The sequence below is a fragment of the Xylanibacter muris genome (assembly GCF_013166605.1).
Taxonomy (GTDB): domain Bacteria; phylum Bacteroidota; class Bacteroidia; order Bacteroidales; family Bacteroidaceae; genus Prevotella; species Prevotella muris.
The window spans coordinates 57672-115342 of the sequence record NZ_JABKKF010000006.1 but is presented as its reverse complement, the minus strand read 5'-3'; the positions used below and the strand labels follow the sequence as shown (position 1 = coordinate 115342).

The 57671-nt window shown below is 46.7% G+C and carries 56 protein-coding genes and 3 pseudogenes (2 of these 59 cut by a window edge); 31 read left to right on the top strand and 28 right to left on the bottom strand.

Annotated elements, in window-relative coordinates:
- The 3 genes in view from HPS56_RS07970 to HPS56_RS07960 are tightly spaced (at most 19 nt apart) and all read left to right on the top strand, a layout consistent with a single transcriptional unit that may run on beyond the window.
- Nucleotides 1–623: the 3' portion of an ATP-binding protein gene (locus HPS56_RS07970; RefSeq protein ID WP_057098491.1), read on the top strand. It extends 508 nt beyond the left edge of the window; only the last 623 of its 1131 coding nucleotides appear in the window; its start codon lies beyond the left edge, outside the window; its stop codon occupies nucleotides 621–623.
- A gap of 19 nt (nucleotides 624–642) precedes the next feature.
- Entirely contained in the window at nucleotides 643–2424 is a 1782-nt protein-coding gene (locus tag HPS56_RS07965; RefSeq protein ID WP_172275625.1) for an ATP-dependent nuclease, read from the top strand.
- 4 nt (nucleotides 2425–2428) lie between these two features.
- A complete protein-coding gene (locus tag HPS56_RS07960) occupies nucleotides 2429–4210 on the top strand; it encodes a UvrD-helicase domain-containing protein (RefSeq protein WP_172275624.1) in 1782 nt (593 codons plus the stop codon).
- A gap of 136 nt (nucleotides 4211–4346) precedes the next feature.
- Here HPS56_RS07960 and HPS56_RS07955 read toward each other — a convergent pair.
- The 5 genes and pseudogenes from HPS56_RS07955 to mobA all read right to left on the bottom strand — a co-directional run.
- Nucleotides 4347–5201: pseudogene (locus tag HPS56_RS07955) on the bottom strand (TraM recognition domain-containing protein); the annotation flags it as partial.
- Nucleotides 5202–5311: 110 nt separating this feature from the next.
- Nucleotides 5312–7129 (bottom strand): reverse transcriptase/maturase family protein, encoded by a 1818-nt coding sequence (locus HPS56_RS07950; RefSeq protein WP_172275623.1) that lies wholly within the window; start codon nucleotides 7127–7129, stop codon nucleotides 5312–5314.
- Nucleotides 7130–7684: 555 nt separating this feature from the next.
- Nucleotides 7685–8839: pseudogene (locus tag HPS56_RS07945) on the bottom strand (YWFCY domain-containing protein); the annotation flags it as partial.
- A gap of 32 nt (nucleotides 8840–8871) precedes the next feature.
- Entirely contained in the window at nucleotides 8872–10122 is a 1251-nt protein-coding gene (gene mobB / locus HPS56_RS07940) for a conjugal transfer protein MobB (RefSeq protein WP_172275622.1), read from the bottom strand.
- Complete coding sequence (gene mobA / locus HPS56_RS07935) at nucleotides 10101–10526, bottom strand: conjugal transfer protein MobA (RefSeq protein WP_005944180.1); 426 nt, start codon at nucleotides 10524–10526, stop codon at nucleotides 10101–10103. The genes mobB and mobA overlap by 22 nt, the downstream gene beginning before the upstream one ends.
- 682 nt (nucleotides 10527–11208) lie before the next feature.
- Here mobA and HPS56_RS07930 point away from each other — a divergent pair.
- The 20 genes from HPS56_RS07930 to cap12 all read left to right on the top strand — a co-directional run bounded on the left by HPS56_RS07930 (nucleotide 11209) and on the right by cap12 (nucleotide 27080).
- Nucleotides 11209–11964, top strand: a complete 756-nt coding sequence (locus tag HPS56_RS07930; protein WP_172275621.1) for a ParA family protein — start codon at nucleotides 11209–11211, stop codon at nucleotides 11962–11964.
- Between the two features lie 5 nt (nucleotides 11965–11969).
- On the top strand, nucleotides 11970–12419 hold the full coding sequence (locus tag HPS56_RS07925; protein ID WP_172275620.1) for a DUF3408 domain-containing protein: 450 nt from the start codon (nucleotides 11970–11972) through the stop codon (nucleotides 12417–12419).
- A 26-nt stretch (nucleotides 12420–12445) separates the two neighbouring features.
- Complete coding sequence (locus tag HPS56_RS07920; RefSeq protein ID WP_172275619.1) at nucleotides 12446–12808, top strand: DUF3408 domain-containing protein; 363 nt, start codon at nucleotides 12446–12448, stop codon at nucleotides 12806–12808.
- Nucleotides 12805–13545, top strand: coding sequence for a conjugal transfer protein TraD (locus tag HPS56_RS07915; RefSeq protein WP_172275618.1), 741 nt, complete (start codon nucleotides 12805–12807; stop codon nucleotides 13543–13545). Before HPS56_RS07920 ends, HPS56_RS07915 begins: the two co-directional genes overlap by 4 nt.
- A gap of 199 nt (nucleotides 13546–13744) precedes the next feature.
- Nucleotides 13745–14056 carry a DUF4134 domain-containing protein gene (locus tag HPS56_RS07910; RefSeq protein WP_009016663.1) on the top strand — a complete coding sequence of 104 codons (312 nt, stop codon included), beginning with the start codon at nucleotides 13745–13747 and terminating at the stop codon, nucleotides 14054–14056.
- 10 nt (nucleotides 14057–14066) lie between these two features.
- Nucleotides 14067–14399 carry a DUF4133 domain-containing protein gene (locus tag HPS56_RS07905; protein ID WP_005944155.1) on the top strand — a complete coding sequence of 111 codons (333 nt, stop codon included), beginning with the start codon at nucleotides 14067–14069 and terminating at the stop codon, nucleotides 14397–14399.
- On the top strand, nucleotides 14396–16900 hold the full coding sequence (locus HPS56_RS07900; RefSeq protein ID WP_172275617.1) for a TraG family conjugative transposon ATPase: 2505 nt from the start codon (nucleotides 14396–14398) through the stop codon (nucleotides 16898–16900). Before HPS56_RS07905 ends, HPS56_RS07900 begins: the two co-directional genes overlap by 4 nt.
- Before the next feature lie 49 nt (nucleotides 16901–16949).
- Complete coding sequence (locus tag HPS56_RS07895) at nucleotides 16950–17330, top strand: DUF3876 domain-containing protein (RefSeq protein WP_005850486.1); 381 nt, start codon at nucleotides 16950–16952, stop codon at nucleotides 17328–17330.
- 23 nt (nucleotides 17331–17353) lie between these two features.
- Nucleotides 17354–17983, top strand: coding sequence for a DUF4141 domain-containing protein (locus HPS56_RS07890; RefSeq protein ID WP_172275616.1), 630 nt, complete (start codon nucleotides 17354–17356; stop codon nucleotides 17981–17983).
- 3 nt (nucleotides 17984–17986) lie between these two features.
- On the top strand, nucleotides 17987–18991 hold the full coding sequence (gene traJ, locus HPS56_RS07885; protein WP_172275615.1) for a conjugative transposon protein TraJ: 1005 nt from the start codon (nucleotides 17987–17989) through the stop codon (nucleotides 18989–18991).
- A gap of 205 nt (nucleotides 18992–19196) precedes the next feature.
- The gene (gene traK, locus HPS56_RS07880; RefSeq protein ID WP_004308925.1) at nucleotides 19197–19820 is read left to right on the top strand and encodes a conjugative transposon protein TraK; all 624 of its coding nucleotides are present in this window, start codon (nucleotides 19197–19199) and stop codon (nucleotides 19818–19820) included.
- Between the two features lie 5 nt (nucleotides 19821–19825).
- Nucleotides 19826–20134, top strand: a complete 309-nt coding sequence (locus HPS56_RS07875; protein WP_172275614.1) for a TraL conjugative transposon family protein — start codon at nucleotides 19826–19828, stop codon at nucleotides 20132–20134.
- Nucleotides 20115–21470, top strand: a complete 1356-nt coding sequence (gene traM / locus HPS56_RS07870; RefSeq protein WP_172275613.1) for a conjugative transposon protein TraM — start codon at nucleotides 20115–20117, stop codon at nucleotides 21468–21470. The genes HPS56_RS07875 and traM overlap by 20 nt, the downstream gene beginning before the upstream one ends.
- 55 nt (nucleotides 21471–21525) lie before the next feature.
- Entirely contained in the window at nucleotides 21526–22512 is a 987-nt protein-coding gene (gene traN, locus HPS56_RS07865) for a conjugative transposon protein TraN (protein WP_172275612.1), read from the top strand.
- A gap of 2 nt (nucleotides 22513–22514) precedes the next feature.
- Nucleotides 22515–23090: a conjugal transfer protein TraO gene (locus tag HPS56_RS07860; protein ID WP_172275611.1), complete on the top strand. Its 576-nt coding sequence runs from the start codon at nucleotides 22515–22517 to the stop codon at nucleotides 23088–23090.
- 8 nt (nucleotides 23091–23098) lie between these two features.
- Complete coding sequence (locus tag HPS56_RS07855; protein ID WP_172275610.1) at nucleotides 23099–23977, top strand: DUF8464 domain-containing protein; 879 nt, start codon at nucleotides 23099–23101, stop codon at nucleotides 23975–23977.
- An 18-nt stretch (nucleotides 23978–23995) separates the two neighbouring features.
- The gene (locus HPS56_RS07850; protein WP_172275609.1) at nucleotides 23996–24499 is read left to right on the top strand and encodes a DUF3872 domain-containing protein; all 504 of its coding nucleotides are present in this window, start codon (nucleotides 23996–23998) and stop codon (nucleotides 24497–24499) included.
- A complete protein-coding gene (locus tag HPS56_RS07845; protein ID WP_172275608.1) occupies nucleotides 24496–25023 on the top strand; it encodes a glycoside hydrolase family protein in 528 nt (175 codons plus the stop codon). Before HPS56_RS07850 ends, HPS56_RS07845 begins: the two co-directional genes overlap by 4 nt.
- Nucleotides 25024–25107: 84 nt before the next feature.
- Nucleotides 25108–26145: a nucleotidyltransferase-like protein gene (locus HPS56_RS07840; protein WP_172178756.1), complete on the top strand. Its 1038-nt coding sequence runs from the start codon at nucleotides 25108–25110 to the stop codon at nucleotides 26143–26145.
- Entirely contained in the window at nucleotides 26142–27080 is a 939-nt protein-coding gene (gene cap12 / locus HPS56_RS07835; RefSeq protein ID WP_172178754.1) for a CBASS system CD-NTase-associated NAD(+) hydrolase Cap12, read from the top strand. Before HPS56_RS07840 ends, cap12 begins: the two co-directional genes overlap by 4 nt.
- A gap of 44 nt (nucleotides 27081–27124) precedes the next feature.
- Here the strand turns inward: cap12 and HPS56_RS07830 are convergent.
- The 10 genes and pseudogenes from HPS56_RS07830 to HPS56_RS07785 form a co-directional block, all read right to left on the bottom strand.
- Nucleotides 27125–27347 (bottom strand): annotated as a pseudogene (locus HPS56_RS07830) (DUF7688 family protein).
- A gap of 117 nt (nucleotides 27348–27464) precedes the next feature.
- Nucleotides 27465–27773, bottom strand: coding sequence for a hypothetical protein (locus HPS56_RS07825; RefSeq protein WP_172178752.1), 309 nt, complete (start codon nucleotides 27771–27773; stop codon nucleotides 27465–27467).
- 53 nt (nucleotides 27774–27826) lie between these two features.
- Entirely contained in the window at nucleotides 27827–28075 is a 249-nt protein-coding gene (locus tag HPS56_RS07820; RefSeq protein ID WP_216655777.1) for a DUF6956 domain-containing protein, read from the bottom strand.
- On the bottom strand, nucleotides 28072–28302 hold the full coding sequence (locus HPS56_RS07815) for a DUF3873 domain-containing protein (protein ID WP_172275606.1): 231 nt from the start codon (nucleotides 28300–28302) through the stop codon (nucleotides 28072–28074). Before HPS56_RS07815 ends, HPS56_RS07820 begins: the two co-directional genes overlap by 4 nt.
- Nucleotides 28303–28320: 18 nt before the next feature.
- Nucleotides 28321–28578, bottom strand: coding sequence for a DUF8466 domain-containing protein (locus HPS56_RS07810; protein WP_120139207.1), 258 nt, complete (start codon nucleotides 28576–28578; stop codon nucleotides 28321–28323).
- Nucleotides 28579–28602: 24 nt separating this feature from the next.
- The gene (locus HPS56_RS07805) at nucleotides 28603–29886 is read right to left on the bottom strand and encodes a PcfJ domain-containing protein (RefSeq protein ID WP_172275605.1); all 1284 of its coding nucleotides are present in this window, start codon (nucleotides 29884–29886) and stop codon (nucleotides 28603–28605) included.
- On the bottom strand, nucleotides 29883–30311 hold the full coding sequence (locus HPS56_RS07800; RefSeq protein WP_172275604.1) for a PcfK-like family protein: 429 nt from the start codon (nucleotides 30309–30311) through the stop codon (nucleotides 29883–29885). Before HPS56_RS07800 ends, HPS56_RS07805 begins: the two co-directional genes overlap by 4 nt.
- A gap of 5 nt (nucleotides 30312–30316) precedes the next feature.
- Nucleotides 30317–30574, bottom strand: a complete 258-nt coding sequence (locus HPS56_RS07795; RefSeq protein ID WP_005867701.1) for a DUF6926 domain-containing protein — start codon at nucleotides 30572–30574, stop codon at nucleotides 30317–30319.
- An 11-nt stretch (nucleotides 30575–30585) separates the two neighbouring features.
- A complete protein-coding gene (locus tag HPS56_RS07790) occupies nucleotides 30586–30801 on the bottom strand; it encodes a hypothetical protein (RefSeq protein ID WP_172275603.1) in 216 nt (71 codons plus the stop codon).
- A 7-nt stretch (nucleotides 30802–30808) separates the two neighbouring features.
- On the bottom strand, nucleotides 30809–31144 hold the full coding sequence (locus HPS56_RS07785; RefSeq protein ID WP_172275602.1) for a molybdenum ABC transporter ATP-binding protein: 336 nt from the start codon (nucleotides 31142–31144) through the stop codon (nucleotides 30809–30811).
- Between the two features lie 1257 nt (nucleotides 31145–32401).
- On the opposite strand from HPS56_RS07785, the gene HPS56_RS07780 reads away from it, so the two are divergent.
- Nucleotides 32402–33616 carry an anaerobic sulfatase-maturation protein gene (locus HPS56_RS07780; protein ID WP_172275601.1) on the top strand — a complete coding sequence of 405 codons (1215 nt, stop codon included), beginning with the start codon at nucleotides 32402–32404 and terminating at the stop codon, nucleotides 33614–33616.
- Nucleotides 33617–34009: 393 nt separating this feature from the next.
- Here HPS56_RS07780 and thrC read toward each other — a convergent pair whose 3' ends face one another.
- From thrC to HPS56_RS07755, 5 genes are all read right to left on the bottom strand, one after another.
- Nucleotides 34010–35311, bottom strand: a complete 1302-nt coding sequence (gene thrC, locus HPS56_RS07775) for a threonine synthase (RefSeq protein ID WP_172275600.1) — start codon at nucleotides 35309–35311, stop codon at nucleotides 34010–34012.
- A 6-nt stretch (nucleotides 35312–35317) separates the two neighbouring features.
- Nucleotides 35318–36592 carry a cofactor-independent phosphoglycerate mutase gene (locus HPS56_RS07770; protein ID WP_172275599.1) on the bottom strand — a complete coding sequence of 425 codons (1275 nt, stop codon included), beginning with the start codon at nucleotides 36590–36592 and terminating at the stop codon, nucleotides 35318–35320.
- A gap of 8 nt (nucleotides 36593–36600) precedes the next feature.
- Entirely contained in the window at nucleotides 36601–39027 is a 2427-nt protein-coding gene (thrA, locus tag HPS56_RS07765; RefSeq protein WP_172275598.1) for a bifunctional aspartate kinase/homoserine dehydrogenase I, read from the bottom strand.
- A gap of 361 nt (nucleotides 39028–39388) precedes the next feature.
- Entirely contained in the window at nucleotides 39389–40858 is a 1470-nt protein-coding gene (locus tag HPS56_RS07760; RefSeq protein WP_216655776.1) for a DUF4270 domain-containing protein, read from the bottom strand.
- Between the two features lie 18 nt (nucleotides 40859–40876).
- Nucleotides 40877–41683 (bottom strand): glycogen/starch synthase, encoded by an 807-nt coding sequence (locus tag HPS56_RS07755; protein WP_172275597.1) that lies wholly within the window; start codon nucleotides 41681–41683, stop codon nucleotides 40877–40879.
- Between the two features lie 184 nt (nucleotides 41684–41867).
- Here HPS56_RS07755 and panC point away from each other — a divergent pair, with 184 nt between their 5' ends.
- Nucleotides 41868–42728 carry a pantoate--beta-alanine ligase gene (panC, locus tag HPS56_RS07750; RefSeq protein WP_172275596.1) on the top strand — a complete coding sequence of 287 codons (861 nt, stop codon included), beginning with the start codon at nucleotides 41868–41870 and terminating at the stop codon, nucleotides 42726–42728.
- On the top strand, nucleotides 42722–43063 hold the full coding sequence (gene panD / locus HPS56_RS07745; RefSeq protein ID WP_172275595.1) for an aspartate 1-decarboxylase: 342 nt from the start codon (nucleotides 42722–42724) through the stop codon (nucleotides 43061–43063). The genes panC and panD overlap by 7 nt, the downstream gene beginning before the upstream one ends.
- Before the next feature lie 224 nt (nucleotides 43064–43287).
- Here panD and HPS56_RS07740 read toward each other — a convergent pair whose 3' ends face one another.
- The 5 genes from HPS56_RS07740 to HPS56_RS07720 form a co-directional block, all read right to left on the bottom strand.
- Nucleotides 43288–43716 carry an acetyl-CoA carboxylase biotin carboxyl carrier protein gene (locus HPS56_RS07740; protein ID WP_172275594.1) on the bottom strand — a complete coding sequence of 143 codons (429 nt, stop codon included), beginning with the start codon at nucleotides 43714–43716 and terminating at the stop codon, nucleotides 43288–43290.
- A gap of 5 nt (nucleotides 43717–43721) precedes the next feature.
- Nucleotides 43722–43889 (bottom strand): hypothetical protein, encoded by a 168-nt coding sequence (locus tag HPS56_RS07735; protein WP_172275593.1) that lies wholly within the window; start codon nucleotides 43887–43889, stop codon nucleotides 43722–43724.
- Between the two features lie 36 nt (nucleotides 43890–43925).
- A complete protein-coding gene (locus tag HPS56_RS07730; protein WP_172275592.1) occupies nucleotides 43926–45491 on the bottom strand; it encodes an acyl-CoA carboxylase subunit beta in 1566 nt (521 codons plus the stop codon).
- 69 nt (nucleotides 45492–45560) lie between these two features.
- A complete protein-coding gene (gene mce, locus HPS56_RS07725) occupies nucleotides 45561–45965 on the bottom strand; it encodes a methylmalonyl-CoA epimerase (protein ID WP_172275591.1) in 405 nt (134 codons plus the stop codon).
- 91 nt (nucleotides 45966–46056) lie between these two features.
- Nucleotides 46057–48450 (bottom strand): TonB-dependent receptor, encoded by a 2394-nt coding sequence (locus HPS56_RS07720; protein WP_172275590.1) that lies wholly within the window; start codon nucleotides 48448–48450, stop codon nucleotides 46057–46059.
- 184 nt (nucleotides 48451–48634) lie between these two features.
- Here HPS56_RS07720 and rpsA point away from each other — a divergent pair, with 184 nt between their 5' ends.
- Together rpsA and HPS56_RS07710 are read left to right on the top strand one after the other, a co-directional pair.
- Nucleotides 48635–50410, top strand: a complete 1776-nt coding sequence (gene rpsA, locus HPS56_RS07715; RefSeq protein WP_172275589.1) for a 30S ribosomal protein S1 — start codon at nucleotides 48635–48637, stop codon at nucleotides 50408–50410.
- A 112-nt stretch (nucleotides 50411–50522) separates the two neighbouring features.
- Nucleotides 50523–51152: a YiiX/YebB-like N1pC/P60 family cysteine hydrolase gene (locus HPS56_RS07710; protein ID WP_172275588.1), complete on the top strand. Its 630-nt coding sequence runs from the start codon at nucleotides 50523–50525 to the stop codon at nucleotides 51150–51152.
- Nucleotides 51153–51627: 475 nt separating this feature from the next.
- Here HPS56_RS07710 and HPS56_RS07705 read toward each other — a convergent pair whose 3' ends face one another.
- From HPS56_RS07705 to HPS56_RS07695, 3 genes are read right to left on the bottom strand one after another with little or no spacing between them, the layout of a single operon-like run.
- On the bottom strand, nucleotides 51628–52152 hold the full coding sequence (locus tag HPS56_RS07705) for an IbrB-like domain-containing protein (RefSeq protein WP_172275587.1): 525 nt from the start codon (nucleotides 52150–52152) through the stop codon (nucleotides 51628–51630).
- Nucleotides 52139–53437: a DUF3440 domain-containing protein gene (locus tag HPS56_RS07700; RefSeq protein WP_172275586.1), complete on the bottom strand. Its 1299-nt coding sequence runs from the start codon at nucleotides 53435–53437 to the stop codon at nucleotides 52139–52141. The genes HPS56_RS07705 and HPS56_RS07700 overlap by 14 nt, the downstream gene beginning before the upstream one ends.
- Nucleotides 53437–53841 (bottom strand): hypothetical protein, encoded by a 405-nt coding sequence (locus HPS56_RS07695; protein WP_172275585.1) that lies wholly within the window; start codon nucleotides 53839–53841, stop codon nucleotides 53437–53439. Before HPS56_RS07695 ends, HPS56_RS07700 begins: the two co-directional genes overlap by 1 nt.
- A gap of 733 nt (nucleotides 53842–54574) precedes the next feature.
- Between HPS56_RS07695 and HPS56_RS07690 the strand changes: the two genes are divergently transcribed.
- The 3 genes from HPS56_RS07690 to HPS56_RS07680 all read left to right on the top strand — a co-directional run.
- Entirely contained in the window at nucleotides 54575–55045 is a 471-nt protein-coding gene (locus HPS56_RS07690) for a hypothetical protein (RefSeq protein ID WP_172275584.1), read from the top strand.
- Complete coding sequence (locus HPS56_RS07685) at nucleotides 55042–56364, top strand: SH3 domain-containing protein (protein WP_172275583.1); 1323 nt, start codon at nucleotides 55042–55044, stop codon at nucleotides 56362–56364. Before HPS56_RS07690 ends, HPS56_RS07685 begins: the two co-directional genes overlap by 4 nt.
- 470 nt (nucleotides 56365–56834) lie before the next feature.
- Nucleotides 56835–57671: the 5' portion of an ATP-binding protein gene (locus HPS56_RS07680; protein ID WP_172275582.1), read on the top strand. Its footprint extends 588 nt past the window's final position; 837 of the gene's 1425 nt are visible here — the first part of the coding sequence; the start codon lies at nucleotides 56835–56837; the stop codon falls past the right edge of the window.

Below are 57671 nucleotides of genomic sequence, written 5' to 3'. Positions count from 1 at the left end.
AAAACTATGAACGTAAAACAGACTATCTACGCGATATTGTAGGAGCATACCTGCTTAAAGATATTTTAGCAATTGACGGCTTAAAAAATTCGAGTAAGATGCGCGATCTGCTTCGATTGATAGCTTTTCAGTTGGGCAGTGAAGTTTCTTACGATGAGTTAGGTAAACAGCTCAGCATGAGCAAAACAACAGTTGAAAAATATCTTGACCTCTTGGAGAAAGTATTCGTTATATATCGTCTTGGGGCTTACTCGCGCAATCTTCGCAAGGAGGTGACGAAAGCTGGGAAGTGGTATTTCTATGATAATGGCATTCGAAATGCTATTATAGGTGCTTTTTCACCATTGGCTATTCGGCAGGATGTTGGTGCATTGTGGGAGAACTATATCATCGGAGAGCGTCGTAAGGCGAATTTCAACGAAGGGCTGCATAAGGAGTTCTATTTTTGGCGTACTTACGATAAGCAAGAGATTGATCTTATCGAAGAGAATCCTAATAATCTGACCGCATTGGAATTTAAATGGGGGAACAAGATGCCTACTGTTCCAAAAGTATTTCAAGAAGCATATCCGCACGCAGAGTTTCATGTGGTGAACAGGGAAAATTATTTAGAATTTGTGTAATGTAAAAATTTATAAGAGTATGTATTTAAGCCGGTTGCATATTAGTAAGTTTAGAGTATTCGATGATATCACCTTGTATTTCAAGAATGGTATAAATATACTGATTGGAGAAAACAATTCGGGAAAAACCGCAATTATAGATGCCTTACGTATATGTCTCGGATGCGGTAAACCGGATAACTTTATTTATGTGCAAGACGGAGATTTACATGTTAATCCGGAAAATCCTTCAGAAATCAACACAGTCATACAATTTGACTTGATATTTGAATTTGGAGAGGCGTCGATTGAAAGGGAATGTTTCTATGATTTCATATCACAAGATAAAGACAACCCTGACAAGCAAACGATACAATTGCATTTGAAATTTATCCAAGAAAATAATGGGAAGAAAAAATATTTCAAACGAATAATATGGGGTGGAGATAATGAAGGACAGCAAGTACCTTACGAATCTTTGCAAGAAATCTTTTATACCTATTTAAGTCCACTAAGAGATGCCGTAAGTTGTCTGCGACCTTATTCATATGACAATAAAACATCGCAGTTATTCAACCAACTTACGAAATATAACAAAGGTCACGAAAGCATACCCCTGAATGAAGAAAAGAAAAAATCACTTGCAAAAAATCTATACCAAATCTTCGAGGATGATGCTTATGATTGGAAACATATTCTAACTACGGGAAAGAGCAAAGTTAATGAGCATCTTGAAGGTACAGGAATAACTCTAAAACATCCTGATATAGAAATGCGCTATGTAGGTCGAGAGTTCTCGGATGTTGTACGTGGTATCGAATTAAAATGTCCAATTTATAAAACAGTCGAAACCGGACAAGAACAGAAATACTTTACTCTATCTCAAAATGGGTTAGGTGAAAACAATCTTATTTTCACATCCGTTGTCTTAGGAGATCTTATCAACAGATGCGAAGACCATGCTTTGGAGATCTACAACGCTTTACTTGTGGAAGAACCCGAAGCGCACTTGCATCCACAGTATCAGAACACTTTCTTCGAGTATCTAAATGAATTACAAAGCAAAGGTCTTCAAGTATTTGTAACATCGCACTCACCGACAATTACGGCTAAATCGGATGTCAATAATATTTCCATTTTGCAACGTAAACAAAGTATTATACAGTCATTTTCATTTGATGAATTATCGGAAGATGATTATCCGAAAGAAAGTAAACGGCATTTACGAAAATTTTTGGACACGACAAAAGCCCAATTGTTTTTTGCTAATGGTGTATTGTTAGTGGAAGGTGTTGCAGAAGCGATTATTATACCGATTCTCTCAAAGAAATTCTTGACTAAAAAAATCGACTTGTGTAAAAGTGGAATCGAATTAGTTAATATTGGAGGTGTCGCATTCAATCATTTTGGGTTACTATTCAATAATGATGACGAGAGAAAGCGACTTCTGTCGAGATGTGCGATTATTACTGATTGTGATCCCAAAGAGGATAAGGATATATCTGACAGGGCGCAAAATGCAAAGGATTTAGAGAAACATAACCTGAAAGTATGTTTAGCTTCACACACTCTTGAATATGATTTGTTTGAACAATCTGAGAGAAACAAGACTATAATGCGAGATGTATATCGAAAAATGCACGCTCAAACAGATGATTTAAGAGGTGATTTTAATGCCTCTACTTTAATGAAAAAACTCAAATCCAATAAAGATAAAGCGGAATTTGCATTACAACTCTGTGATAGATTAGAAACTGAAGTAGCGTTCGACGTACCTGATTATATAAAGGATGCTATTTTGTTCGTAGCACCCACAGAATAAAAGTATGAATCTTCAATTATCAGCACAACAACAAGCTGTTGTAGATTGCAACGAGCCGAGAATTGTCGTGAAAGCCTGTCCGGGAAGTGGAAAGACTTTCTCTGTGGCTGCGCGTATGGCAAAACTTTTACGAGAGAATAATTTATCGCGACACCAAGGAATTGCAGCCATATCTTTTACCAACACTGCATGTGAGGTTATACAAAAAGAACTTAAAGAGACATTCGGTTGTCGAAATATAGGTTATCCTTCATTTATAGGGACGATCGATAGTTTTATAAATACTTACATATTTCTGCCTTATGCCCATTTAGTTATGGGATGTGATTGTCGTCCTGAAATAGTAGGAACCGCGTTTAATAAATGGTTTGATTATGATCCGACCCAAACAAGATATATTAGGGGTAAGCAAGGTGAACGAATAATTACATCTCGTGATACCAACTACTATTTCGATCTCATATCATTTGGGCTTAATGACCAATTATTGCGATTAGCCCCATATCAGTCATATCATTTCGGAAAAGCGGATTGGGATAATCCCAATAAGAAAGATGGTTCACCCAAAAAGATTATATCTGAATTGAAAGAGATGAAATGGAAACATTTCAATGCAGGCAAGGTCAATCAGGCAGATGCGATATATTTTACATTCAGAATATTAGATAAATATCCTTCAATAACACAAAATCTTGTCCGTAGATTTCCTATATTGATAATTGATGAAGCTCAAGACACAACAGAGTTGCAAATGGCTATAATTGATAAATTATCTCAATATGGAGCGGAATCTATTATATTGATTGGGGATCCTGACCAAGCAATTTTTGAATGGAATACTGCCAGTCCACATTTATTTATGGAGAAATACAATAATCCAAATTGGCATTCATTGGATTTGTCGGAAAATAGACGTAGCTCCGAAAAAATATGTCAATTAGCTAATCGTTTCTCAGGAAATGAAATGTGTTCAATAGCAAGCGACAAGGATTACACAGACGATCCATGTATTAAAGGGCATCTCGACACGCCGGAATCTGTCAATCAAATTACGAATCATTTCATCGAAAAATGCAATGAGATGGGATTGGATGAATCTGAATATGCAGTTGTATTTCGAGGACAAAAGTTTGGCGAAACAAACTTTGGATTAGTAAACAATGATAGCTCATCAAGACAGAATAGTCCGTGGATAAACGGACACTACGGCGTTAGAGATATTGTATATGGAAAATATTTGATTGATCATGGAAAATATACTGACGGACTATCTCTTATAGAAAAAGGTTGCTATAAAATAACAAAGCGAGTACGGTATATTCCCGCAAGTACAATACGAAGAGAAATAGCGGAAGTAGGGTTTAGAAGACATAGAGCAGAAATGGTTGAGTTTATTCAAAAATTACCTTCAACGAATAATACACTGTCTAATTGGATTACGGAACTTCAACAAACAGGCATAAATCTAACTGTTGATTTGGGCAAGGCGAATGTCCGTATTGAATCGCTTTTTAGAACAGTAAATCATCTCTTTCGGCAAGAGCGACCTTACCTGAAAACAATTCATTCGGTAAAAGGCATGACATTGGAGGCTATTTTAGTATTTCTATCTAAAAAAGCTGTCAGCACGAACTATGCAACGATTTTGAATAATCCTGCAAAGTATTCTGTTGACAATAATGAAGAACTCCGCATTGTGTATGTTGCATGTACACGACCTAAAAAAATGTTATGGATAGCCGTTCCATCAGACGATATCGATTGTTGGAGAAATAAATTGTTCTAAGCAAAAACAGATGATGCGATATTGTTTGCCATCATCTGTTTTTGCTTTGTATTTAACTACTTGGTAATAATACACTTATAACGGGACGGAACAAGGTGTCAAACTTGCCCGCCCCGTTTTTGTTGCCGCCTGCCGGTTATTTCTGCTGCAACAGATGTTTCAGGTTCTCGTCACCCGCAATGCGCTCCAGCTCGTCAGCGACAATCTGTTTCACCTCCTCCTTGATACGCCTGTAATTCGCCTGCACCGTTTCCTTCATGCAGTCGTTGCCGTCCTCGTCCGTGAAATTGGTAATGACGGGTATCGGTTTGTAGGCTTTCTCCTCGCGCTTGACCTTCTCGGCATCCACGACAATCTCACAGTGGAAAATCTTCTGCTCGATACGCTCGTTGAAGTTGTCGGACACCGAACCGACGAACATGCCCTGCGTCAAGCCGGAAATCTTGCTCGGCGGGATAAGCGCGTCCATCTGCGTGTTGATGGAGGTGGAAATATCCTGTCGGTTGATGGAGATGGACTGCCGCTTCTGCAACACCTTTCCGAACCGTTCCGAAAGCGTCTTGGCTGTTTCGCCCACCACCTGCCCGGAGAAGATATTGCCGACCGTGTTCATCACCACTTTGGCTTCTTTATCGCCATAGTCGCGCACCAACTGGCTGAAATCCTGAAAGCCCAGACACACGGCAACCTTGTTGCTTCGCGCGGTGGCGATAAGGTTGTCCAGCCCCTTGAAGTATATCGTCGGAAGCTCGTCGATGATGACCGACGACTTCAACATGCCTTTCTTGTTGATGAGCTTCACGATACGGGAGTTATACAGACCGAGAGCCGCCCCGTAAATGTTCTGACGGTCCGGATTGTTGCCCACACAGAGGATTTTCGGCTCTTCGGGATTGTTGATATCCAGCGTGAACTCGCTGCCCGACATCACCCAATAGAGCTGCGGGGAAATCATGCGTGACAGCGGAATTTTCGCCGATGCGATCTGCCCATAGGCTAAGCACCCAGCGCCTTTCCGTGTTTTAATACGGTAGGTTTCCAAGCACTCGCCTCCGAACCGTGCTGACAGGTCTCCCCGTACACGGCTCTCCACCTTCTCATTCAGTCTAACTTTCCAGCGTGTATTTTGTGATGACATACTGAACATACTGCTAATGTTTTACGTTTGCGTGAAATCATTTTAATTTCCCAATCACTTTTACCTTTAAGGTCTTTCAGTTTGCGTACATGGTGCATTTCAAGGTTATCTGTAGCACCGCAGTTTTCACATACCCGTGCTTGAAGTCTCTTGATTAGACCATTTCTGCCACCAGTTATGGCAATAGTGTTTGGCTGTCTGTCATCCAAATACCTATTGGGTAATTCCTTTCGCTTAAAACCTTTGTCGTAGAACTCACGTCTGAATTCATATCCTCTTTTGTTGGTGTACGGTATGGCAAACACCCCGTTTTTCTTGTACTTCGCAATGATTTTCTTTTTCGAGGTACTGTACTTTGCGGCATACGTCTTATACATACTGTATTCCATGATATTGTAGAATGAATCAATGACGGGACTGTTGTTTGCTATCGAGTAGAAGTTATAGAACCCCATGATTTCGGAATTATATTGGCTTATAATCTCCAAATCGTCAAGGCAGCGCATGTATGTACGACCTTTGGGTTTCCAAACCTCCTTGCCATTTTTCACGATGATTTTTAACGCATCGTATTCAAGGAGCTTCTTCCGCATCACTTCGGTTGTCACATACAGTACTATCTTATGGTCTAAACTTCTTGTCAGATGTCCGTTCTTATCCCTATGGGTGTCATTGGATTTGCGTACAAATACGTCATAACCAAGAAATTTGGCATGTTTCCTCGCATTGGTTATCAGCGTTTTCTCATCGGATAGTTCCAATTTCAATTTGTCAGCCATAAACTGCTTTATGTCCTTCTTGATTTTGATACAATCCTCTTTGCTACCGATAACACCAATGAGAAAATCATCCGCATATCTTACATATTTCAAACGCTTCATAGTTGCATCCATTTCATCACTTGCAGGATAGTTGAGACGTTCTCTGACAATTTCCTTGATTTGCATCGACAGTCGTTTCCGTTCCGTTTTGTCCGTTGATTTTTTCAGTTTGGCTACTAACTTGGCTTTCCGTTGTCCGAAACGTTTTACTATCGGATTTTCCTTACGCCTTTTCCCCTTGTTGAATTTTTCAGTGTATTCCTTGATGTATTTGTCGAACTTGTCAAGATAGATATTTGCCAATATCGGGCTTATTATCCCACCTTGTGGCGTTCCGCTATACGATTTGTGAAATACCCAATCTTCCACATATCCGGCATTCAGAAACTTTCGAATAAGGCGTAAGAAACGCATATCTGAAATACGTTCTGAAAGAATGGCTATCAATACCTCATGGTCTATATTGTCGAAGAAACCTTTGATGTCTCCCTCGATGAACCATTTTGTACTGTTGAATGTCTTTTGTATGCTCCAAAGTGCAGTCTGCGGACTTCTCTGTGGTCTGAAACCGTGAGAAAAATTTTCAAAACTGCCCTCATAGATTGCTTCCAAAATCATTTTTATAACCTCTTGCAGAAGTTTGTCAATGAATGACGGAATACCCAGCGGTCGCATTTTTCCGTTTTTCTTGGGAATGTACACCCGCTGAGAGGGATTTGGCTGGTACGTCTCATCTTTGAGCATACCTATTAACCATTCAATATGGGATATACTGAAACCGTCAATGGTTTTTCCATCGACACCTTTCGTCATATTGCCCTGCTTCGCATAAATACTTTGGTAGGCAATGTAGTACATCTCTTCATTAAACAGTATCCGATACAAACGTTCAAACTTGTAAGCCAAGTCGGAACTATGTTGTGTTAGACTGTTTAATATCTTTTCCGGATTTCTTTTCATGTCTCTCACATTTTCCAAAATTTGACATTAAACGATATTGGCTGCTTCCCTTCGCCATGTACAAGGCTTTCCCTTGCTCGGACTACTACGGAAGCTCTGTTGCCATATGGGTTGCCCCACTTAGGCAATCCCCGTTTAGACATATAATAACTATTGGCATGATAGATTGTCGGATACGACTTTCGTCCTTTACTATGTATGTAGTTGCTCCGTGATAAGTTCTTTTGCCCAAGCAACCTGATGGGAGAAGCTGGGTATCACGGCATGGCGTAGGATAACTTTTTGAGTTATATAACTGTCTTCCGCCAAGGCTTAAGCATCGAGCCGCTTAGACTATCGTTCAACCAGTATAGGCTTTATCCTCATATCTATCGTTTCACCTTGCCACTCGGTCAAGACTTGACAGTTAGTCCACTCGTGGCTTTTCCGACATGCTACACTCCCCATCGTCTTTCGTTGAATGGATAAGTCGGCTGGTGATAGGTTATTATTTCAAAGAACACGAACCTAATAGCTTGCCAAAGCTATATTTATTATATGCCTTTACGGGCGCACCATCAACTGCTCGGCAGCTCCTCCGAGCCATGCGTCCATGAACGGTGAGAGATAGTTCTCCAATTCCGGGTAAGAGGTCAGTATCGGGAAAATATCCTCGTAACGGCGGTTCAGGAACTCGATGGCATGGGGGAACGTGCAATACTTGCCGTTCTTAAAAATTTTGAGATACCAAATGATAGCCGCGAAGAGGATGATGGGCGATTCCACAAAGAAGTCGCCCTGCTTCTGCACCCACGACTTATTTAAGTTGAGCATGATGGTGTACGCGCTCTCGTAAGCGTCCGTAATATCCTCCATGAAGTCTGGGTGAATGGGGTTGCAACGGTGGCTGCGTCGCGGGTCGTCGAAGTTTATCACATAGAATTTCGGCTTCACCTTGTATCCCTCCGGGTGGTTGAGCAGATGATTATAGGCAATCGTGGACAAGTCACTGAATTTGAAATCATAGACATACATCGAGAAGCCCTTTTCAATCTGCTGTTTGATGAAACTGTTTACCACCGCGTATGACTTTCCGCTGCCCGGCGTACCCAACACGATGGAGGCACGGAATGGGTTCACGACATTGATCCAGCCGTTGTTCCAACGTTTCCTGTAATAAAAGCGTGTGGGCAGATTGACCGAATACTCACTTTCGATGAGCCGTGTTTCCTGCATGAAGCTCTCGTTCTCGTTGTTGAACACGTCATCCATGAGGTTGTGTTTCAACAGGCGGCTCATCCACAGACCGCCCATCAGCAGACAGACATATCCTGCGCCAACGGTCAGGATATACAGCCCTGTTACCGCCTCTATCGGCAGCGGCAAAGCCAATATCCACCAGTTAAGGAAGAACAGCACAAAGCCAACGGCAAGAGCCGTCCAGATTCGCCCCCAAGTGATTTTCTCTCCCTTGACGCCCTTCGTCCCCAGACAGGACAGGGCAAGCAGGAGGACGGCGAACAGTTTCGTGTAGAGTATGGAGCGGAACAGCCCCGCCGTGCGGTTGAAGTTCATCAGGATTCTGTCCACCACGCCGATGTCCACGCCCCAGAGCCGTATGGCTTCATAGCAGAACCAGTACACGTTCATGACCACTAAAATAATACTCACGGCACGCAGAAAATCCATGATTTTCGCCAATGCCCTCAAATCGTCTTCTTGTTGTGACATAGATTGAAAAATTTTGATGTTGATACTTCCGGTTACATTCCCAAGCCCTTGCGCCTCTTCTTTTTCCTCTTGCGCTGCATCGCCCGGATGAAGGCTTCCTCCTCGGCATCCACAGCCGAACCTTCGGGAGTGAGCAGACCGACACCGCCCGCCGTGTTCTCGTGGTCGGATGCGGTCTGTCCGCGCATATCCTCTTCTGTTTCCACCGGAACGGACAGCGGAATCGGCGGCTGTCCGGCATAAGGCAGCGTAAAGTGTTCCTGCAAGGCGTTGGCGGAAAGTTCCTTGCCCATGCGCGAGCCGTTCAGCACGCAGCCCGTGCGGTGGTCGATGAACGTGGCTCCATAGATACGCCCTTCCTCCGTGTAGCGCAGCACGGTGTCGATGCCTTTCTCCCTGAGCCGCGAAACGAACTTCTCCTTGTCATACGTGCCTTCAAGTACGGAAAGGACGGTGCGTTTTGTCATGTCGGCGAGTTTCCGCTCCTTAATCTCCTGCTTGGAACGGGCAAATTTCTTCTGCACGGCTTCATAGCTGGCGGATTTCCCGAAAAGCGAGGATTTGAACGGGTTGCCAGTTTTGTTCCCGGCATCATCGGTGACGGAATAGACCAGCCCGTGATACTCACGCCCGCGCACGTTTCCCCGCGCTTCCTCCACCGTCATATTATATAAGGAAAGGAGGGCGCGGTATTCGCCTATCGACTGGAAACGGTACTGTCCACTCAGAGCCTTGACGGTATTTCCGACCTGCCTCTTCACGTCGCCCGCCGAAGCGTCCACCTTGCGCAGCGGATTTTCCAGCCGTAGGTTCTTACGCTCCGCCGGGTGCAGCCCGTACTTCTGTTCCAGTTCCCTGCGGATGCGGTCGCTGCGGCGGAAAAGGAAATCCTGATTGAGCCGCCTGCCTTTCTCGTCCACATTGATTGTCACGATGTGCAGGTGGTGGCGGTCTATGTCCTCGTGCTTGACAACAAGATACGGCTGGTTCCCGTAGCCGAGTTTTTCCAGATACTCGCGTGCGATGTCCTGCAATTCCGTATCGGTCAGCACATCGTCTGGATGCGGGTTGAGCGAGATATGGAGTACCGGTTTCTCCACCCTCGTATGCTCCGGCATACAGGCGAGAAAACCCTCCATCGCCTTGCGGATGTCCACCGTCCCCGTGCCGTCATTGTAGATGCGGTTGGTGGTGAGCAGCCGCCCTTTCGCCTCGTTGATCTTTTCCACATTGTAGGCAAGTGCGCCGTACAACGACTTTCCTACACTGATTTTTGCGACCATTTCGCCTCCATTTCCCTTGAAAGTTCCACAATCTGACGGCTCAGTTTCACGAGTTCGACGGTCTGTTGCTCCAGCTTGTAGAGCAACGCCATCGCCTTTTTCTCGGAAAAATGCAGCCTCAGTTCCTTCACGACTTGGTTGTAGTTCGTGCCTACCGCGCGGAACTGCGCATGGAAATCGGACAGTCTGGTGTAATAATCCACCAGCGTCCTGTCCACTTTCAGCACCCTGAACGGCTGCCCGAAGAAGTGCGCCTTGATGAAAACCGACTTGGCGTAAACGCCCGACTTCTCGAACATGGCGAGGAAACGGTTGTGTTCCTCCTCGTTGAAACGGACGGTGTAACGGAACACCGCCGGATCAAGTTTGGGATTTCTCCCGGTCTTGTTTCTTTTCTCTTTCATATAAACTTTGGATTTAGCGGATGGACGGCATAAGCCGCCGCTTCTTGGCACAGACACCGCAGGTTTGAAAGGCTTCCCGACTTCGGAGAGGAAGCCCGCCCCCTGCAAGGGCAAGTGCTTTTCGTGGCTGCTCAAAACGTTTTGAGCGGCTGAAAAGACATCTTGCTATGTTCAAGCGAACATAAAAATCCGTCGGGGACGGATTGGGGGGATACCTTTCAAACTCCGGGCTGCGCCACCTGCGGCGAACCCTGCCGTTCGGGTGCAAAGTTACGCCCTTAAAGCGGTATCGGACAGAGGCTTGACCCGGACAGTCAGTGCCAACCGGCGCAACATGCCGCCACTTGCCGGAGAAGTGATACAGGTTTCAAAATATCCTTGTTTATTTGCAGCATGATTCGGATGAAGGTCTGAAAATACACCCTTCCACGCGGACATTCGGACAGCGGTCCGTTTATCTGTCCCAATGGTCAAAAGCGGATGTATGCGGGCAAACAGGTTACTGTCCCCATATCCGTATGGATTGATTAAAGTACGGGTGAACGGAAAAGTGTACGGGTGTCCGCAGGCGTAACCGGATTAGTGAGTGAATAGACAAACGGACGGATATGCGTGCGTATGTATGAATGGCAATACGTTGACGCAACCGGACAGAAGTATAACCAAATAAATTATCAAACAGATGAAAGAAGCAACCTATGTGGCGATCTCCACGCAGAAAGGAGGAGCCGGTAAGACAACCCTGACAGTGCTTGTGGCAAGCTACCTGCACTACGTGAAAGGCTACAACGTAGCCGTGGTGGACTGTGATTTTCCGCAGTACAGTATCCATGACATGCGCAAGCGTGACCTGAAAGCCGTCATAGAGGACGGGCATTACAAGATGCTGGCGTATGAGCAGCTCAAGCGGCTGAAGAAAAACCCGTACACAATCAGATGCAGCCGCGCGGAGGATGCGATAAAAACCGCCGGGAACCTGACGGATGCGCAGCCCGACCTTGATTTTGTGTTCTTCGACCTTCCGGGTACAATCAACAATGCCGATGTGGTACGGACCATCGCCAAGATGGACTATATCTTCACACCCATCATCGCAGACCGGGTGGTAATGGAAAGCTCCATCAAGTTCGCCACCGTCATCAACGAACAGATGATAAGCACGGGCAAATCCGGCATAAAAGGAATTTATCTCGTATGGAATATGGTGGACGGGCGCGAGAAGACCGAGCTTTACAAGGCATACGACAAGGTCTGCGCCGAGTTCGCGCTGCCCATTCTTGAAACATTCCTGCCCGACAGCAAGCGTTTCCGGAAGGAAACGGCTGCGGAGCGCAAGGCTGTGTTCCGCTCCACCGCGTTCCCTGCGGACAAGACACTGGTACGTGGCAGCAACCTTGACAAACTCGTCGATGAGATTCTCGGCATCATCAAAAACTGAACGTCATGGCAAAGAAAGCAAGAATAGAGGACATCGACAGCGATGCCGTAATCAATTCGTTCCGCATGGATGATACAAGCATACCGCCGCAGGCAAGAAGCACGGACGGGAGCGTGCAGGCTCCATCACCGGAAGACGGGATGCGGGCGGTCATCCCTCCGCCTGCCTCCCGTCCCAAAGAGGAACCTGAACGCAGGCGCAGGAATGGAAAGCCGGAGAAAACCGATTATGACGGCACATTCGTATGCGAAGCCAACGTCACCGCAAGGCTCGGAAAACAGGTGTATATCCGCAAGGAGTACCACGACCGCATACAGAAGATGCTTCATGTAATCGGTGGCAACGAGGTGACTATCGCCAGTTTTCTTGACAACGTGCTGACACACCATTTCACACAGTTCCAAGAAGAAATCGCGGAATCGTTCCGGCAGCATATGGAATCCTACAATTTATAAACAGTTTAATCAACAACAAGAACATCATGAAAAGAAAGATGAACGACAGTCAGGCAGACAGCCTGCAAACAAGAAAGAGTGAAAGAACCGCTGCCCGTGCAGCAAAGTGTACAACCGGCTGCGGTCAGGGAACGGACGGCGGTGTGTTCCGCAAGGGCAAAGACGGCATCAAGCCGATCTCCATCTTCCTGCAAGCATCGGAAATCAAGACACGGCAATGTATATACATCAGCCGCGAGATCCATGAGAAAGTCGCCATCGTTGCCAGCCGTATGGGTAACGGGTTGAGCATCGGCAAGTTTGTGGACAACATCCTCCGTGACCACTTCCGGCAATACGGGGCGCAGTACACGGAACAGATTGAAAACGCTAAAAAAGTAAGGCTATGATAAAAGTATTTTTAGCCGTATCGGTTGCCTGCAACGTATGGTTTCTGTTCATGCTCCTGTCCGACAGGATAATGGAAACAAAATTCGTCCGCTTCCTGAAAGGTATTTCCGGATTGTGGCAGTCATTGGAATTGAAGGAGGAGAAAACGGAAACGGCATCTGTGGGAATTCCGGCTGATGAAACGGACATCATCGGTAAAAGCAAGTTCAAAATGGCTCCAACCCGGACAACCGCTGCCATACCGGCGCAAGAAGCCGCCACTTCGGAAAAAGGCATTGAGCTGTCGGAGGAAGAGGCTACTTTTGACGACGGAAACACGGAAATAGCCTCACGCCCGGCACAGGTCCCGGAGGAGAAACTCGATGAAACCTTCACGAGCATGCCGCCTTCGGAACTGGAATACGGGGAGGATGAGCCGGACGATGACGAACCGGACAAAGGGCAGGCTTCGGGAAGCAGCTTCGAGGACATAGACATGGCAGTCCGGACGATACGGAAGGATACGCCGTCCGATGAGGAGATGCGACACGCTGGAAAGGTCATGACGGAACTTGACGGGACGGAACTTTTTTCCAGAATAACGGAGAGCCTGACCGATGAAGCGATGAGCGGCAGGCTTGCAAAAGCGATGGCTGTCTTCGTGGATACGGTAAACATGACCGTGACACGGCAAAAAGACAAGATATTCGTGATTCCTGACAAAATAGATGAGTTTGACATCCGCGACTATGTATAACGAAAAAAAGAAATGGTAATGAAAACGTAAAATTACACCCATGCGGCGAGGAAGCGCAAGGCTCGTCCGGTTCGCAACGGACACACCCAAGTCCGTAGAAACAAACGGGCAACCCACTAAACCAAAGTAAAGTAACCGAGTATCAACCGCCCGACAAAGGACCATCCATCCTTTTGACGGCACAAAACAAGAACAGTTTATGAACAAGAACAACAGACAGAAACTTATCCTCTCTGCGGCACTTCTGGTTGCCGCAACCGCCTCCGCCTTCGCGCAGGGAAACGGCATCGCGGGCATCAACGAAGCCACCTCTATGGTGAGTTCGTACTTCGACCCCGGCACGAAACTCATCTACGCCATCGGCGCGGTAGTCGGGCTTATCGGGGGCGTGAAAGTGTACGGGAAATTCTCGTCCGGCGACCCCGACACCTCCAAGACTGCCGCCTCGTGGTTCGGAGCGTGCATCTTCCTGATTGTCGCCGCCACCATCCTGCGTTCATTCTTCCTTTAATAAACGATGTATGGCTGAATACCCGATAAACAAGGGTATCGGCCGCCCGGTAGAGTTCAAGGGCTTGAAGGCTCAGTACCTCTTCATCTTCTGCGGAGGTCTGCTGGCTCTCTTCGTCCTGTTCGTCATCCTCTACATGGTCGGCATCGACCAGTGGGTATGTATCGGCTTCGGCGTGGCATCGTCTTCCGTCCTCGTATGGCAGACCTTCGCGCTGAATGCCCGGTACGGCGAACACGGGCTTATGAAATTAGGGGCAACAAGGAGCCATCCCCGATACCTTATCAACCGGCGGCGGATCACCCGATTATTCAAACGGAAACGAAAGGAAGAAACGACATGAGGAATACATCCAAAATGACAACACTGGAAAACAAGTTCCCGCTATTGGCGGTGGAGCAAGGTTGCATCATCTCCAAAGATGCCGACATCACGGTGGCTTTCGAGGTGGAGCTGCCGGAGCTTTATACCGTGACGGGTGCGGAGTACGAGGCGATACACGGCTGCTGGTGCAAGGCGATCAAGGTGCTGCCGGACTTCTCCGTCGTCCACAAGCAGGACTGGTTCATCAAGGAGAAGTACAGACCGGAGTTGCAAAAGGAGGACATGAGTTTCCTCTCACGGAGCTTCGAGCGTCACTTCAACGAGCGTCCGTACCTGAAGCACACGTGCTACCTCTACCTGACCAAGACGACGAAGGAGCGTAACCGGATGCAGAGCAATTTCAGCACGCTGTGCCGGGGGCATATCATTCCGAAGGAACTGGACAAGGAAACCGCCGCGAAGTTCATGGAGGCTGCGGAACAGTTCGAGCGCATCATCAACGACAGCGGCTTCGTCAGGCTGCGACGCCTCTCCACCGACGAGATAGTGGGGACGGACGGCAAAGCCGGACTGATAGAGCGTTATTTCTCGCTCATGCCCGAAGGCGACGCCACGTTGCAGGACATCGACCTCTCGGCAAGGGAGATGCGCATCGGAGACAACCGCCTGTGCCTGCACACCCTGTCCGACGCGGAAGACCTTCCCGGCACGGTGGCTACCGACACCCGGTATGAAAAACTCTCCACCGACCGCTCGGACTGCCGCCTCTCCTTCGCCTCCCCTGTGGGGCTGCTGCTCTCCTGCAACCACATCTACAACCAGTACGTGATTATCGACAACAGCGAGGAGAACCTTCAAAAATTCGAGAAGTCCGCAAGGAATATGCAGTCGCTCTCGCGCTATTCGAGGAGCAACAGTATCAACCGCGAGTGGATAGACCGCTACCTGAACGAGGCGCACTCATACGGGCTGACCTCGGTGCGGGCGCACTTCAACGTCATGGCGTGGAGCGACGACACGGAAGAGCTGAAGCACATAAAGAACGACGTGGGCAGCCAGCTGGCAAGCATGGAGTGCGTGCCTCGCCACAACACCATCGACTGCCCGACACTTTATTGGGCGGCGATGCCCGGCAATGCTGCGGACTTCCCGGCGGAAGAGAGTTTCCACACCTTCATCGAACAGGCGGTGTGCCTGTTCACGGAGGAAACCAACTACCGCAGCTCGCTCTCGCCCTTCGGCATCAAGATGGTGGACAGGCTCACGGGAAAACCGCTGCACCTCGACATTTCAGACCTGCCGATGAAGCGGGGCATTACCACGAACCGCAACAAGTTCGTATTAGGTCCTTCGGGCAGCGGCAAATCGTTCTTCATGAACCACTTGGTGCGCCAATACTACGAACAGGGCGCGCACGTGGTATTGGTGGACACGGGAAACTCCTATCAGGGGCTATGCGAGATGATACGGCGCAAGACGGGCGGTGCTGACGGCGTGTATTTCACCTACACGGAGGAGAAGCCCATCAGCTTCAACCCGTTCTATACCGACGACTACGTGTTCGACGTGGAGAAGAAGGACAGCATCAAGACGCTGCTGCTGACGCTCTGGAAGTCGGAGGACGACAAGGTGACGAAAACCGAAAGCGGGGAATTGGGCAGTGCCGTGAGTGCCTACATCGAGCGCATCAGGGCTGACCGGAGCATCGTCCCCTCGTTCAACACCTTCTACGAGTACATGCGCGACGACTACCGCAGGGAACTGGCGGAGCGTGACATCAAGGTGGAGAAGGAAGACTTCAACATCGACAACATGCTCACCACCATGCGGCAGTATTACCGGGGCGGACGTTACGACTTCCTGCTCAACTCGGCGGAGAACATCGACCTGCTGGGCAAACGGTTCATCGTCTTCGAGATTGATTCGATAAAGGACAACCGCGAACTGTTCCCGGTAGTGACCATTATCATCATGGAAGCCTTCATCAACAAGATGCGACGGTTGAAGGGCGTGCGCAAACAGCTTATCGTGGAAGAGGCTTGGAAGGCTCTTTCTTTGGCAAATATGGCTGATTACCTGCGCTATATGTACAAGACGGTGCGCAAGTATTTCGGTGAGGCAATCGTGGTGACGCAGGAAGTGGACGACATCATATCCTCGCCCGTCGTCAAGGAGAGCATCATCAACAACTCGGACTGTAAAATCCTGCTCGACCAGCGCAAGTACATGAACAAGTTCGACCAGATTCAGGCGTTGCTCGGACTGACGGAGAAGGAGAAGTCGCAGATACTCTCCATCAACATGGCGAACAACCCCTCACGGCTCTACAAGGAGGTGTGGATAGGCTTGGGCGGCACGCAGTCGGCGGTCTATGCCACCGAGGTGAGCGCGGAGGAATATCTGGCGTACACCACCGAGGAAACGGAAAAGGTGGAGGTGTACCGTCTGGCGGAGCAGCTGGGCGGCGACATCGAAGCCGCCATCCGGCAGCTTGCCGAAAGGCGGAGAAACAAGCAGTAAATAATCAATAATCGGTAAGACAGATTTATCAACGAAAAAAGAAAAGCGTATGAGCATATCAAGAATGAAAATGCTGCAAGTCAGCAAGTGTCTGATTGGATTGGCGGTCATGGTGCTGCAATCCTGCGACGTGGCGGAGAACCGCCGCGACCTGCTGTGCGGGAACTGGGAAAGCGTGGAGGGCAAGCCCGACGTGCTTATCTACAAGGAGGGCGAAGCCTACAAGGTGACGGTATTCAAACGGAGCGGCATCCGCCGCAGGCTGAAACCGGAAACCTACCTCTTGCAGGAGGAGAACGGCAACCTGTTCATGAACACCGGCTTCCGCATCGACGTGGCGTACAACGAAGCCACCGACGTGCTGACCTTCTCACCGAACGGGGACTACGTGCGTGTGAAGCCGCAGCCGGAAACTCCGGCAGAAAAATAAGAACCGCTAAAATCCAAAGAAACATGAGAACAAGAATAACATTCGCCATCTGCCTGTGCCTGCTTTTCGCGGGCAGGGCTTCCGCCCAATGGGTCGTGAGCGATCCGGGCAATCTGGCGCAGGGCATCATCAACGCCTCGAAGAACATCATCCACACCTCGAAGACCGCCACGAACATGGTGAACAACTTTCAGGAAACGGTGAAAATCTACGAGCAGGGAAAGAAGTATTACGACGCCCTCAAATCGGTGAACAATCTGGTCAAGGACGCCCGCAAGGTGCAACAGACCATCCTGATGGTGGGCGACATCACGGACATCTACGTGACCAGCTTCCAGAAGATGCTGCGCGACGACAACTTCACGGTGGAGGAACTCGGAGCCATCGCCTTCGGCTACACGAAGCTGCTGGAGGAATCCAACGACGTGCTTACGGAACTGAAGAACGTGGTGAACATCACCACGCTCTCCATGACGGACAAGGAGCGCATGGACGTGGTGGAACGCTGCTACTCCAAGATGAAGCGTTACCGCAACCTCGTGAGCTACTACACCAACAAGAACATCAGCGTGAGCTACCTGCGTGCAAAGAAGAAAAACGACCTCGACCGCATCATGGGGCTGTACGGGAGCATGAACGAAAGATACTGGTAGCCTATGGAGTTCGACAACCTTCACCAGATTCTCCGCTCGCTCTACGAGCAGATGATGCCGCTGTGCGCTGACATGGCGGGCGTGGCGAAAGGCATCGCCGGGCTGGGCGCGCTCTTCTATGTCGCCTACCGGGTATGGCAGTCGTTGGCGAGAGCCGAACCGATAGACGTCTTCCCGATGCTCCGTCCCTTTGCCGTCGGTCTGTGCATCATGTTCTTCCCTACGGTGGTGCTCGGCACGATAAACAGTGTCCTCTCGCCCGTCGTGCAGGGTACGGCGAAACTGCTCGAAACGCAGACTTTGGACATGAACAAGTACCGGGAGCAGAAGGACAGGCTGGAATACGAGGCGATGGTGCGCAATCCCGAAACCGCCTACCTCGTGTCCAACGAGGAGTTTGACAAACAGTTGGAGGAATTGGGCTGGTCGCCCTCCGACATGGTGACGATGGCGGGGATGTATATCGACCGGGGGATGTACAAGATGAAGAAGGGCATCCGCGATTTCTTCCGCGAGATACTGGAACTGATGTTCCAAGCCGCCGCCCTCGTGATAGACACCATCCGCACGTTCTTCCTCGTGGTGCTGGCGATACTCGGTCCGATAGCCTTCGCCATATCGGTGTGGGACGGCTTCCAAAGCACGCTCACGCAGTGGATATGCCGCTACATACAAGTCTATCTGTGGCTGCCCGTGTCGGACATATTCAGCACCATACTCGCCAAGATTCAGGTGTTGATGCTCCAGAGCGACATCGAGCGTATGCAGACCGACCCCAACTTCTCGCTGGATTCCAGCGACGGGGTGTATATCGTGTTCATGATTATCGGCATCATCGGCTACTTCACCATTCCGACGGTGGCGGGCTGGATCATCCAAGCCGGGGGCATGGGCGGCTACGGGCGCAACGTGAACCAGATGGCTGGACGCGCCGGAAGCATGGCGGGCAGCGTGGCGGGTGCTACCGCAGGCAACGCGGTGGGACGCATCGGCAAACTGCTGAAATAGAGGCATGAATTACAGGACAGGCATCCGCCTAAAAGTAACATACGTATGTCGCCTGTCATGACATACGTATGTAGCAGCCTATTACATACGTATGCAGCGGCTCATTACATACGTATGTGGCAACCTGTTACATACGTATGTGGCAGACGACCGCATACCAATCCTATTGTATAACGAATTAAGAACCGAAAAATAAAATCAGACAATGGAATTCAAGTCACTCAAAAACATCGAATCATCGTTCAGGCAGATACGCCTGTTCGGTATCGTCTTCCTCTCGCTGTGCGCCGTGATAACGGTATGGAGCGTGTGGAGTTCCTACCGCTTCGCGGAGCGGCAGCGTGAGAAGATCTATGTGCTGGACAACGGCAAGTCGCTGATGCTGGCACTCTCGCAGGACCTCTCGCAGAACCGTCCGGCGGAAGCGAGGGAGCATGTGCGCCGCTTCCACGAGCTGTTCTTCACGCTCTCGCCCGAAAAGAGCGCAATAGAACACAACGTGAAGCGTGCGTTGCTGCTGGCGGACAAGAGCGTGTATAACTACTATTCGGACTTCGCCGAGAAGGGGTACTACAACCGCATCATCGCCGGGAACATCAACCAAGTGCTGAAGGTGGACAGCGTGGTGTGCGACTTCAACGGCTATCCCTACCGTGCCGTGACCTACGCCACGCAGAAGATCATCCGTCAGAGCAACGTCACCGAGCGCAGCCTCGTGACCACGTGCCGGCTCTTGAACTCGTCCCGTTCGGACGACAACCCCAACGGTTTCACCATCGAGGGATTCACCATCATCGAGAACAAGGATTTACAAACCATCAAAAGGTAACAGGCATGAAAGGAATCGGAAAATCACTGTGGAGAGCCTATTGGAAACTCCACGACAAAAAGAAAATGCTGGTGGCAAGGCTCAAGGGCTATCTGGACGGCTTGCCGCCGAAGACACGCAGGCGCATTGTGCTGGCGATGCTCGCCGCATTCGCCGCGCTTGCCCTCTACACCTTCGGCAAAGCCGTCTATGACATCGGCAGGAATGACGGCAGCCGGATGGAGATAGACCATGCCGGACAGGTGGAACTGTCCGTGAAGCCGGATAACAATCACAATGTAATACCTTATTTATATGGAACAGACGAAGAATGAACCCAAGAACGAAAACAAGGCGGCTCCCGGCAACGACAAGCCGAAAAAGGAGCGCAAGCCGCTGAGCGAAGCACAACGGCTGAAACGCCAGAAAATGATAGTGCTTCCCGCTATGGTGCTGGTATTCATCGGGGCGATGTGGCTGATATTCGCCCCGTCCTCCGGCAAGGAGCAGGAGCCGGGAACAGGCGGCTACAACATCGAGATGCCCGACGCGGACAAGGAGAACCGCCGGATTATCGGGGACAAGGCGAAAGCCTACGAGCAGGGGGCAATGGAGGAACGGCAGGAGAACCGCAGCCGCGCCATGCAGCAGTTGGGCGACCTGTTCGACCGCGAAACGGCGGAAGCGGACAATGGCGGCGACTTCGACCTTGCCAATCCCGGCGGAACGGAAGAGGCGGTGAAGCCCGCACCGAAGACCATCCAATCCTCGGCAGCCGCCTACCGTGACCTCAATGCCACGCTCGGCAACTTCTACGAGCAGCCGAAGAACGACAATGCGGAGATGGACGAACTGCTGGAACGCATCGCCACGCTCGAATCCGAACTGGAAAGCGGAAAAGAGAGAAGCTCCACGATGGACGAGCAGGTGGCACTCATGGAAAAATCCTACGAGCTGGCGGCGAAGTACATGGGTGGTCAGAACGGCACGCAGGCGGCAGCGGGACAGACCGCAGAGCCGTCCCCGTCCCCCGTGCAGAAAGCCGGAAAGAACACGGCAAAACCCGTAAGGCAGGTGGCGCATCAGGTGGTGTCCTCGCTCGGACAGCCCATGAGCAATTCCGAATTTGTCGCTTCCTTCTCGCAGGAACGCAACCGCAGTTTCAACACGGCGGTGGGTGTCACGACCGTATCGGACAGGAACACCATACCGGCATGCGTCTATGGGGCGCAGAGCGTTACGGACGGGCAGGCGGTCAGGTTACGGCTGCTGGAGCCGATGGCAGTAGCAGACCGGATCATTCCTCGTAATGCGGTGGTGGTCGGTGCAGCCAAGATTCAGGGCGAACGGCTCGCCATCGAAATCACCTCTCTGGAACACGACGGTACGGTTATCCCGGTGGAGTTGGAGGTCTATGACACGGACGGACAGCCCGGCATATTCATCCCCAACTCGATGGAGATTAACGCCGTCAGGGAGGTTGCCGCCAACATGGGCGGCTCGCTCGGCAGCAGCATCAACATCTCCACCAATGCTGGTGCGCAGCTCGCCTCCGACTTGGGCAAGGGGCTGATACAAGGTACGAGCCAGTATATAGCCAAGAAGATGCGCACCGTCAAAGTGCATCTGAAAGCCGGGTACAGGGTCATGCTCTATCAGGAGAAGGACTGATGTATAATCATAAGAAATCCAATCAATAACAACAACCCACTAAATTCAAAGTAAAATGAGAAAAGTAATCATGATGTTTGCCCTTGCTATGGGCATCGCAACTGCCAACGCGCAGGAAAACGTGACCGTTGAAACGACCAACGGAAGTGAAGAACTGACCTTGACAAAGGAGGTCTATCCGCAGAAGGAGGCGGACGGCGACCTGTATCACGGTCTGACGAGAAAGCTGGGCTTTGACCGCATGGTTCCCCCGCACGGCTTGGAAGTGACCTACGACAAGACCGTGCATGTCATCTTCCCGGCGGAGGTGCGCTATGTCGATTTAGGCTCGCCCGACCTGATAGCGGGCAAAGCCGACGGTGCGGAGAACGTCATCCGTGTGAAGGCTACCGTGAGGAACTTCCCGAACGAAACCAACATGTCCGTAATCACGGAGGACGGGAGTTTCTACACCTTCAACGTGAAGTACGCCGCCGAACCGCTGCTGCTCAACGTGGAGATGTGCGACTTCATCCATGACGGCGAGGCGGTGAACCGTCCGAACAACGCGCAGGAAATCTACCTGAAAGAATTAGGCAGTGAAAGTCCCATGCTGGTGCGCCTTATCATGAAGTCCATCCACAAGCAGGACAAGCGTGAGGTGAAGCATATCGGCTGCAAGCGTTTCGGCATCCAGTACCTTCTGAAAGGCATCTACACGCACAACGGGCTTCTGTATTTCCACACGGAAATCAGGAACCAGAGCAACGTGCCTTTCGATGTGGACTACATCACGTGGAAAATCGTGGACAAAAAAGTGGCGAAGCGTACCGCCGTGCAGGAGCGTATCATCCTGCCGCTCCGCGCGCAGAACTACACCACGCTCGTGCCGGGCAAAAAAAGCGAGCGCACGGTCTTCACGATGGCGAAGTTCACCATCCCAGACGGCAAGTGCCTCGTGGTGGAACTCAACGAGAAAAACGGGGGACGTCACCAGTCCTTCGTGATCGAGAATGAGGACTTGGTGCGTGCCAATACCATCAACGAACTTCAAGTGCGCTGACCATGAGAAAGTACATCGCAATAATCATAGCGTCGCTTGCCCTGTTCACGGGGCAGGCGCACGCCCAGCGATGCCTGCCGAAGATGCAGGGCATCGAGGTCAGGGCGAACATGGCGGACGGTTTCAATCCCGGCGGCAACGACGGCGGGTATAGCTTCGGGGCGGCTCTTTCCACCTACACGAAAAAAGGGAACAAATGGGTGTTCGGCAGTGAATACCTATTGAAGAACAACCCTTACAAGGACGGGAAGATACCCGTGGCACAGTTCACGGCGGAGGGCGGATACTACTTCAAGATACTCTCCGATGCCCGTAAAATCGTGTTCGTCTATGCAGGTGCTTCGGCTCTTGCCGGATATGAATCGGTGAACTGGGGCGAAAAGGTACTGCATGACGGCTCCACGCTCCATGAACGGGACGCCTTTATCTATGGCGGTGCGCTGACGCTCGATGTGGAGTTTTACGTGGCTGACCGTATCGCCCTGCTCGCCAACCTCCGGGAGCGTTGCCTGTGGGGTGGCGACACGAGGAAGTTTCATACGCAATGGGGCGTGGGCATCAAGTTCATCATTAACTGACGCACCGCATGGAACGAACGGAAATTGAAGCCATGAGGCAAATATCCCTTGCAGACTTCCTCGCACGGCGGGGACATGAACCTGTCCGAAGAAGCGGCAACGAGTTGTGGTATTGTGCGCCATACCGCAATGAGCGCACGCCCTCTTTCCGTGTGAACGTGGCAAAAGAGCTCTGGTACGACTTCGGTCTGGGCAAGGGCGGCGACATCTTCACGCTTGCCGGGGAGTTTGTCCGAAGCGAGGATTTCATGGAACAAGTGAAGTTCATAGCGGAAACCGCCAATATGCCTATGCCTGTTCCAGAAGTGAGCAAAACGACTTTCCTGCCTAAACGGTCAGAACCTGCCTTTGAGGGTGTGGAAACCGCTCCACTGCTTCATTCTCCACTGACGGACTATCTGGCGGAACGGGGCATTCCTTACGGCATTGCATCCCTGTATTGCTGCCGACTGAATTACGGAGTGCGTGGCAAGCGATATTTCGCCGTCGGTTTTCCGAATGTGGCGGGTGGCTATGAGATCCGCAGCCGTTTCTTCAAGGGATGCGTGCCGCCGAAAGACGTGTCGCTGGTCAAGACGGAAGGCTCTCCGTCTGACGTGTGCAGCGTATTTGAAGGATTCATGGACTTTCTTTCCGCCGTCACGCTCGGATTGGAAACGGGTGGTTGCCTTGTGCTGAACTCCGTTTCCAACGTGGAAAAGGCTATGAGGTATCTGGACGGTTACGGGCGCATAGACTGTTACCTCGACCGTGACGAAGCCGGACGGCGCACGTTGGAAATGCTGAAAGGACACTACGAGGAACGTGTCTGCGACCGTTCCGCCCTCTATGATGGTTGCAAGGACTTGAACGACTATCTGCAACTGACAACGAAAAAAGAACAATAACTTAAAAATCAAAAGACAATGAACATACTGAACAACAAGAACAAGAGAACATCAATCTTCAAGGCGTTGGCACTCTGCCTTTTCGCCGCCGTGTCGCTCACCGCCGTATCGTGTGACGACGACATGGACATCCAGCAATCCTATCCCTTCACGGTGGAAACCATGCCCGTGCCGAACAAGGTAAGCAATGGGCAGACGGTGGAAATCCGCTGTGAGCTGAAAAGGACGGGCGATTACGCCAACACGCTCTACACCATCCGGTATTTCCAGTTCGAGGGGGAAGGCACGCTGAAGATGGCGGGCGGCATTACTTTCCTGCCCAACGACCGCTACCTGCTCGAAAACGAGAAGTTCCGGCTGTACTATACGGCAGAGGGCGACGAGGCGCACAACTTCATCGTGGTGGTGGAGGACAACTTCAAAAATTCCTACGAATTGGAATTTGACTTCAACAACCGAAACGTGAAGGATGACATTCAGACCGTCATCCCCATAGGCAATTACAAACCTCTGCCAAGATGATGCGTGTGTTCATGGCTATCCTCTGTTCGCTTCTGGCGGTCTGCTCCGTGTCCGCACGGGACAGCCGTCAGAAGGGGACGGACGGGCAGGCGGCAATCTACCGCCTGCCGCCTTTCGAGCGGGCGGTTCGCTGTACGAAGTATTTTGAGGGCTGGCACTCGGAGAAACACCACCCCTACGTGGGCTGGGGTCATCAGGTGCAGCCGGGGGAAAGGTATTCGGCACGCACCATGACGAAGCGGCAGGCGGACGCGCTCCTGCGGAAAGACTTGCGGAAGTTCTGCGCCATGTTCCGCAAGTTCGGGCGTGACAGTCTGCTCCTTGCCACGCTCGCATACAATGTCGGTCCATACCGGCTTTTGGGGAGCGGGAAGATACCCAAAAGCACGCTGATCCGAAAATTGGAGGCGGGCGACAGGAACATTTACCGGGAATATATCGCTTTCTGCAACTACAAGGGGAAACGGCACGCCATGCTGCTCAAACGGAGAAAAGCGGAGTTTGCGCTGCTGTACGAGCCTTAAAAGAACTGATAAATAATAGTTAGGCGTGCCATTTTGTCATTTGGCACGCTTTTTGCGTTTTTTTTGTAATAAAAGCGAAAAAATATGGATTATTCCCAAAAACTTAGACAAATAAATAATCGATACAATCCAGACTCGTCAATGCTCGTAGAGCAAAGAATGTTCAGTGGAGAGTCTGTATATGATAAAGATGTGGCAAGGTATGTATTGCGTGCCATGAAATCCGTTGATGAAGAATACACAAAACGAACCAAAGCCGCAGGGGAGGTCGTTAAACAGCATCTGAGAGAATCTCTAACGAATGTATCGTATGAATACCAAGGCTCTGTTATGACAGATACACACATAAGGGGAGCCAGTGATATAGACTTGCTTGTACTATGTGAGAAATTTGTCGGAACAGACATTTTTAAGGTAAGACAAGAATTAGCGAAAACATGGAAATATAATGACCGCCAAATTGGCAGATTATGTCAGTTCGATAACTCATTTTCTCAATATGAGGGGAATAGTTCTCAGGATATGGCATCTTTGCGGACTCAAATTGAAAAGACAATGTCACGTACATATACTATATGTGACATATCAAAGCCCAAGGCGGTAAAAATTACTAATCAAAATCTTCATCGAGACGTAGATATTGTAACATCATCTTGGTTCCAATCATTGGATTATGTATTGGATGGAATGCCAGAGGATAAACGTGGTATAAAAATATATAATAAAAGCACCGGACTTTCCGAAGGACCGGATTATCCGTTTCTAAGCATATCAAGAATAAATCAAAGAAGTGCAGATACAAATGGACGGTTGAAAAGAATGATTAGATTCCTTAAAAATGTTCGTACAGATTCTGAGAAAGATATCCCACTTACAAGTTTTGAAATCAATGCTATCTGCTACTCAATACCAGTACAAGATTACGTACAAAAAGAATACAAGGATTTGGTTTATATCTTGTGGCATACGATGTTCCATTTATGGAATGACGGCAAGCAAGATGACCTGAAGTCAGTGGTTGGAAACGAATATGTTTTTAAAGATAAGCCAGAAAAACTTGCGGCATTAAAAGTATTGGAAGACGAAGTTTATAAAATAAATAAGGATTTAGGTAATATATGAAACCAAGAATATTTATCGGCTCATCAAGCGAAGGTCTTGACGTTGCCAAACGAATCAAGGACTTTTTCAAGGAGGATTACGATTGTTATCTTTGGACAGATAATATCTTTAAGAACAATGAATCTTTTCTAGAAACATTGGTCAAATCTGCCAGCTTATTTGATTTCGGCTTTATGGTATTTTCAGCTGATGACGAACTTATTGTCAGAGATACACATTTTGAATCAGCCCGTGATAATGTTTTATTTGAATATGGTCTTTTCCTTGGTCGGGTAGGATTAGATCGAGCTTTTATTATTGCTCAACAAGAAGCAAAAATACCTACCGATTTGTTAGGCATAACGGCTACGCGGTATGAAGTGAAAATTGGTGCAGACGGGAAGAAAGTCGCCACAGATTCATTGGAAAAAGGTTTAGCTAAATTAAAAAAACAAATTGATGAAAACATCAATCTCGGTCATTTAGGGCTATTGCCATCAACTGTTTTGGCAATTTCCTATTTTGAGGGATTTGTTAAACTTGCGGCCGAATGGCTTGCAGAAAACACGCCAGGATTGGAAATTGATGGCACTATATATGACAAGGGTATCTTAAAAATTGTAATGCCGGATTCTCTTGACGCAGATATAAAAAAGAGTGCGATGTTGTATTACAAGAAATTGGGGTTAAAAGAGACTAAGATTGACACAAAACAAAGAAGTTACCCTATTCATTTTGCGACAAAAGATGGTGACGATTCTTTAGAAATCTATGACATGCCAACTATTTTGACAGGCATAGATAAGGCAATTGATATGTATTTCCGTGTAGGACATATAGGGAAAAAGATAGAACAAGAACTTGCGGAAGAGAATGAGATGAATAATTTTCGGAGGGTCTTACAACTTTTAATCAACGAGGATGCCTTTTGTCGAGAATGTGTTATAATTATATGATTTACAAATCCGATAAAGTTGTGGCTTCATCGGATTTTCCGCTTTCATACATTCGGGATTATTCCTTTGCCGACAACTTCACCATCCCTGCAATGCTCAATGGTGCTGGGCGAAAATCCCATGTCCCCGATTGCGATATGCCGGATATACTCCACATATTCCAGACCTTGAAAATTCCTGCCCGTGAGGTTTCTGAAAAATCATCTTTATGCTTGTTCCGTCATTGCTGTGCAAGATGATTTTTCCGTTCTGTCTGATTGTTTCCATAATTAAAACTTGTTTTTGTGAATGCTATCGTAGATTGGCACAAAGGTTTCTTTGCTACTTTCTTTATCCGCCATCATGCTCACTGAAAGAAAGTAGGCGGCTTTCGCCGCCCACCTCTCAAAAATGGGTGTAAAGTCCTGTCACTATCGTGAAGATGTCCTCCAGCATATCGCAATATATTCCCTCGTGCGTTTCAATGTCCTTCGTCTTACACTCGAATGTCTTTTTGCTGAACGTCCTGCGGTAGAAGCGCATATTGTAGAGGTCTGCCCCTGCATCATAGATGATGTCAAGGCGGTTGGCACTCGTCTTGTTCCTCGCAAGGCTCATGCGTAAGCCGTTGCCCATGTCTATGAAGTCTTTGCTTCCCGTCATGGCGGCAAAGCGTCTGCCACCTATCTGCTCCAAAATTGTCTTTGCTATCATATTCATTCTTCTTTGGGTGTTATGTTTAGGCGGTGCGGACACCGCCTAAACGCTCAACATTCTGTTTTCTCGGCTATTGGTGTGTTACGTTCCAACCATGTTTGCACACACTCCATATTGTACTCGCTCGTTATGACTGCCGTGTGGCTGTCAATGGCGGTGAAACGGCTGCTTTCATAGTCCTCTATCCATCCTTTAAGCGTATCCACTCCCCACGCTTCAGAATCGTCAAAGATGCCGTCCAATTCCGCGATAGGTTTGCTGAACTTTACTATCAGCGTTTGGTAGCCTGCTGCGTTCATCGTTTGTTCTCCTTTCTTTTCTTTGCCGTCAGCCACTTGTCCCGTGCGGTTCGGCACTCGTCCAACGTGGGTTTCACACAAGAGAATAATTCCCCGTCCGTGTGGCGGTAGTCGTATTGCACAAGTGTCCGCTTGCGTCTGCCGATACCCGTTTGGAACTTCTCGTATTTCTCTGTCCCTGCTTTCGTGCAGGTGCTTACTCCGTTGATGGTCATTCGTGTTGCCATAATCGTTGCTTTTGATGGTTAGAAATGTACTGACAAAACTCTGTTCTGCATCACCATTTCGGGATTGCTCGTGTAGCGTTGGTGCAGGTAGAAATGGTGTGAGCCGAAGCCGTAAAGGAAGAACTTGTCAAGTTCGTGCTTCTCGGCAAAGTCCTTTACGCTTGCCCTTAACTGCTCCTCACTCTGACAAAAAGTGAGAAGGTTCATAAATTCAAGGAACATCGTGGGGATTTTATCGTCCCACAAGCAAACCATACTTTCAAATCTTACTTCCATATTATTCTGTATTATAGGTTGATATTATGCTGCGTTCATCCGCTGACGGATAAGTCCGGCATTGTCCTCCACAAGTCGGATGATGCGGTCGTGGTACTCGGTGTTGGAATTACATACCCCTCTGCTCTGTACTACTTTCAGCGTTTTCAAACTGACTTCTATCGTTTCAATCCGTTTGCCGTCAATGGTGGCGGATAGGATAAGGGAGTTTGCCTTGTTGTGATAACCGCCCACACAATGGTGCATTATCCGTCCTTCCTCCGCCATTTCCTCCACGCTCTCTATAACCTTGATGCAGATAAGGCTGTCAGAGAACACAAGTCCGAAGAAGATGCCTTTGGCTTTCAGATAGTTCTTCTCGTCCTCAATCGCCTTTCGCCGTTGCTGTTCCGTCCGTTCACGCTCCCTTTGCAGGTTGCGTTTTCTCACCAACTTGTCGTGTTCCGCTTTGAGGTCGGCAGGGCAGACGTACTTCGGGCTGTTCGTGTCCTTGCCGAAATGACGCAGGAGGTCTATGGTGTCGCACCATACGGAGCCGTCCGAAATGGTGTAACCGTTACGGATGCAAATCTTGACGGATGCCCAATACCGTCCCATGTCAAAGGAACTGCGGATATAGTGGCGCAACATGGCGTATTGCCCTGCCTTCAAGAGCGTTTCGGCTCGGCTGTCGGAAAGGATAGCCGTGAAAAGGTCATACGACAGTGTGTTGTGATAGTCCCCCTTGAAGCCGTTGCGTTTCAGTTCGGGGATGAAACGCTGTCGGGGATAGGTACACATAGGTGCTATATCGTATGCGTGAAGCCTGTTGTTCTTGCGCACTTCCATGTCGCTGTATTCAGACCATTGGTCATAATACAACATTAACATACCACGCAGTCGGGCAACGGTCGTTGTCTTCCCATTGGGTGAAATCCATCTCTGCACCACTTCATAGATGGAATACTCGGCTGCTTGCCCTGCCTTGTATCGGGACTTGACGAAGAAGAAGCGTATCACTTGGTACTGCTTGCTGGTGGTGACAATGGAGAAGTATTCATTCTCGCTGAAAACGCTCTTTCGGGTGCGCAACGCTTCCAACTGCATACCGCAATGGGGGCAGGTGCATCCGCAAAGGGTGTCCGCAAGGTCGTGGTCACTCTTCCACGAATGTCCGCACTCGGTACAGGTGTTCGTGCCGTCCGCTCTCTTGATTGCGTAGTGCTTGAAGCAATGACGGAAAGCGTATGCCTTTTGCGTGGCGGTCAATCTCGGTAGTCGCTTGCTCAGATGTGCGACTTCCTGCTGTATGTGTGTTCTCGGTTTCATAAGCCTAAATCAAATAATGAGGGTTGTTGTATGGGTTGGATGGTCACTTTGGTGGCGGTTCTCGGCTTGTGGCGGTTCTGCAACTTGCGGACTTCCTCGTCTTGGTATTGTCGGATAGCGTTCTGCCGTGCTTCCGCCTTTTCCTCTGCGGTGAGTTCCACCACATGGTTCACGGCTACTTGGCATTGGATAGACTTGCCCACCTCTATTTCGTTCTCGTCATAGTAGTGTACGGCTTGTCCGTATATCTCCCCGTCCGTGAAGCCGTTGCAACCGCTTTTCTGCACATAGTTCAGAATGTAGGTCACGCAGTCGTCTATGTTCTTGGCTGGGTTGCGGTAGCTCTTGGCGAAAAGTGTATCTTCATCCGCACGTTGCTCCAAATACATCTGTATCGTTCTCTTGAAATGGTCTGTTCCTTTCATAATCGCTATATCTTTGAGGGGTTATCGTTCAAATAAAGTATGTCGCAGTCCTCCACTTCGGCAGGAAGTCCGAAAAGCGGATAGCGTGAAAAATAAGGGTGTGCGTTTCCTTCCTCGTCCGTAACGGGTGAAACGATTTGTACCTGCCAATCATTTACCCATCGGTCTATCATACGGATTTCATCGTCCGTCAGTCCCGTTGCGTCCCCGTTGATGAGATAGCACAAACTCCACGTGGGTATCTCTTCCGTTGTCTTATTCATGTCGGTAGGGATTAAAGGGTGAATAACCAAAGGATGAAGCCGAAGAAGGCGATTGTGGAAAGGATAGCCACGATTATGCCTATCGCCACTCGGAACACTCCGTTTATTATCTCTCTTACGATACCCCAAAGGATACCTAACACCCAAAGGGCGGTGCGCACGATTAGGGTGCATATCGCAAGCCCCATGTATTGCGCCATTTGTCTGAAGTCTGCCGTTGCTGTCATAGCCGTATCATTTGTTAAGTTCCACGATGCTGTCAATCCTGCCGTAAAGGAAATTGCGGAGTGCGGTCTTGTCGGTAGCCTTGTATTCCGCCCAATGCCCATACTGCTTTACGATGAAGGTTCTGAGAATGTCGGAGAAGTCAAACATCCAGCCTTGCAAGGGGACTGCGCTCTTGAAATAGGTGTTGCTGTTCACTTCTTCGGTGAGCCAATCCTTTTCCTCTCGGTTCATCTGCCCTCCGTTGTTCAGTTTCTCACGCAGGATGTAAACCTTACTGCCTTTCAGTGCGTCCAATGTCGGCACTTCCCAAGCCACGAATTTTGTTGCTATTGCTGTTCCCATATCCATTTTGTTTTTGATTTTTATTTTTAATGCGGATTCAAGAGCTGAGGGAGTTGAGTTTCAAACTATCTTATCTGCCTCTCGTTTATCCGACATTTTTTTTATGCGTCTTTCTGTCGCATCGGTCGTTTTCGTTTCGGGTGCTTAAAAAGGTAGGGATTAGGGAATGCAAGGTTTTTCGGGAAAAATACTACCCGCAGGGCTGGAGATTTTTCCCGAAAACAGGAGGCTTGACCTTGCTTTCCCGTCAAATCCCGGAGTTACCTTTGCGCCCAGAACGGAAATGACTGCCTGATGCGGCCCACTGAAAGGCGCGAAAATGGAGGTAAACGGAAGTAGAGGCAGATTAGACAGAATACTTCAAAAGAGAAATCCGTAAAAAAAGGAAGTCCCCAACAAGAAAAGGACATAGCCGGTAGCGTGAAACCGGGCAAACCACCTGCAAGGAAGTATGGTTTTATCTGTCCGGCCGGACGTGTCGGGGCGGGCAGATAAAATCATTCTTCCCGGTTTGCCTGCTGTGGGTGACGGCTTGTTCCATTTATGGACAAGCCGTCATACACGGCTTTCCGCTTCCGGCTCAAAGGAACAGCGAAAAAGAAAAATCATCTGAAAAACCGTAAAAGCTCCTCTTTGGCATAAGCATAAAAGAAATGGGCCTTGCCTCATGAGTCTAAACTGTTGCTTAGGCGTGAGGCAAAGCCCTTTTCTCCGCTTATGCGATAGTCGGCACACGTTCGTTCAAAATCCTTTTGTACGATGGTGTGCCGACGAATAAAGCCGCTTTTACGGAAAACTTGTATGAGATAGAAAAAAATCAGGGAGATTCATATCAAAATCTCCCGTTTTATTGTTACTTTTGCATACGAAGAGTTCTTTGAAGGTTACGCAACGCGCAGACGAATAATGCAGCAGATAACTAACTAAATCGTAACCTATTACTATCATAAGCGATTAACATACGCTCTTTTCCAATAAAATACACTCTTTTCGTAACTTCTCCTGTGCAAATTTACATGAAAACATTGAGATTTCCGCACCGGCAGGATAAAGAAATGCTTTTTCTTTAGGGGAAAGAATGTTATTTGTTTCTATGCGGCAGAGTTATTTCATGGTTCTGTAGGATTTTGTGTACCTTTGTATAAGATAAGCTGCGCCTCTGCAATTGGATCATGCTTCATTGCGTTCGGCTTGCGTTATATATGCGTATAATCCGCATCTGGGAGGTTTTTGTACTTTTATCTTATAACGGAATTTATGGAAAAGTCGGTTATATATCCTTTTTCCCATCCTCTTTATGTGATGGTGAAGCCGGTAGGTGCAATGTGTAACCTTGCGTGCCGCTATTGTTATTATCTTGAGAAGAAAGGACTGTATGAAGAACGTCGTACGGTGATGTCCGAGCATGTGCTTGAGAATTTCATCCGCCAGTATATCGGTGCCCAGACTCAGCGTGAGGTTCTTTTTGTTTGGCATGGCGGTGAGCCGCTGATGCTTCCGGTTTCGTTTTATGAGAATGCCCTGCGGTTGCAGCGCAAGTATGCCGGTGGTCATGTGATAGACAACTGTATACAGACCAACGGTACACTCTTGACTGATGAGTGGTGCCGTTTTCTTTCCGCCAACGGGTTTCTTGTCGGTGTGTCAATCGACGGCAACGGTCAGATGCACGATATGTATAGGCGTACTGTGGGCGGCAGCGGTACGTTTTCTGAGGTCATGAGGGGTATCGACATGCTTGTGAGGCATGGCGTGGAGTGGAATGCCATGTCCACGGTGAACAGCTATAACGTTGGCCGGCCTGTAGAGCTATACCGTTTTTTTAGGGATATCGGCTGCCGTTATATTCAGTTCACACCGGTGGTTGAGCGCACATGTGGCGGACGTCTTGGTTTACCGGATGCCGACGGAAGTGATTTCCGGCTGACTGATACTTCGGTTAGCCCGGAAGAGTGGGGAGTGTTTCTGTGTGAGATCTTTGACGAATGGGTGAGGAATGATGTAGGAGAGTATTTTGTACAGCTCTTTGATGCCACTCTGGCCAATTGGGCCGGTGTGGAGCCGGGAGTGTGTTCGCTTTCCGCCACTTGCGGAAATGCTCTTGCCATGGAGTATAACGGTGACTTGTTTTCATGCGACCATTTTGTGTTTCCTGAATACTTGTTGGGAAACATAGGTAGAGGTAGCCTTATAGATATGGGATACGGAGAGGCTCAGAACAGGTTCAGGAGAATGAAGACGGATCTGCCGCAGCGGTGCAGGGAATGTGAGTGGAGGTTTTTGTGCAACGGTGAGTGTCCCAAGAACAGATTTGTGACAGACGTCAGCGGTGAGCGCGGTGTGAATTATCTGTGTGACGGGTATAGGAAGTTCTTTTCCCACTCGGCACCTTATATGAAGTTTATGTGTGATGAGCTTGCCGCGGGGCGCGCTCCGTCTAATGTGATGAGATTTTTTTCAAATAACCGATAAGCCGCAATTGCATACGGAAAGTGAATTTGTGATAATGACATTTGGAAAGAAAATGCAGGAGATTAATGCTTGATGTGTAATAAAAATTCACAGTGTGTGTTGGAGCTTTTTTATATGATTTTGTGGATTTTGTAATCGGTTGATATACAGTGTGTTAGCTACAGGTAAAAAGTTTGCCAAAATGAATGGCCTATTCTCTGTTGATGAATAGGCCATTCACGCTTGATGAACATGCCATTCATGCACGATGAATGGCATGTTCATCAACAGAGAAATTTACATATACTGCAAGATGTAAATAGATTTCAAAAAACATATACTCAGAGTGTTTTTATTGAAATCACAACTCCGTATCAGAATATGTTTCCATTTCCCCCGATGTTTTGGAGCCTGTTATCCCATCAGAAACGATTTGAAGGATGAGAAGCTCGTGTCCATGCTTGTTTTCTGTTTCTTTCCTTTCATGAATTCGGCAAGGCGTTCGGGTATTCCGACCTCACTGCCTATGGCTTTATCTACCGTGGATTTAAACTTCGCAGGATGCGCGGTTTCAAGAAATATGCCGTTCTCGTCATTATCCAGCATCTCGCTTAACGCACGGAAGCCGCATGCTCCGTGAGGATCGAGTATATATCCGTTTTCTGCATGACATTCAGCCATTGTCCGGCGTATCTGGCTGTCTGTGTATGCGGCCCCGCTTATCAGTCCGGCTATTTTGCCGTGGTCGCCTGCATACAGGTCGAGGATACGTGCGAAATTACTCGGATCGCCCACGTCCATGGCGTTGGCCACTGTCTGTATGCTTGGCCGTGGCATGTATTTGCCAGTCTTCAGATATTGGCAGAATACATCGTTGGCGTTGTTTGCCGCTATGAAACGTTTTATGGGGAGACCCATTTTGTGGGCGAACAGTCCGGCTGTGATGTTACCGAAATTTCCGCTTGGCACACATACTACGAGATTGTCGGCTGCGGATATTTCCTTCATTCTTGCATAGGCGTTGAAATAGTAGAAAGCCTGCGGCAGGAAGCGTGCAACGTTTATCGAGTTTGCAGAGGTCAGTTTCATACGGCTGTTCAGCTCTTTGTCAGTGAAGGCGCTCTTCACAAGTGCCTGACAGTCGTCGAATGTCCCGTCTATTTCTATTGCCGTGATGTTTCGGCCGAGGGTGGTGAACTGGCTTTCCTGTATGTCGCTGACTTTTCCTTTCGGATAGAGCACGTATACGTGTATTCCTTCGACACCGAGGAATCCGTTTGCCACTGCCGAGCCGGTGTCGCCGCTTGTGGCTACGAGGACGTTCACCTCATCATCGTTGCCGTCTTGTCTGATGAAGTATTGGAGGAGGCGCGCCATGAACCTTGCACCCACATCCTTGAATGCGAGGGTGGGGCCATGGAACAGTTCAAGACTGTATATATTGCCTGACACATGTTTTACGGGGCAGTCGAACTGCAGAGTGTCGGACACAATCCTGCACAGCTCGTCAGGAATGACGTCCTCACCGAAAAAAGCACCGGCAACCGTTGTGGCGATGTCGGTGAAGCTTTTGGTGTGTATTGTATTGAAAAACTCTTCGGGCAGTCTTTTTATATTCTCGGGCATGTAAAGTCCACGGTCGGAGGCGAGCCCTTTTACCACCGCTTCGCGCAGTGTGGCGAGCGGTGAGTTGTGGTTGGTGCTGTAATATCTCATTGGGGGTTATTGTATTTTCATAAATTCGTTCATAAATTCCTGAAGCCGCAGCATGCCGTAGCTGCCGTTCATGCAGCTGTATTCATCGTAGGCGGTCACACTGTCGGGCTTTATTCCTTTGTAGTATATCGCGAAAGGCACAGGCTCTTTTACGTGGGTGCGGATTTCAACAGGTGTGGGATGGTCGGGCATTATGGCGATGCATACAGGCTCTGACCGCAGATTCATATTGTCGTATATAGGCTTTACGATGCGGCTGTCGAGGTTTTCAATTGTTTTTATCTTCAGTTCCAGATTGCCGTCATGACCGGCCTCGTCGCTTGCCTCTATATGCAGGAATACAAAATCTTCCTCTGTAAGGGCGTTTATGGCGGCTTGTGCCTTTCCTTCATAGTCGGTGTCAGCCAGGCCGGTGGCTCCGGGAACTATGATGTTGCGTAGTCCCGCATAATGGCCTATGCCTCTTATAAGGTCCACAGCCGATATTACCGAGCCCTTTGTTATCTGCGGGTACATCTCGCCGAGGGTTTTCATCGACGGGCGGTAGCCGGGGCTCCATGGCCATATTGTGTTTGCCATGTCGTTTCCTGCTGCTGAGCGTTCACGGTTGAAAGGATGTACGGCAAGAAGACGCTGTGAGCGGATTATGAGTGTGTTTATCATATCAGCCGTCTGCACTGGAGTGAGTTCGTCGGGGAGTGACGCCATTTCATTGTCCGTCAGGATGCGCATGGTATAGTTTCCGGCTTCTGACGGGCGTACTGTCAGCTCCGTCCATGTCTCATTGGGATGGTCGTGCGGTGGTGCGCATTCTATGTGTTTGTTTCCTCCCTTGATGATGAGCAGGTGGCGGTATTGTATGCCGGTGATGAATCTGATGCGGCTGTTGCCGAGACTGTTGTCGAGGTGTTTTATTAGCATGTCGCCCTCTTCAGTGGTGAGATGTCCTCCGTGATGGTTTTTTATCACGTTGTTTTCTATACATATTATATTGCATCTCATAGCCATGTCTCCCGGCTGCATCTCATAGCCGATGCTTGCCGCCTCTAACGGTCCGCGTCCTTCGTATACATTGTTGAGGTCGTAGCCGAGTATCGATGCGTTTGCCACTTCGCTTCCCGGCATGAATCCTTCCGGTATGGTGACGAGGCGGCCACACCTGCCTTTGCGTGCGATCATGTCCATGTATGGTGTGTTGGCATGCTGCAGCGGCGTCTTGCCGCCGAGACGTTCTATGGGATGGTCGGCCATTCCGTCGCCTAATATTATGATATGTTTCATGTGCGTTCTTAAATGTTGGCTATTGACATGATGTTTGCGAATACTCCTGCCGCCGTCACTCCTGCTCCGGCACCATAGCCCTGTATGAGCATGGGGTATTCACGGTAGCGTTCCGTGGTCAGCAGTACTATGTTGTTTGAGCCTTCAAGTCCGTAGAAGGGATGGCTTCGGTCAACTTCTTTCAGGCTGACACGTGTCGCCCCATGTTCCATTTCCGCCACGAACCTCCACCGTTTGTTCTCTTTTTCAAGCACCGCGCGTTTCTTTTCAAAATCTTTGTCAAGTTCAGGAAGTCTCTTCCAGAATTCATCTATGGTTCCCTTAAAGAATTCATCAGGCACAAAGAGATTTTTCATGACGTCTTCCTGTCCGGTTTTATATCCTGCCTCGCGTGTGAGGATGACGAGTTTGCGTACGACGTCCTTTCCGCTTAGGTCTATTCGGGGGTCGGGCTCGCTGTAGCCGAGTTCCTTTGCGCGTCTTACGGTCTCCGAGAACGGTACACTGGCTGATATCTCGTTGAAAATGAAGTTGAGGGTTCCGCTCAGCACAGCCTCAATCTTCAGAATCTTGTCTCCCGAGTTGCGGAGGTCGTTGATGGTGCCTATTATCGGCAGACCGGCCCCGACGTTTGTTTCGAATAGGAATTTCACACCGCGTCTGAGTGACGTTTCCTTCAGTCTTGCATAGCTGTCGTAATCACCGGATGCCGCCACTTTGTTTGCCGCCACAACGCTGATGTTGTGGTCGAGGAAATCCTGATACAGCGCCGCCACTTCGCTGCTTGCCGTGCAATCGACGAACACACTGTTGAAGATGTTCATGCCTATAATCTCGTTCCTGAGCCTGTTTGTGTCACCGGGAGATGATTTTTCGAGTTCCTCGCGGTAATTGGCCAGATTGATGCCTTCGCGTGAGAATATTGCCTTATGGCTTGAGGCTATTCCTACTACATTGAGCTTCAGCCTGCGTTTTTTCATCAGTTCATCGTATTGCGAGCGTATTTGTTCGATGAGGTTTCCGCCCACCGTACCTACACCGCAGATGAAGAGATTCAGTACTTTGTATTCGCTTAGGAAGAAGGAATCGTGGAGTACGTTGAGTGATTTTCTAAGATATTGTGAGCCTATTACGAAAGAGATGTTCGTTTCCGATGCGCCCTGTGCACATGCAATGACGCTTATGCCGCTGCGGCCGAGCGTTCCAAACAGTTTTCCTGCGATGCCGGGAGTGTGTTTCATGTTCTCGCCGACGATGGCTATTGTTGCCAGTCCGCTTTCTGCGTGCATCGGGAACATCGCACCAGTCTCTATCTCTTTTGCAAACTCGGCATTAAGGACATTGACGGCTTCTGAGGCGTCTTCGTCTCTAACTCCGATTGATGTGGAGTTTTCCGATGATGCCTGTGATACCATGAATACGGAGATGCCGTTGTCGGCAAGGGCTGTGAATATTCTGCGGTTGACACCGATTACTCCAACCATGGAAAGTCCGGTGACGGTGATAAGTGTCGTGCCTCCGATGCTGGATATTCCCTTTATCGGTTTGCGGTCGTTATCTATCTTGTTCTTTATTACGGTTCCGGGATTGTCAGGATTGAAAGTGTTCTTGACCCTTATGGGTATGTTCTTTATGCATACCGGATATATTGTCGGCGGATATATGACCTTTGCACCGAAGTTGCAGAGTTCCATTGCTTCTACATAGCTGAGCTCGTTGATAGTATAAGCCGCAGGGATAACTCTCGGGTCTGCAGTCATGAAGCCGTTCACATCTGTCCATATCTCTAACGCTTCAGCATCAAGTGCCGCGGCTATGATGGCGGCTGTATAGTCGCTTCCTCCGCGTCCGAGATTCGTTGTCTCTCCGGAATGCTTGTCGCTGCTTATAAATCCTGGTACAAGCGCGATTTGGGGCATCTTTGAGAAAGTGTCTTTCACAAGCTTTGCGGTAAGCTCGCTGTCAAGGATGTGTTTGCCGTGCTTATGTCGCGTTTTTATGAATTCACGTGAGTCATAAAGTCTTGTATTGTCAATGAGGGCTGCCACGATTCTTGAACTGAGTCTTTCACCGTAGCTCACAATTGCCGCTAATGTCTTAGGGCTCAAGTCGCGTATAAGGAATACACCATAATATATAGAGCGCAGTTCTTCAAGCATGGTGTCAAGTTCGGTGAGTAACTGAGGACGTTTTTCTGTCGGTATGACGGCTTCGGCCATGTTGTGATGCCTTTTCTTTATGGCTTCAATCTCTTCTATATATGTGCCGTTTCCGTCTACTGCAAGTTTTGAGGTTGCAATAAGCTTGTCTGTGATACCTCCTAATGCGCTTACCACGACAACAACCTTACTGTCGCATCTTTCGACAATGTGCTTAAGACTTAGAATGCTTTCTACGGAACCTACGGATGTTCCGCCGAACTTTAATACTTTCATCGCTTGTTTTGTTTGTTTTTAATACAATAATTCTGCAAAAATACTAAATATTATCGTTATTACCAACGGTTTGATTGCAAAATTGAAGATACGACTGTCTTAATGCAATGTTTTTCAGAATATGTCTTTCGTTTGTTTTTTTATGTATATGAATATAAGAGTGGCATCCTGCCACAATGAGCATGATGCCACTCTTATATATAAAATAAGGATTGTACGTACCTTTATAAGGCTTCGTCTTCCGGTTTTTGCAAATGTATCGGACAAGGCTTTATATGACGTTTACGCAGAAGATACCGGGCTTTCCGTTTTTCATATTCCTCTCTATGCTTTTCCAGATAATTATCCGCCATTATTGTTCCTATTTGCTTGATTTGTTATAAATGACACTTATTGTGACAGGTTTGCGGGAGTTTGCTGACCCTCCTACAAGACGTGTGCTCTTCATCAGCATCTCATTGGAAATACGTGTCAATGTCTGATTTCCGTACGATGAGGATTTCGTGTATGTCGGTGCTACCGGTACTAATACAACCTTGTTCCAGTTTTCGGAAACGTTTCCTTTCTGTTTTTTATTATACATATCTGAAATAAGCGCGGATATGTTGTTGAATGTATAATTATTGTATGTGGCATTGTAGGTAGCCATGTATGATGTGGTATTGTTCGGCAATGTCTGTTGCTCAAAGAATGAATATAGACTGTCCTTTGGAATCATTACAATATTGTTCTGTATGTTAAGCTCCTCTTTATTCATGCTTTTTGAGTTGAGACAGTTAAATGTTATTTTAGCCGAGCTCAAGGTGTCGTTTTCGTGGTTAAGCTTAATTTCCTCGACAGGTATCGTAACCTCTGTGAATATTCCCGCAGGTGTTTTAAGATAGGTGCATGTGTTGTCGTCTACAAGTTTCTTTATGTTTGCCTTGTCGTTTTCAATATAAGAGGTTTGCATTACTTCTTCTGTACCGGAAAAAATCTGGAGACCGTTGTATACGGAGTCTTCGCTTGTAAAGCGGTAGCTTAGGTGCAGTTCTGTAAGGTATACTTCCGCCATTGAGCCAATACCGTCAGTAATTTTAAAATAAAATCCTGGACAGATGTTTTTTGCGAAATTGTAGGAGTTGTTGAAGTTTTCTTTGTTTTTATAATATTCTCGCAAGATATAAGTTCCGTAGTTGTTATATTGGCTACCGTCCTTTGCCGTATATGGCTGGTTGAGTGGAATTGTTATGTGCATCATGTTGGTCTTGTTTTTAATCAATGCACGTAAACTGTCGCTCAGGTTCAGATCTAAAAGTGTGAACATTTTATTAATGTTCATTGCATTATTGTCGTTTCGAAGATAGCCTTTTTCTTCCGGATTGAAGTTTGAATAGTATGTTTTCCCTTCTTCAACAGGTGTTCCCATCTCGTATACCGTAAGTTTCATGGGATTCAGCGAGTCACCGATGGATGAATTAATATACATATAAAGATAACAGGAGTCTGCCATGACCTGTCCGTTTTCGTCCAAACTTCTTATACTGTCCTGTTCAGGAAAGAAGTCAAGGCCCGACAACGAAGGCTGTACGTTGAACTGTGTTGAATAATTGGAACGTACATAAGTGTTTGTTTCCGGGTCTTGAATGTAGCCAAGATAGCTGTATATATTGGTTGATAATACAGAGTCGACAAGTATGGAACGGGTGTTTACATTGAATGTGTCAACGGAAATGTTATAATTATCCACATCATTTGTCAGCGAACTTCCCAAACTGTCAGTATTGTCATCACAAGAAATTATCGCCATTGATATAATGGCGATAACGGCAGTTGAAAATATATTTTTCATTTGTATATCATTGCTATTTTACTCTCCGCATATTTTGTCATAGAAAGCTTCATAAGAGGCTCCGAACTCTTTTCCCGGATATGACAAAAGATGCTTATTGTTGTCTGTCGTGTAATTTATAAGTTCTTTGCTTATTCCTTCCTCTGCCTCTATTATTCCGTCGGAATAGTCTATCGCTAACTTGGCAAGTTCCTCATACTTGAAATCATCGTTGTATTTTTCAAGCATTTCCGCTGTTGCTTCCCTGAATGGAAGACATTGCTTGAAATTGTCGCCAAGATTGTTTGTTAGGCTGTTATGAAAGAGCGATGTCACAACTTTCGTGTTTGCAAATGAAGGCTCTTCGTGATAGGCTGTCTTAATATAAAACGGGACAACGGCACTCATCCATCCCTGACAATGTATAATATCCGGTACCCAGCGTAGCTTTTTAACGGTTTCTAAAACACCTCTTGCAAAGAAAATGGCCCGCTCTCCGTTGTCGGTATAGTCGTTTCCATTCTCATCGCTTGCCATCTGGCGTTTTGTGAAATAGTCATCATTATCAATAAAATAAACCTGTATGCGTGTAGACTGTATTGAAGCAACCTTTATGATAAGTGGATGGTCGGTATCATCAATAATAAGATTCATTCCCGAAAGACGTATAACCTCGTGAAGCTGTCCCCGGCGTTCGTTAATGATTCCCCACTTAGGCATAAACGTACGAATCTCAAACCCTTTTTCCTGCATTGTTTGTGGAAGTTGCTTACCCATTATCGAAAGCTCGGTTTCCGGTACATAAGGAGTGATTTCTTGGTTGATGAATAATACTTTTTTTGTCATGATAAGATGTTTATATTACGTGCAAAGATACGAAAAATAACTTATATTTAAGTGGTTTTGTTCCGATAATTCATTTTTCTGTGTTTTATTTGGCATATTTTTACTATAATTTTTCCTTGTTTGATAAAAATGTTGTTATTTTGCACCCGATTTATAACACAACGTTTAAGCGTTAAAAATATTTATGGAAATATTTCATAAGGTAGTAGATTTGCAAAACGCATTGTTTGCCTGCCGTAAGCAAGGCCTTACAATCGGGCTTGTACCTACGATGGGAGCCTTGCATGAGGGGCATGCTTCTCTTGTGAGACGGAGTGTAAAGGAAAACGGGATAACTGTTGTATCCGTATTTGTCAACCCGACTCAGTTTAACGATAAAAAAGATTTGAGTACATATCCAAGGACACTTGAGGCTGATTGTAAGCTTTTGGAGTCATGTGGGGCTGATTATGTGTTTGCACCGGATGTGAATGAAGTATATCCGACACCGGATGAGAGGCATTTTGAATATCCTCCTGTGACCACAGTGATGGAAGGAGCTCATCGCCCCGGTCATTTTAATGGTGTCTGTCAGGTCGTCAGCCGCCTGTTCTACATAGTATGTCCCGATAAAGCGTATTTCGGAGAAAAGGACTGGCAGCAGATAGCCGTTATAAAAGCAATGGTGAAAGATTTGGGGCTGAAAGTGTCAATCGTTGAATGTGATATTGTGCGTGATGATAAAGGATTGGCCATGTCAAGCCGTAATACTTTGCTTTCAGAGGACGAGCGTGCCATTGCACCGAATATATATAAAGTCTTGAAAGACAGCGTAGGGTATTCTAAGAATCACAGTGTAGCAGAGACGCACGACTTTGTTGTTGACAGTATCAATGCCATTGACGGACTTGACGTTGAGTATTTCTCTATTGTCGACGGAGACACTTTGCAGGATGTAGACGTGTGGGATAATTCATCTTGTGTGGTCGGATGTATAACGGTATATTGCGGTAAAAAACCGATAAGATTAATCGATCATATAAAATACATAACAACATCATGCTGATAGAAGTATTAAAATCAAAGTTGCACTGTGTCACCGTTACTGAGGCCAATCTCAATTATATGGGCAGCATCACAATAGATGAAGATTTGATGGATGCGGCAGAGATGGTTGCCGGACAGAAGGTTCAGGTTGTGGATAATAACAATGGAGAGAGATTTGAAACATATATAATAAAGGGTGAGCGTGGTTCCGGGTGTGTCTGTCTTAATGGCGCAGCGGCAAGAAAAGTGCAAGTGGGTGATACTTGCATAATAATTGCATACGCGATGGTGGATTTTGAGGAAGCAAAGACTTTCAGGCCCAAGGTGGTATTTCCGAGAAATAATAAAATATAATCATATATGAATTAGGAAAGGATTCGTATTACAAATAAAATATGAGGACTGTTTTTCAGGAAAAACAGTCCTCATATTTTATTTGTGTGTCTGTATATAATAATCCCCTTATCATAGAAAGACATGTAAAATGATATATACAGTCATCTTCCTGATAAGGGGATTGGTTATTCTTGGAAAATGCTTTCAGATACTGCATATCTTTTGCAGATTCCTATGTTTTCTTATTCTATAACTACAAGAGGATCGCCCTCCATTACGCTTTGGCCGGGAGTGACACATATTTTTGTCACTTTTCCTCCTTTTTCCGCGTCAAGGTTATTAGCCATTTTCATAGCTTCAAGAATAACTACCGTGTCGCCTGCTTTTACTTCATCTCCGACGGCAACCTTTACCTCTACTATAACACCTGGAAGCGGAGCTTTCACGGCATTGTTTATATTTGTAGATGTGGTGTCATTATCGGATGAAGTATCTGCCGGAGCTGCAACCTGCGGACGTACGACTACCTTGGGTTTTTCAGGTTTCATTTCAGGTTCCATCTCAACCTTGTAGTCTTCGCCATTAACGGTAATTGTGGCGATATTCTCGATAATCTCACCAATGGTCACCTCATATTTATTACCGTTTATAGTATACTTGTATTCTTTCATTGCTTTTAATATTTTTGTACAGGACATCCGGTCATTGACAATGCACGGCCATTCCACTCTGTGGGTTTTGGTTCAATTGTGATGATGCCGGATATGGTATCATGCACGTTATTGCCTTTAAATTCGTGTAGAGCCAATGCGATAGCCGCATAAACTTCATTGTTTGTTTTCATAAATGTTTCTGTTTGGTAAGCTTTACCTTCCTGTTCTTACATAGGAATATTGCCATGCTTCTTTGCCGGTAATGACTCACGCTTGGTTGCAAGCTGTGCAAGTCCACGGCAAATGCGGAAACGGGTGTTGCGTGGCTCAATCACATCATCAATATAGCCGTATTTTGCTGCCTGATATGGATTGGCGAACATCTCCGTATATTCTTCTTCCTTTTCTGCAAGGAATGCATTTACATCTTCACCGGCTTCCTTCTTTGCCTTTGCCTCTCTTGCGCAAAGTACGGCAACGGCACCGGACGCACCCATAACGGCAATTTCCGCTGAAGGCCATGCGTAGTTAAGGTCGGAACGCAGCTGTTTGCAACCCATTACTATATGGCTTCCTCCATAACTCTTACGCAACGTGATTGTAATTTTTGGAACAGTTGCCTCTCCGTATGCATATAACAATTGGGCTCCATGAAGTATGACTGCATTGTATTCCTGTCCTGTGCCAGGAAGGAAGCCTGGAACGTCTACAAACGAAACTATCGGGATATTAAACGCATCACAGAAGCGAACGAAGCGTGCGCCTTTACGGCTGGCATTGACATCAAGAACACCAGCGTAGCATGAGGGCTGGTTGGCAACGATACCTACGCTTTGTCCATTGAAGCGTGCGAAGCCTATTATGATGTTTTTTGCAAATTTAGGCTGTATTTCAAAGAATTCACCATCGTCAACAACAGAACCGATGACCTTATACATGTTATAAGCTTCGTTCGGATTTTCCGGTATTATTTCGTTGAGAATATCTTCCTTGCGGTCGATGGGGTCATTGCATGCTTTGCGTGGGGCGGTTTCCATATTGTTTGACGGAATATAGCTAAGCAGGGTCTTTATCATCTGCATGGCCTCTTCCTCTGTTGATGCGGTAAAGTGTGTGACACCGCTTTTTGTTGCATGCACACTTGCACCTCCAAGGTGTTCCTGGTCGATATCTTCACCGGTAACGGTTTTTACAACTTTAGGACCAGTAAGGAACATATATGATGTGTTTTCCATCATCAGTGTGAAGTCGGTCAGGGCAGGTGAGTATACAGAACCTCCGGCACATGGTCCGAATATACCGCTGATCTGCGGGATAACTCCTGAAGCAAGGATGTTGCGTTCGAAAATCTCTGCGAAGCCGGCCAAGGCACATATACCTTCCTGAATACGTGCGCCACCGGAGTCGTTGATGCCGATGACCGGAGCACCCATCTTCATGGCCATGTCCATAATCTTGCATATCTTCTGAGACATGGTTTCAGAAAGGGAGCCTCCGTTTACGGTGAAATCCTGTGCGAAGATGAAAACCAGACGACCGTCAATCGTTCCAGAGCCAGTGACAACGCCATCGCCAAGATACTGCTTCTTATCCATGCCGAAGTTTGTACACCTGTGCAGCTTGAACATGTCATACTCTTCGAAGCTTCCTTCGTCGAGAAGCATGTCTATACGCTCACGTGCAGTGTACTTGCCACGTTCATGCTGTTTTATAATTGCTTTTTCACCACCACCGATACGTGCTTTTTCACGATTTTCTATCAGTTGCTTGATTTTTTCTAATTGCTTGCTCATTGTTTTTTTATTGTATTATTGGCATGGATACCTGAATCTCGGTATTTTTATTAAAATGCCTGTTTTGTTTTAATGTTCACAAAGCTCTGTAAGAATACCAATTGTTGATTTTGGGTGCAGGAATGCAATATTAAGATTTTCAGCACCTTTGCGTGGTGCCTTGTCTATAAGGCGTATTCCTTTTTCGTCGCATTCCGCCAAGGCGTTTCCAACACCGTCCTCGATGCAGAAAGCCACGTGATGTACACCGTGGTTGCCTTTGTCAAGCCATTTCTGGATAGTGCTGTCCGGAGATGTCGGCTCAAGCAGTTCAAGTTTCACTTCACCACATTTCAAGAACGCGGTCTTAACTTTCTGGTCAGCCACTTCTTCGATGTTGTAACATTTCAGCCCAAGCACGTTCTCGAAATACGGAAGTGCCTCTTCAATGTTCTGGACTGCGATGCCCAGATGCTCAATGTGAGAAATTTTCATAAATTTTATTTGTTAGTTATAATATTTTTGCAAAGATACTAATATAATTCATACTGAAGAAATTAGTAATTGAAAATATTGTTAACCGTTTTTAAAACTCCATTATTACTGAACCGTTTATTTGCCGGCCTGTAAGATAGTTTGGCACAGCATATTGCTGATTGGTGACATCTGTCACCCAATAATATGAGTTTATATTGCTTATACCGAAAAGATTAAGGCAGTCAATTCCCAGCCAAATGTTCTTGAAAGCCGTCTTTTTCTTTCTGTCATCATTGTTCAGTGCACGGTAGCTCATTCCTATGTCAGCACGCTTGTATGCCGGGGCGCGGAAGTTTTGGTATTCCAGTCCGCGATGTGGCGGCCCGAAAGGCAGACCGTCTGCAAAGGCGAGACGGAGCGTCATTTTCCATCGGTCTGTGCCGGGAAAATAATCTGTGAAATGTAGGTTTACCGCATATCTTTGGTCTGTTGGCATAGGTATCCATATATTTCCTAATTTCTGTTTAGTACTCATGAGTGAGAATGTTACCCATGAATCTGTTCCCGGAACAAATTCACCGTAAAGCTTAAAGTCTATACCTGTGGCATATCCGTTAGAAATGTTTTGCCCGTAATATGTTATCTTTACATTGTTCACGTTGTACGGTATAAGATTGTGCATCAGTTTGTAATATGCTTCCGCCGTAAACTTATACGGACGCTCTTTCATCTTGAAGCGGTAGTCGAATGCCGCCACAAAATGTATCGAGCGTTGACTCTTTATGTTACGGTTCAATATGACCTGTGTCTTGCCGTTTATAGTGGTTGTGTCTCTCAGTTCTTTGAAGAACGGTGCCTGATAATAAAGTCCGGTTGCAAATCTGAATGTAATGTCCTGATTGAATGCGGGAATTATAGCGAGTGATGCCCTTGGTGATACAATAAGCTCTTTGTTGTATGACCAACGGCTGAATCTCATACCGTAGTTGAGGGTATAATAAGTCTGTTTGTCAAGTCCGGTGGAGAATCTGTAGGTATCCTGAATGTATCCTTCCAGGCGGTTTGACTTTATTTTATTATTGGAGGTAAGCGAATATATAAGGTCGAGGCGGTTAGGATTATGTGGTATTGAATATCCGCTTGAGTCTCTCATTTCATATTCACGCGAGTTCTCGTCAACATTCTCGAGTTTATAAGTAAGTGCCCCTTCTATAAAATGGTGCTTTGTCTGGTGAGAGGCGATGAGTTTGATACTTTTCATGTTCGCAGACAAATAGTTGCGTGCATGTTCCATATATGTGCCTACTCCAATGTTTGCATCTTCTTGTGTGTCGTTAAGCCAATATTGTCCTTGTATGTCGTATGTCTCCTGCTCTTTTGTGTGGAAAGCAGAGGCAATAAGCGCGACTTTTGTACTGTCACTTATATTATATGTAAGTCCGACGGTTCCGAATAAGGTTCTGAATATATCCTTTTCCTTACCGTCGAAATAGACTTTGAATGTTTTGACATTTTCCATTGTACCGAAAGATGTCTCACGGTCTGTCGGCTTGAAGTTGTAATGGTTTTCTGATATGTTTCCTATGAAATCTATATTCCACCGTTTGTTGGGGATATATGATATATATGTCTGATAGTCAAGGAAATTTGGTCTGTATTCGCCTTTTGTGTCAAGTGAGCCGAGCAGATATCTGTTTGTCTTGTATCTAATGCCGTGGGTCATGGACAGTTTTTTATTTCCATAACCGAGATATGCACTCGCTCCGAGCATGGATGTTGCAATGTTTGCCTCAAATGCTTTCGGCTTTTTGTATTTTATGTCAAGTGCCGAAGACATCTTATCCCCGTATTTGCTTTCAAAACCGCCTGTGGAAAATCCGATGGACTCCACCATGTTTGAATTTATTATGCTGAGACCTTCCTGTTGTCCGCTGCGAATTAATAGCGGACGGTATATTTCCACATTATTTATGTATACGGAATTCTCGTCAAAGCTGCCGCCCCTGACATTATATTGTGATGAAAGCTCATTGTGTGTCGATACTCCGGCCTGTTGCTGTATCATGTCTTCAACGGCGTTACCTGTGGCGGAAGGCGTGTCTTTCATGTCCTTTACGTCAAGTTGTTGGGTTGCTGTAGTTTGTCTGCGTTTTTCGGTAACGACCACCTCTCCGAGAGCAGACATTGACGGAAGTCGCATCTCAATGTTAAGCTTGCCGCTTGGTTTTTTGAATACACGTTTGCGTGTGCTATATCCGATCATTGAAAACCTTACCACTACACTGTCGGTTGATTTCAAGGTGATAGTGAAGTTTCCTCTCAGATTTGTTATTGAGACTTTTCCTTGTTCGACACAAGCCACCGTTGCCAGTTCTATAGGATTGTTCTCTTCGTCAACGACACGGCCTGTCAATGTGAATGATTGTGCCGATATGCCGGTACATGCGGTCAGTGCCGTTGCCAATAATATAAATATATAGTATATGCGTTTTCTTGTTTCCATATTCGATATAACGTAGGAATCAAGCGATTTATTGAAAATGAGAACGTTAAAGATGTTAAATAATATTAAGTAAGATTGTCTTATAGACAGACAATGCAAGAACTATGAATTATAATTAGTACCTTTGCGGCCGATTTTTAACAATTAACATAAAGTCTAACTTTATTAATTTATTATTTTTTTTATGTCAGAATTAACAAAAAACGTTCAGCCGTTGGAGGACTTCAATTGGGACGAGTTCGAGAATGGCAGCCATGTAAATGTCAGCAAGGAAGAGCTTGACAAGGCTTATGATGAAACCCTTAACAAGGTCAGCGAGCATCAGGTTACAGAAGGTACCGTAATTTCTGTAGACAAGAAAGAGGTTATTGTAAACATCGGCTACAAGAGTGACGGTATTATTCCTGCAAGCGAGTTCCGTTACAATCCAGAACTTAAGGCAGGTGACAAGGTTGAAGTGTATGTTGAGAACCAGGAAGACAAGAAAGGCCAGCTGATTCTTTCACACAAGAAAGCCCGTTTGAGCAAGAGCTGGGAGCGTGTTAACGCAGCTCTTGACAATCAGGAGATTATTCAGGGTTACATCAAGTGCCGTACAAAGGGCGGTATGATTGTTGACGTATTTGGTATCGAAGCTTTCTTGCCTGGAAGCCAGATAGACGTTCATCCTATACGTGACTACGACCAGTTCGTAGGTAAGACAATGGAATTCAAGGTTGTTAAGATCAATCAGGAGTTCCGTAATGTAGTTGTTTCCCACAAGGCTCTTATCGAGGCAGAGTTGGAAGCACAGAAGAAAGAAATTATCTCTAAGCTTGAGAAAGGTCAGATTCTTGAGGGTACTGTCAAGAACATCACATCTTACGGTGTGTTTGTTGACCTCGGTGGTGTTGACGGACTCATCCACATCACAGACCTTTCTTGGGGCCGCGTAGACGATCCTCATAAGGTTGTAGAGCTTGACCAGAAGATTAATGTTGTTATTCTCGACTTCGATGACGAGAAGAAGCGTATCGCTCTTGGTCTCAAGCAGCTCACTCCTCATCCATGGGATGCTCTTGACGCAGAGCTTAAGGTTGGCGATCACGTTAACGGTAAGGTTGTCGTTATTGCGGATTATGGTGCATTTGTCGAGATACAGCCCGGTGTCGAGGGTCTTATCCACGTATCCGAGATGTCTTGGAGCCAGCACCTGCGTTCAGCACAGGAATTCCTTAAGGTTGGCGATGAGGTAGAGGCAGTTATCCTGACTCTCGACCGCGAGGAGCGCAAGATGAGCCTTGGCATCAAGCAGTTGAAGGAAGATCCATGGGCGACTATCGAGGTTAAATACCCTGTTGGCAGCAAGCATGAGGCAAAAGTCCGTAACTTTACAAACTTCGGTGTATTTGTAGAGCTTGAAGAGGGTGTTGACGGTCTTATTCATATTTCAGACCTGTCATGGACAAAGAAGGTTAAGCATCCGTCAGAATTCACTCAGGTAGGTGCGGAGATTGACGTAGTTGTTCTTGATATTGACAAGGAGAACCGCCGTCTGAGCCTTGGTCACAAGCAGCTTGAGGATAATCCTTGGGATGAGTTTGAGACAAAATATACCGTAGGCAGCATACATGAGGGAAAGATAGAGGAAATGCTTGAAAAGGGTGCTGTGATTTCACTTGAGAAAGGCGTTGAAGGTTTTGCCACTCCAAAGCACTTGGTTAAGGAGGACGGAACACAGGCTGCTTTGGGGGAGGTTCTTCCTTTCAAGGTCATCGAGTTCAATAAGGATAGCAAGCGCATAATTCTTTCACACAGCCGTACGTTTGAGGATGCACAGCGTGAGGAGAAGAAGGCTGCAAAGAAGCCGCGTGCAAAGAAAGAGGAGGCTGTAAAGATTGACAACCAGCCTGCAGCAACAACACTCGGTGATATAGATGTTCTTGCTCAGCTGAAGGCACAGATGGAGAAAGGCGAGTAATCTATAAAGTGATTTTTAGATTCTCATGTAATTATATTGCGCAACATCCATATTGGGTGTTGCGCTTTTTCGTATTATTCAATATTTTGTAGTGTTTAGGATGAAACGGTTTGTGGTTCTATTTATAATATTGGCGTTTGTTAAGGCTGTACAGTCACAAACAGGGTATATACCGCGTGAGGGAGACTTGTTGTTTCAGGTTGCCGGTGACACAGAGTTCTCGGATGCCATAGCCAATGCTACTGCCGTGTCTGATTCTGTGAAGTTCGTACATGTTGCCATGGTTGTCTTGGACAGTGAGGTTCCTCATGTGATAGAAGCTGTCGACGGCAAAGGTGTTATATCTACACCGTTGGAGGATTTTCTTTCCTCATCACACAAAATGAACGGAAAACCAGGGGTAGTGGCAATGCGTGTGAATATGGATTTCCCGGTAAGTGATGCCGTTAGCAGGGCGAAAAGTCATTTGGGTGAGGATTATGACTGGTCGTTCATGCCTGATAATGGAAAGATGTATTGTTCGGAACTGATATACGAGAGTTATCGTAATGCAGACGGTACTCCGATATTTACGGCACGTCCGATGAATTTTCGTGATTCAAGCGGAAACATACCGGATTTTTGGGTAAATCTTTTCAATAAGATGAATCAGCCTGTTCCTGAAGGGGTCTTAGGCACTAACCCGCATGACATGTCAAAAGACCCAGTTTTGCTGGAGGTGTACAGATTCTTTATGCCATAGCATTCGGGTTAAATATTATGGTGAATACCTGTGGCTTATCATGTGAGTTTGTTTTTTGCCATGGATAGGCCTTGATCTCACCTGTGCAAGTTGACGTGTCTGTTAAATACGGCTGCCAATCCTTAATGGTTAATATAACTAAAAATACCAGCCGGTCTTAAATTTTCGAAATCTATTTACATTTCTGACAGATGTAAAATTCTCTTCCGATGAATAGCCTGTTCATGTTCAATGAATGGCATGTTCATCGACCGTGAATGGCCTATTCATCAAGCATGAACAGGCCATTCATTTTCGGAATATTTTTGGTTGTAGCTAACATGTTGAATATTAGATTGTTATGTGTTTTGTGCAAAGTTAGGAAATGGAATAAGAAAGCCTTGCGAATTTTTATTACACATGTGAGGTTGAAACGAGGTCCCTTTTAACAGATATCATTCATTTAATGTTGTTTGGATTTTTTTGCGATAGATGGTCAGTCGCATTCTTTCCAATCATCCGACATCCCGAATTCCTTATTTGCAAACAGCTCGGCCAGTCCGGAAATTTGTTTAAGGCGTAGGAGCTCATCTTTGTCCATTCCTATATTTCGCATAATCCATTGGTCAGACATGCCTGCACGGCTTAATTCGCTGACAATATTGCTCATCAGTTCCACGTTATGCATGCCCCGTGCCCTATTGTGGCGGATTGTTGATGCCATACGGTTTGACAGGTCCTTTTCTATGACCGATACCGGCAGCATGCCTTTTTCCCGTTCACGTATCCGTTTTGAAGTCTTCATTACCATATATCGGTGAAATCCGTCTACAATTTCGTATTGGTCACTTTCTTTTATGTAATAGCATACGCATGGCATTGTGTAGCCGTCCTCCCATATTGAGAGTTCTAACAGTTTCATTTCCGGTGGTGCCACCATGTTTGGATTATAGTTGTTTGCCACAATTTTCTCTATAGGCACAGCTATGACATTATATACAGGACTTTTATAATTTTGCATGTTGGATAGATTTGTATTTCTTCATCACTTTTTCTTTTATTTCTTTTTCTTTCTTTGTAAGGCTGAATCCCATATACTTGCATATATGGTCATTTTTCAGTATGCAGATACACATTCTTTTATATGTAGGTATTTCCTTGAATTCCTCTATGTCTATATCATCGAGATACTCCATTCTTACAGGCAGCTTGTTTGTGTGATATGCCGTTGTTTGACATACTTGTATAGGTATGCCGCGTTTCTGTAGTTTCTGTATTGTTTTCTCGTCCATGCATCCTCCCCGTTCGCGCCAGAACCGGATACTCACCCTTAGTTTTTCCTTGTAGTTTCTCCGTGCCTCTTCGGGTAAGGTCTCGAGAAGGAACTCCATGTATTTTTTCCAGGAAAATCCTTGCGGACATTTTATTGTCTTCCATCCCATGGCGAGGGTTTTTCCGTATATGCCTGCAAAATTCACCCCGTTGACGCGGCTGAGCATTTTTCCCCATGTGTCCGGATCAATTATGCGATATATTGAAAGTGTGGAAATGGCCGGTGATATAAACGGACTTGCCACTCTTTGTCTGCCTATTGGTATTCCAGCCTGATAGTAAAGGTCATAAAGGTGGTTGTATTTCCATTTGAATTTTCCATTGGCTATCCATATATCGGAAGTTTTCCAATCGTAAATCGGATAGGCGTTGTATATATGTTTTTCCATGCGATGGGTCCATTTGTAGTGTCCTAAATGCCTGTGGTTCTTTTCACTGTGTATGGTGCGCCAACGGTTTAGGCTTTCTTGTGTCCGTATGCCCACGAGACAACATATCCTTTGACATTTTTTCTGTTTGCGAAGCCATGGTGCGAAAAGATTCTGGAATTCGTAATCCCACAGATCGTCGCAGAAAAAGCTGAAGTCTTTGGCCGTATAGCAATGAGGAGGCATATTACGTACCCATATATCACGTTTTGATTCTTCCCATGGTCTCCAATAAGATTGGTACATGGATGTGCAGGTTGCGACTTTGAAAGGCACGCAGCAGTGATAAACCTCAAGAATGTCGCTGTCCGCGGTCAGTCTGCTCTGTACAAACTCTGTCGTATGCCGGTATTGTGCTTCATAATCCAAATGCAGTATACCGAGTTTGCGTTCCGGTAAGTTTTTGCGTATGTAGTCGACACAAAGATTCAGTAGGACACCACTGTCCTTGCCTCCTGAAAATGACACATAGACATAGTCAAAATTCTCAAAGATAATCTTCAGCCGTTCTTCCACGGCGTCATATACATTTAGCCTATGTATCATTATTTCTCTTTACATATTATATTGTGATACTGCATTTTCTCATATTTTGTCCATTTCTTATAAGAGATAAAACCGTGTTGACGGAAAATGTCCGCATGTCTGGTGTGAACCATTGCCGTAATATTTTGGTCGGAATCGGATATGAGATATTTAAGTAAACAGCTTAATGTCTGTGCGTTATCTCCTTTGATGTAATAATTGTCAAGATATAGTCCCGGACGCATATCCTTCACAGGGAGAAATCCTATGACCGCGTCTCCGTCCATGGCAATATACCATGTGTGTCTCAGAGAAGTCCTGAATGGATAGTTGTTGTTTTGGCGTAACACTGCCGGATTCATAATCAAACGTGCCACTAATCCGTACAGTCGTTCATCAGTTCCTTTGAGGTTGATTATTTTCATTTTGAATTCTATTCTATATCCGCAAAATTACTACAAAAAAATGAAAAAACAGATAATTTGACATATTTATTCAATTGTTTTAATGAACTTGTAACTTATTTTGCATACTTTTTAAAGTAATTGTCAATATAATCTGTACTTATTTGCAAGAAATCAAGGAAGCATAAGAATATAATTGTTGTTTGTTGCAGATATCTTCTTTCATAGCCTGCCATTAATTGGCAGTTTGATATCATCCGGTAGAAAAATGTATATCGCAATTTGCATATTTTCTACATTAAGTCTTCTTGTTTTTCATGAAAAGGAATTACTTTTGCATTGTATTATCAATATACAGTAATAATATCAAAAAAGGAGGTCATAGGAACAGACAGAAACGAACGGAACGCAAGGGGATTTTGTACGCCCGGAAGAGCTGCAACCCGCAGGTTTAAGTTAAACAAACAACGCCGCACGGAAAGAAAATGCGGCACAAACAACAAACCTAAAAGAGCGTATCCATTCACTGAAACTTGAAAACGAACATATAAATATATATTGAGCTTTTAGCTCTTGTTCTCTTCATTCAGAATACCGCCAATATTCATCTCCGAGGACAAGCAGACTGAAAGTTCACGCTCATGGGGCGTGGACTATTCTGTGCTTGTGGGAGATAAGGTCACTTGGCGGTAACCATGAATGAAAGCAAGCGGAAAGAATGGTTGCACGCCTTTTTTTATTAATATTTAATATCATGAAAAGAAGTATTTTCAAAAAGCAGGCCGGGGCTTTGTGGCTTATGGCTGCAATGGCCGTAGGTTGCGGTGAAGCGCCTCCTCCGGTGCACGAAGTGGAGTTCGATTGCAAGGTGCTGGATTTTTTCGACGTCAGCATGAGGTTGCAGTGGGACAGCATTCCCGGAAGCGTAAGAGCTGAATACTGTTCAATGATGGTTTCGATGCTTTCCTCGCCAGATGACAGGCTTCTGTTGAAAGGAAATATCGAGGCCGACAGCACGATGGTGCTTACGGGCGAACACAGCCGTAATTTTATTCTTCCGAATGGAAGTAACAAGCATATAGAGCAGAAGGATGAATGGAAGTTGCGCCTTTGCAGGACTGACGGTGATTCGCTTGTGCTCACCGGAGAGGTGTCGTCCGACGGACAGTTGAACGGCAGTGTAAGAATGATGGGGAAGGAAAATTCACAAACGGATAAACAATGATACGTATGAGGACATCGATAACGTACGTCATGGCAAGGAGAGTGATGGCATTTTGCGGGATACTGCTTTGCATCGGTTTTACGGCTTCGGCACAGCAGAAACTATATACCGTGACAGGGAAGAATGTGAACATGAGGGAAAGTCCCGTGACGGGCAAGGTTATACACACGGTCGGCGAGGGGAACAGTTTTCTCGTACATGAGGACAAGGACGGATGGATAGGTTTCTGGCACGATAAAAAGTATGGATACGTGTCAAAGCAGTTCGTCAGGGAGGTGAAGACCACGAACTTCTCGCGCAGGTTTCTCGGGAGCAACTACCTGGGCAATTCGAACATGTACGACAACGGCTATTCTTTGGCTACGCTCAAGGAGAGAGACGGCTATGTAATACTGAGCATCACGGACTACTCGGACTTAGAGCAATTCGGCGGCATGCGTGCGCAGACAAGTTGGACGTACGTGGGCTTGCCATACGGCGAAGGCGTGCTCCTCACCCACATGCCATATCCTTACTACGGCGACGTGCCCGTCAAGGACCAGCTGACGGACGACTGCAAGATAGACGGGGAGGGGGATTTCCTCTTCGTAGGTGAGGACGGCAGTCTTTACACGCCCATCTGGTCGTTCGGGCCGCAGGAAGAGACAACAGCGGTCAGCGAACCGAAACTGACGGAGCGCAGCCTTTTCATGCTCCGCGGCGATGTGAAAACGATGAAGATTGTCCGCGCATATCCCAAAACTCTTTTGGACGGAACGGAGGCACCAATCTGCAACTTCGCATACGAATGCATGTTCTCGCCGTCGGGAGACTTGAATAGCGTCGTCAGACGTGACGGCAACGGCAAGAAGATTGCCGGATACCAGTTTGTTCAAAGCGGAGATATCATTAATGTGAAAGGAACACGATATGATCAGGACTTTACCGCCGACTACAAGCGCAAGATTTCAAACTACAGCATCTCGTACTCCGGAGACTGGGAACTTAAAGAAATAGGTGCCGGCAGCATTGACGGGATGTACAACTTCGATATGAACAGACACATGCCCGCGCAGTCATTCTATGAGTACTTTCCACCCTTCATGATTAATGGAGAAGGAGAGGGCGATGGAATGACCTATACATACGGTGACAACCCGACATCGCCAACGCACATAAACATGGACCTTCAATACGGCGGCGACGGATGGTATTACGACGCGGAGATAAAAGGCGTGAAGGCCGACGCACAGGGCAACTGGACGGAGCGCAGGGCATACGTGGACAATGAACTGTTTTTCATCGAACGCCGGTTTATCACCTATTACGGTGGGTTGTAGGCCGATACCGGTGTCGCCCCCCCCCTGTCTATACAATCGCTGAACAGATGCCGGAATATCCTGGAGGAACGAGAGCGCTGATGATGTTCATTGTCCGGAACATGAGGTATCCTATGTTATGCTTCACGCTTTACTGATAAGCATTCAGTTTCTTTTGTTTTTGATTTTATAAGTCATTGCTCCGATCTGACTTATAAAATCAAAAACTTATAACGGACAAACCTGTCTGTCTGTGCCTCCATCTGTTCTCTCGTAGTCCGTTCGTCCGGCCTTGAAGTTCAATGGCTGGACCCTGATTCAGATATGCGCATTTTCAAACTCACTTAACAATTGAATCTCGCTCGGCAAAATGTAATGCATATATTCATCTACCATTAAAATTGTACCTATGATACTTAGAACTATACGAAACAAAGACTTTTATGCTGGTTTTCGGATAATTAGTTGTAATTTTGCACTTATGAATAAAAATGTTTTTACTGATTGATAATATAGTAGTTATCATAACAATGGATCTGAATACTCTGATAACAGAATGTACCGCATGCGATTTTAAGTTGATGCTTGAAGAAAAGAAGCCTAAGAGCTGGTTGAAGAGCGTAAGTGCTTTCGCCAATGGTTTAGGTGGCTCACTTTTCTTTGGTATTGATAATGATGGTATCGTCAGAGGTCTTGATGATGTACAGCATGTGTGTGAAACTATCAGTAGTAAGATTCGTGACTATATGGATCCTTTACCAGAGGTGGAAATGATCCCTCATAATATAGATGGTTTACATGTATTGCAACTCAAAGTCATTGCAGGGCATTATACTCCGTATTACTACGTTGGTGATGGTCTGCGCATAGCCTTTGTTCGTGTAGGTGATGAGAGTCTTCCTGTCACGGCAGAGCAAATGGTACGTTTGGTACTTAAAGGTTCTAATAAAACCTACGATTCCCTTCATACGAATTATAAGATTGAAGACTATGCTTTCACGATAATAGCGAATGCTTTCAAAGACCGTACTAAACAAGAATGGGATAAGAAGTATCTATTATCGTTCGGGCTGGTAACCAGTACTGGTTACCTTACTAATGCAGGAGCACTGTTTGCCGATGATTGTCCATTATGGCAATCTCGCCTATACTGCACACGATGGGATGGAAAGGAAAAGGGTGATGCCATCAACGATGCAGAGTTCACAGGCAACATCCTCATGCTGCTTCGTGAGGCTATGAACTTTGTGAAATCCAACACTAAGAAAGGCTGGGAGAAACTGCCCGATAGACGAAAGAACAAACCTGAATATGCAGAACGTGCCGTT

What these genes read in the sequence shown, in the direction of transcription:
- thrA (WP_172275598.1), bottom strand. Translation starts at nt 39,027, where the DNA reads ATGAAAGTATTAAAGTTCGGCGGAACATCCGTAGGTTCCGTAGAAAGC.
- HPS56_RS07810 (WP_120139207.1), bottom strand. Translation starts at nt 28,578, where the DNA reads ATGGAAGTAAGATTTGAAAGTATGGTTTGCTTGTGGGACGATAAAATC.
- rpsA (WP_172275589.1), top strand. Translation starts at nt 48,635, where the DNA reads ATGTCAGAATTAACAAAAAACGTTCAGCCGTTGGAGGACTTCAATTGG.
- HPS56_RS07695 (WP_172275585.1), bottom strand. Translation starts at nt 53,841, where the DNA reads ATGAAAATAATCAACCTCAAAGGAACTGATGAACGACTGTACGGATTA.
- mobB (WP_172275622.1), bottom strand. Translation starts at nt 10,122, where the DNA reads ATGGTCGCAAAAATCAGTGTAGGAAAGTCGTTGTACGGCGCACTTGCC.
- HPS56_RS07690 (WP_172275584.1), top strand. Translation starts at nt 54,575, where the DNA reads ATGAAAAGAAGTATTTTCAAAAAGCAGGCCGGGGCTTTGTGGCTTATG.
- HPS56_RS07730 (WP_172275592.1), bottom strand. Translation starts at nt 45,491, where the DNA reads ATGAGCAAGCAATTAGAAAAAATCAAGCAACTGATAGAAAATCGTGAA.
- HPS56_RS07780 (WP_172275601.1), top strand. Translation starts at nt 32,402, where the DNA reads ATGGAAAAGTCGGTTATATATCCTTTTTCCCATCCTCTTTATGTGATG.
- HPS56_RS07740 (WP_172275594.1), bottom strand. Translation starts at nt 43,716, where the DNA reads ATGAAAGAATACAAGTATACTATAAACGGTAATAAATATGAGGTGACC.
- panD (WP_172275595.1), top strand. Translation starts at nt 42,722, where the DNA reads ATGCTGATAGAAGTATTAAAATCAAAGTTGCACTGTGTCACCGTTACT.
- HPS56_RS07785 (WP_172275602.1), bottom strand. Translation starts at nt 31,144, where the DNA reads ATGGGAACAGCAATAGCAACAAAATTCGTGGCTTGGGAAGTGCCGACA.
- mobA (WP_005944180.1), bottom strand. Translation starts at nt 10,526, where the DNA reads ATGAAAGAGAAAAGAAACAAGACCGGGAGAAATCCCAAACTTGATCCG.
- panC (WP_172275596.1), top strand. Translation starts at nt 41,868, where the DNA reads ATGGAAATATTTCATAAGGTAGTAGATTTGCAAAACGCATTGTTTGCC.
- HPS56_RS07800 (WP_172275604.1), bottom strand. Translation starts at nt 30,311, where the DNA reads ATGAAAGGAACAGACCATTTCAAGAGAACGATACAGATGTATTTGGAG.
- HPS56_RS07735 (WP_172275593.1), bottom strand. Translation starts at nt 43,889, where the DNA reads ATGAAAACAAACAATGAAGTTTATGCGGCTATCGCATTGGCTCTACAC.
- HPS56_RS07760 (WP_216655776.1), bottom strand. Translation starts at nt 40,858, where the DNA reads ATGAAAAATATATTTTCAACTGCCGTTATCGCCATTATATCAATGGCG.
- traM (WP_172275613.1), top strand. Translation starts at nt 20,115, where the DNA reads ATGGAACAGACGAAGAATGAACCCAAGAACGAAAACAAGGCGGCTCCC.
- HPS56_RS07875 (WP_172275614.1), top strand. Translation starts at nt 19,826, where the DNA reads ATGAAAGGAATCGGAAAATCACTGTGGAGAGCCTATTGGAAACTCCAC.
- HPS56_RS07700 (WP_172275586.1), bottom strand. Translation starts at nt 53,437, where the DNA reads ATGATACATAGGCTAAATGTATATGACGCCGTGGAAGAACGGCTGAAG.
- HPS56_RS07910 (WP_009016663.1), top strand. Translation starts at nt 13,745, where the DNA reads ATGAACAAGAACAACAGACAGAAACTTATCCTCTCTGCGGCACTTCTG.
- HPS56_RS07685 (WP_172275583.1), top strand. Translation starts at nt 55,042, where the DNA reads ATGATACGTATGAGGACATCGATAACGTACGTCATGGCAAGGAGAGTG.
- cap12 (WP_172178754.1), top strand. Translation starts at nt 26,142, where the DNA reads ATGAAACCAAGAATATTTATCGGCTCATCAAGCGAAGGTCTTGACGTT.
- mce (WP_172275591.1), bottom strand. Translation starts at nt 45,965, where the DNA reads ATGAAAATTTCTCACATTGAGCATCTGGGCATCGCAGTCCAGAACATT.
- HPS56_RS07890 (WP_172275616.1), top strand. Translation starts at nt 17,354, where the DNA reads ATGAGAACAAGAATAACATTCGCCATCTGCCTGTGCCTGCTTTTCGCG.
- HPS56_RS07820 (WP_216655777.1), bottom strand. Translation starts at nt 28,075, where the DNA reads ATGAACGCAGCAGGCTACCAAACGCTGATAGTAAAGTTCAGCAAACCT.
- thrC (WP_172275600.1), bottom strand. Translation starts at nt 35,311, where the DNA reads ATGAGATATTACAGCACCAACCACAACTCACCGCTCGCCACACTGCGC.
- HPS56_RS07920 (WP_172275619.1), top strand. Translation starts at nt 12,446, where the DNA reads ATGAAAAGAAAGATGAACGACAGTCAGGCAGACAGCCTGCAAACAAGA.
- HPS56_RS07805 (WP_172275605.1), bottom strand. Translation starts at nt 29,886, where the DNA reads ATGAAACCGAGAACACACATACAGCAGGAAGTCGCACATCTGAGCAAG.
- HPS56_RS07755 (WP_172275597.1), bottom strand. Translation starts at nt 41,683, where the DNA reads ATGACAAAAAAAGTATTATTCATCAACCAAGAAATCACTCCTTATGTA.
- HPS56_RS07850 (WP_172275609.1), top strand. Translation starts at nt 23,996, where the DNA reads ATGAACATACTGAACAACAAGAACAAGAGAACATCAATCTTCAAGGCG.
- HPS56_RS07815 (WP_172275606.1), bottom strand. Translation starts at nt 28,302, where the DNA reads ATGGCAACACGAATGACCATCAACGGAGTAAGCACCTGCACGAAAGCA.
- HPS56_RS07905 (WP_005944155.1), top strand. Translation starts at nt 14,067, where the DNA reads ATGGCTGAATACCCGATAAACAAGGGTATCGGCCGCCCGGTAGAGTTC.
- HPS56_RS07855 (WP_172275610.1), top strand. Translation starts at nt 23,099, where the DNA reads ATGGAACGAACGGAAATTGAAGCCATGAGGCAAATATCCCTTGCAGAC.
- HPS56_RS07795 (WP_005867701.1), bottom strand. Translation starts at nt 30,574, where the DNA reads ATGAATAAGACAACGGAAGAGATACCCACGTGGAGTTTGTGCTATCTC.
- HPS56_RS07770 (WP_172275599.1), bottom strand. Translation starts at nt 36,592, where the DNA reads ATGAAACATATCATAATATTAGGCGACGGAATGGCCGACCATCCCATA.
- HPS56_RS07895 (WP_005850486.1), top strand. Translation starts at nt 16,950, where the DNA reads ATGAGCATATCAAGAATGAAAATGCTGCAAGTCAGCAAGTGTCTGATT.
- HPS56_RS07825 (WP_172178752.1), bottom strand. Translation starts at nt 27,773, where the DNA reads ATGATAGCAAAGACAATTTTGGAGCAGATAGGTGGCAGACGCTTTGCC.
- traN (WP_172275612.1), top strand. Translation starts at nt 21,526, where the DNA reads ATGAGAAAAGTAATCATGATGTTTGCCCTTGCTATGGGCATCGCAACT.
- HPS56_RS07720 (WP_172275590.1), bottom strand. Translation starts at nt 48,450, where the DNA reads ATGGAAACAAGAAAACGCATATACTATATATTTATATTATTGGCAACG.
- traJ (WP_172275615.1), top strand. Translation starts at nt 17,987, where the DNA reads ATGGAGTTCGACAACCTTCACCAGATTCTCCGCTCGCTCTACGAGCAG.
- HPS56_RS07950 (WP_172275623.1), bottom strand. Translation starts at nt 7,129, where the DNA reads ATGAAAAGAAATCCGGAAAAGATATTAAACAGTCTAACACAACATAGT.
- traK (WP_004308925.1), top strand. Translation starts at nt 19,197, where the DNA reads ATGGAATTCAAGTCACTCAAAAACATCGAATCATCGTTCAGGCAGATA.
- HPS56_RS07900 (WP_172275617.1), top strand. Translation starts at nt 14,396, where the DNA reads ATGAGGAATACATCCAAAATGACAACACTGGAAAACAAGTTCCCGCTA.
- HPS56_RS07915 (WP_172275618.1), top strand. Translation starts at nt 12,805, where the DNA reads ATGATAAAAGTATTTTTAGCCGTATCGGTTGCCTGCAACGTATGGTTT.
- HPS56_RS07790 (WP_172275603.1), bottom strand. Translation starts at nt 30,801, where the DNA reads ATGACAGCAACGGCAGACTTCAGACAAATGGCGCAATACATGGGGCTT.
- HPS56_RS07705 (WP_172275587.1), bottom strand. Translation starts at nt 52,152, where the DNA reads ATGCAAAATTATAAAAGTCCTGTATATAATGTCATAGCTGTGCCTATA.
- HPS56_RS07960 (WP_172275624.1), top strand. Translation starts at nt 2,429, where the DNA reads ATGAATCTTCAATTATCAGCACAACAACAAGCTGTTGTAGATTGCAAC.
- HPS56_RS07930 (WP_172275621.1), top strand. Translation starts at nt 11,209, where the DNA reads ATGAAAGAAGCAACCTATGTGGCGATCTCCACGCAGAAAGGAGGAGCC.
- HPS56_RS07860 (WP_172275611.1), top strand. Translation starts at nt 22,515, where the DNA reads ATGAGAAAGTACATCGCAATAATCATAGCGTCGCTTGCCCTGTTCACG.
- HPS56_RS07840 (WP_172178756.1), top strand. Translation starts at nt 25,108, where the DNA reads ATGGATTATTCCCAAAAACTTAGACAAATAAATAATCGATACAATCCA.
- HPS56_RS07925 (WP_172275620.1), top strand. Translation starts at nt 11,970, where the DNA reads ATGGCAAAGAAAGCAAGAATAGAGGACATCGACAGCGATGCCGTAATC.
- HPS56_RS07965 (WP_172275625.1), top strand. Translation starts at nt 643, where the DNA reads ATGTATTTAAGCCGGTTGCATATTAGTAAGTTTAGAGTATTCGATGAT.
- HPS56_RS07845 (WP_172275608.1), top strand. Translation starts at nt 24,496, where the DNA reads ATGATGCGTGTGTTCATGGCTATCCTCTGTTCGCTTCTGGCGGTCTGC.